Source organism: Paenibacillus spiritus (genome assembly GCF_008710135.1).
GTDB lineage: Bacteria > Bacillota > Bacilli > Paenibacillales > Paenibacillaceae > Paenibacillus_AQ > Paenibacillus_AQ glufosinatiresistens.
In genome coordinates this window covers 283000-339965 of record NZ_VYKK01000015.1, presented here as the reverse complement: position 1 = coordinate 339965, position 56966 = coordinate 283000, and the positions used below count along the sequence as shown (strand labels likewise).

Sequence of the window (56966 nt, the reverse complement as noted above, 5' to 3'; positions counted from 1 at the left end):
ATGAAAGGGATATAGACATCATCAGTAATTTTAAGTCTTTTGCTGAAGGGAATGAATTTACTTTAGACTTGCTGGAAGGAAAGGAAGAAGTATTACCGGTATATGTTAAACATATCCGCAAGAGGAAAGAAGACGTTCTTGAGGTGCTCGCTGGTATCATTACTCTTTTTGAAGCCGCGCTGAAAAATAATTTTGATATAGACTGGATAATAAACGAATTTAACAGTTCATTAGAAGAAGTGAAAGTACATTGTCACGATAATATTGTGAATATTAGATATTTTACCGAGTATTTGTATCTTAGTTCGCTCTACAAGTTTAGAAAAAAAAATTTCTCTGATGCCTTAAAAAGTACTTTGGAAGGTTTGGAATATAGTGTTAAACTTAAAGACAACACAGCATTCAAGAAAAATGTTGCTCTTTATGAGGCCTTTAGAGAGTACGCTCGGGTTGATCAGGAAGAGAACTACAGAATGCAGTTGTTAACTATTTTAGAAGGAGTGTTAGAAGATGAAAAAAACATTTCTTTCAATGATCTTTGCTCTGATTCTTATCATTAGCATTGCTACCACTGCTTTTGCAGATAGTAGCGAAGGACTAGCTTCAAATAGCAATTCAAGTACGGGGACGAATCTAATTAGTTTAAACAATCATGGTATGGGGTTTTAGATTCATCTATATAGTAAAATGATGTACAAAGGCAGACCACCAACGATATATTAGTTGATCTGCCTTATTATTTTCTACGGACTATATATATTACAATCAAATGATTGTTGGATAGGCCTTAAAGCATGTCGGCTATACATATGTACAAAATACGGGTTTTGTGAAAAAGTACTATGCAAAAGAAAAAGACCTCAATTCCATGAGGTCTAAATCTTCTTGCCGGCTCTGATCTATACACGCAGCAAGGAAGCTTGTCTTTCAGATCCCGCTATATGTCCCTCCCAATATTCGTTCGCGTTCCTGACCTCCAGGAGATGAGCCTGGGGACCCACGTCCAGCCCCGGAAGACCATTCCGCGCGATTCAAATAAGTAAGCGCCGGGACGGTCATCGAGATTCATCAACCCCGGACAAGTTTACTTGTCCAATCATTGAGTCCACCCGTCATATTGACCACTTTATAGCCTTTCTCATGCAGCAGCTCGCAGGCCAGACCGCTGCGATTTCCGCTGCGGCACATAATAATGACCTCTTGATTCGGGTCCAACTCGTGATGCCGTTCCACCAGTTGGCTCAGCGGAATATGCTTGGCTCCTTCTACATGCCCCTCCGCCCATTCGGCCGGTTCGCGGACGTCCAGCACATGGAGCGCCTTCCCTTCGTTCAATTGTCTGGCGACGTCCTGGGGTAAGATCTCTTTCGGAATTTGAAATGCCATTTCGATTCTCTCCTTCTGTTTCCTCTATTTATCTGCTTTTCACCAGCAGTTCAACGGCTTCTTTGACCATCTTGCCTGGATCGGGGTTCCCGCTTTCTTGGTCCTCCAGGATACACCGCTGCAGATTATCCGCCACAATTTGAGCCAGCGCTCTGTCGGAAGCATTGCGGACCGCAGACAGCTGCGACACCACTTCCTTGCAGGACTTGCCCTCTTCCATTAAGCGCAGCACGCCGCGAATTTGACCTTCGATTCTGCGAAGCCGGGTCTTGATGTCATCCGGATAGTTATATTCCATGCCTGATTATCTCCTCTTCAGTTTCGGTTACCAATACCCCTATGGGTATATTATAGCTGGTATCGCACCTTGTCAACATCGGCTCGGAATAACCGGGACAACCACTATTTTCCTGGCGTTCTGCATATAACTCAAAAACCCGCGCCGGGCGCGGGTTCTCATACATACCTCGAATGAACGTCGATGTTCCTACATGAATTTTCGTACACCGCGATAATACATATAGATCCCCGAGGCGGTGAAGTAGACCACAATGACCTGCACGAAGCGCCACAGGCTCAATAGGCTTCCGGATTGCGGATGAAAGAAGTGAATGATTCCCAACAGTACCAGAAGTCCAAAAGCCAAATCCATAAGCAAGGGCTTCGCCATGCCCGCCACGGTAATCTGCTTGTTGCGGAGAACGCTCAAATTCCAAAGGGTCGCCATGCCTTCAAGCACCAAAATGGCTATGGCCGCCCCCTTGTATCCAAAGCCGGGAATCCCCACCAAAGTGAATTGGCATACGATCGAACAGGCGATTCCCGTAAGAAGACCAAGGAAAGGATTCTTCCGAATATCCTCCGCCCATAGAACGCTCGTAGAAACTTCGCGAAAGCCCACAATCAGGGGAATCCAAGCGAGAAGCCGAATCACCTGACTTGCACTGTCGGTATGAAAGATATAGAAGGACAGTTCTTCCGCATACACAAATAAGAATAAACCAGTGACGCCTCCCCAGATCCAGCTTGTACTGAAGGCCGTCCTGCATAACGCCATGAAGGTGACGTTCTTCCCCCGCTGCGACTCGGCCACCATATGGCTCGTTAAGATATGACTAAGCGCTCCGGTGAACAGGGTGGGAGCATACACCACGAGGACCGCCATGCCGTACACAACTCCGTAAATAGCGGTGGATTCAGCAGCGCTGTAGCCCGCCGCTATAAGACGGTTCGGAACAATAAGCGCATCCAGAAATTCAGACAGCGGTACAAACAACCGGGTAGCGGAGATCGCCAGCGAAGTTTTTGCGAACCAGGAAAGGGTAATGAAGGCGTCACCGGTTCTGTTGGAGGGCATCTTGTCCTTATTAACCGAGATAAAGAGCGTCAGCAGACTAAAGGAGATAAATGCGCCCGCGAAGGTGCCGTATAACCCGTATCCCATAGCCTGCGCGACGCCGAGAGACAAGAATTGGCCAATCAGAAGGAGCATGCAGAGGAACCGAACGGATTGCTCCACGATCTCGGAGAGCGCTATGATCCCGAACTGCTTCATTCCTTGCAAATATCCGCGCACCAATCCCAGCAGCGGAACTGCAAATAAAGACAAGGCAAGACTGTGAATGGCGTACTCCAGCTCCGCGTTGCCCAGGAGGACGGCGATGTCCTTCCGGCACCAGAATACGGCCAGACTAAGCAGGCCGCAGCACAGAATCAGACATTGGGATACCCGGATGAGTACCCTCCATCCCTGTTTAGGCCCCTTCGCCGTTGCCATAGCAAGCGTCGTGGGAAATCCGCTCGTAAGCATGAGGAGAAATCCGTAAAAGGAATACGCAATCTGATACAGGCCGATTCCTTCTGCACCGATGATCCGCGTAAGGATTACACGGCCGACGAGTCCAATCAGCTTCACTGCGAGCATGGCGCCGGCTCTGATCGCCCATTGCTTAAGCAGCCGGGGTATCCTCATCTTCTCCTCCTGCCTCACCTAAAGATGGTTATCTCTATGTGTATGACAGGGAACCCCTCATATGCTGACAAGCTTAGTCCCGGATATGAAACAGCTGATATCGGGTCTCGCTGTCCCACCCTAAATCAAACGGGACCCGGTAACGGTCGGCCGTATGCGAATTAACCAGCGGATAACCATAGTCATCAAATCCGACCACCACAGAGAAATGGTCCGTATCGTTATTATGCAGGATATACCCGATCAGATCTCCCGGCTCCAGCGACGAAATGGCGCTGTCCGGGTATTGGTCGGACGGCCTGGTAATCTGCTCATAGGTTCCCTTGGCAAGAAGCTTCCCGTAACCGGAACCGATCAGGAACCGGCTGAAAGAATCGGTCTGAACCCAGGTCTGAGTACCGCCTGAACGATCGAAATAGCGCCAATTCCCTCTCGCCGGCAACCCTCCGCCTTCCGAATCTCCTATGATTTGGGAAGCAAAGTTGGTACAGTCCCCGCCTTTACTGGTGTAATCCAAGTATTTCGGATTGTATCGGTGACGGTTTCCCGCTCCCCATGCGGCTCCGGCATACTTGTTGGCATACTCGACCGCGCGCTTGCGGTTATACTTTTGGCTCTTCGGAGGCTCGGAGGATTTAGCCTTAACCGAAGGGGCTAACCCGTCTGGGCCATCGGATATCTTCTTGGGATTCTCGTCCAGAGGGTCCAGATACCATTCCCTGGATACCTTCCATCGTCCGTCTTTCTTTTTTAAAGTAATAAAATGTCTGGTTCCCACACCGAAAAATTGCTCCGGCAAAAACCGGTTCTCATACATATATCCAATCCGGTGGGATTGGACCAGGGAGACGACCGCCCGATCCCCGGTAATCCGCTGGCGGATAATCCGGATCGCGCATTGGGAATGGGTCAGCTGAATCGCTCTTTTGTCAGACCACTTATTGAGGTATTGAATTTGGTTATGCTCATGCTCCAGAGCGATCCGGCTGATCTTCTCATCCAGGTAATAGTCTTTGAGTTTCTGAATATCCTGATTGACAAACGCCTCGGCTCTGGCCTTGTACAAGTCCTCCAGCGCCGGTTGGATTTCATGCTCCGCATCGGTTAGACCGTCAGCCGCCGCTCTTGCCGACAGAGACAGAAGGGTTATAGCTACGATTACAGCAATAAGTTTGGAACGGTATTGGGTGCAGATGCTTCGTCTCATAGGCCTCCACCTTATCCGGGCATATCCCTTTTCTGAAATTTTTCCCCGGATCATAATATCTCCACTCTCTGCCGGTGGATGTACAGGAAATTATAGCAAATAATGGGGAAATGGCGGCCACGCTCATAATGACCCTCAGCCGCCGGTATCCCGCTTTGGGGAATCCGGTATCCGGGGCAGAAGGTTCACGTAGCGGTCCGACAGCTTCTCCCATTCCATGATCCATTCGCACTGGCGCCTCCATTCCGAACGAAGCGCGACCGGCTTGCGGGTATCCAGCGAGATGGCGGTTCCGTCCCGGAATCCGTGCGGGCCTGCGGCGAAGAGGACTTCATTATTGACGAACGAGCCTGTCCGAAGGTAGTACCGGATGCCGATCAGATTGCGTCGAACATTGAGCAGATCATGGCCGAATACCAGGAACGGCTCTGTCTCCAGCCGGATTCCGAGTAGATTCGCAAGGGTCGGCAAAATATCAATCTGGCCGCCGGCCTGCCGGATCTCCTCACCCTCCCGTTGGCCCGGCCAATGGATCAGGAGCGGCACGTTGTAGGTATCCAGGGCCGCCAAATACCGGGAGTCCAGCACTTTGCGGATCGTCTCCGGGTTATATTTCTTCCGGTTGAGGCCAAAATGGTCCCCGTAGACCACCACCAGGCTCTTCTCCCACAGCCCCGATGATCTCAGCCCTTCAATAAACTTCCCGAGCGCATCATCGGTATAGTGAACCGAAGCGGCGTATCGGCCAAGGAGCGTTTTGGCCTGCTTGCTCTCCATGTGGAGCCGGACACTCTCCTCTGGGATGGAGAAAGGCGAGTGGCTCGATACCGTAACGAACTGGGCGAAGATCTTCTGTCCGGCGCGGTCGGCCTGCTTCAGCTTCTTCAGTCCCGCGCGGAACAGTTCTTCGTCTGAAGCGCCGAACCGGCTGAATCGCTCGGGACGGAAAAAGGGCTTGTCAAAATAAGCATCGAAGCCCAGCGCCGGATACATGCGCGACCGGTTCCAGAAGCTGGCCTTATTGACATGAAAGGTCCAGGTCCGATACCCTTGGGCTCCCAGCAGCCGGGCCAGACTCGGGATGCTGCGGTCGGCATATTGCTCGAACATGGGCTCGTTCCCGACCGGATACAGGGAAGTGTTGGCAACAAATTCGGCATCCGAGGTATTTCCCCGTCCAATCTGCTGGAAGACGTTGGGGTAATACAGACTTTCACCGGCAAGCCGGTTCAGGTTCGGTGTGACTTCCTGCCCCTCGACCTTCACCCGCATCAGGAAGTTCTGAAAGGATTCAAGCTGAATGAGAATCACATGGCTTCCGGCCCCCCGGCCCCACAATCTCGGCTTCTTGGAACCGCCTACCCTGCGGCCGGGTTCGTCTGGAACGAACATGGCTTGCCCCAATCTGCGGTAAGCCTCTGTCAGATCCGAGGGAAGAATGAGCGGCTGAAGACGGCCGCCCGATAAAGAACGCACCGTCCCTGCTGCCAGAGGACGGACGGCATCGGAAGCGGACACACTCACAAGGGCAGCGGCCAGCAGGAGCATTAGAATAAGCCGGAATCCCCGGCTCCAGCGAATCTTCATGACAGGTCTCCTTCATCAGCAGATTCCAAAATAAAGGAACACCCTCCAGGGCGCAGACGCCCAGGAAGGTGTTCCTTCAGGAAGAATCCGTTCCCGCTCAGAGCGGGGATCAGGCGTTGAGATCGTTCAGACCCGGACTGTGCTCGTTCGGGAGCTCCGGCATGACCGGTACCGGGAATCCGGCCGGCGGGTCCACGACTTCAAGCGTTCCTCCGTTGCGGCTCGGCGTCTGGCCGCTGAAGATCTCCGCAATCTGCGTAGCGTCCAGGCGGAAATTGAACTGAGCGTTGTGGTAGCCAAGTTCTACATATTTCCGGCATTCCGGGTACTTGTTGATGTCGTAGTTCGGGACGGGGAACAGCTTGCCCCACTGCACGCCCAGGGTCTCCAGCGCTTTGGCGAATGCGTTCTGGTGCGCATTGTCACGGACAATAAGGAAGGCCAGCGTCTCTCGGAAGGTCTTGTTGGTACTCATTTCGTAGATTCGGGATTTCTGGAGAACACCCGTCGATTCCAGCACCAGATTGTCCAGCAGATCGCTGATCAGATTGCCGTGGGAATAGACATAGTTGCCGTTCCAAGGATTGCCTGCGGCATCGACAGGCAGCGAACTCTGGGCCCCCATAATAAAATGATGAGGATTCGCATGCTTGATCGCCTCGTTCAGCGGCGCGCCGTCGACGCCGGAATTCCCGGGCATCGGATCGCCCGAGCCGGTCAAAAGCTGGTTGATCGTATGCTGCACCAGCTCCACATGGCTGATCTCTTCCAGAAAGACGCCGCGGATCAAATCCTGGTACGGCTTGGCCGTTCCCCGGAAGTTGCTGCTCTGGAAGAAGAACTGCATCATCGTGCGCATCTCGCCGAACCGTCCGCCCAGCGTCTCCTGAAGAACCTTCGCCGCAGCCGGATCGGGTTTATCGGGAACAATGACATTAATCAAATCTTCTCGGTAGAAATACAAGTGATTCTCACCTCCGGTTAATGCTATCAGTATGGCATTGAGCCGGAGAATTTAATCCGCTTGCAGATTGGTAAATGTCGGCCATAACCCCAAAATGATCCGACACCACGCCGCCCCGGACGCCATTCAGCGCAACCAAGCACGAGCGAACCGCCGCGGTCCGGCTGCTCCAGATCAGATCAATGCGCAGCGGGGAGCGGTTGCCTTCCCAGCCCTTGATCGCTTTGACCACGGTCGCTCCGTCGTCCTTCTCCTCCGCCGCTTCGTACAGATCGGTCCATCCCCGGGAACGGACATAATCATAGCCTTCTCCCCGCACCTCGGCCGCATTGTTGAAATCGCCCATCACGTAGACGGCGGCGGGAGCCAGCGCATCCAGACACGCCTGGGCGTTGTCCCACTGCCGGCTGAAGAGCTCCTTCCCGTCTTCCCACCAGCCGAAGTGGCCGCTGACAAACCAGCTCTCTTTCGCTGCCGACGAGGTGCGGATACCGGCGATTTTGCGGGTACGATAATTCTCGTAGTCTCTCATTTCCGACACATACTCGCTGAAGGCTTCCCCGATCGGAGTCCGGCTGAGCAGCGCGATGCCTTCATCATAACGGACAAAGCCGGTATGCACCGGAACCCAGGTCCACCAGTACGGCAGGCCGATCTCCCGGAGCAGCACGAGCGCAAAGTTATCGCGGGCAATCCGGATATCCGGCTCGGCGGGTACAAAACGCTCCAGTTCGAGATCCGTGGCCGCCATTTCTCCCTTGCTCTGATTGACTTCCTGAAGGGCAATGACGTCAAAATGTTCTTCCCGAATGAAACGGGCAAGCTCGCGAATCTTCGCTTCCTGATTGTCTTCCATCCAGGAATGGGTGTTCAAGGTGAGCAGCTTCACAGTCCTTCCTGCTTTCTATAGAGTATCCGGGAGGCGGTAACGGTCCTGCAGGAGCCGGACGACCTCCCGTTCCGCTTCATCTACACCGGACACCCGGAGCACCCGGGTGTTCGTATCTTCCTCCGAAGCGGCGGTGTGATCGTAGAGCGGATCATAGTAATATTCCAGAAGAAGCGGAACGGCATCCGCATAGCGGCCGGCAAGCAGATGGCGCTCGATTTCGGCGGCGACCGGAATATGAATCCGCGACTTGATGATTCTGAAGGCATCAAGGATGGCCGGTCCGTGTTCTTGCGGACGATAGTCCGCCATAATCTGCCGGACCCGCTCTTCAAGCGGCAGTTCAATCCGGATTCGGGTTCCCTTCTCCTTCTGTTCACCCATGAATGAAGGCATCACCACACGCCCGATCCGCATGCTCTCCGCTTCGAACAACACGAAAGGAGCATCCCGGTATTCCAGCAGCTTCGCAAGCAGCAGGCTGTCGAAGGTCTTCTGGTTGTGGGGGCGAAGTCCCACCTGGCCGAAGATGGACCCCCGGTGTCCGGCCATTCCCTCCAGATCAAGCGCAGGCAGGCCGCGGGCAGCCAGGCGGCGCAGCAGTTCTGTTTTACCCGTACCGGTGTAACCCTCAATCACCCAGGAATCAGGGGTGAAGTCGAAGGCTTCGAGCGAATCCACGACCCATTTGCGGTAAGCTTTGTAGCCGCCCTCCAGCCGGTAGACATGAATATCCATCAGAGACAGGAGGGTCGCCGTCGTCCGGCTCCGCATCCCGCCCCTCCAGCAGAACACCGCCTTCGCTCCCGGAATTTCTTCGAACTTACGGATAAAAGCGGGCAGCTTGGCGGAGACAATCTCCAGCCCCCGCTGCTTGGCCGCTTGGACGCTTGCCTGTTTGTACAGCGTGCCGACCTCGGCTCTCTCCTCGTTGTCGAACAGAGGGATGTTCACACTGCCCGGGTAGGTGGAGTTCTCATATTCTCCCGGCGAGCGGACATCGATGACGGTCAATTCCTTGCGGTCCGCCAATTCCTGAAGCTTCGTTAGCGATATATCTTGAAACAACGTCCTCTCTCCTTCGCTCTCCTTGGTGTACGGAACTTCAGATAATCCGGATCATACCCGGATGGTCTCCGGTCACTTCCCCGATGTGCGCCGCTTCAAGGCCAAGCTGTAACAGATCGCCCAGCAGGGCTTCCGCTTCCGCTTCCGGCACCGCGATCAGCAGACCGCCCGAGGTTACCGCATCGCACAGAATATAGCGGTCGAGCAACTCCATCTCCTCCGGGAAAATCACCGATCCCTCCACATGGGCCAGATTGTTCCGCGTCCCGCCGGGAACGGCTCCGGCCTCCGCCAGTTCGCGGACGCGCGGAAGAATTCTTACGGCTTCGCTGCGGATGATGATACCGGCTTCGCTGCCTTTGGCCATCTCGGAGGCATGTCCCAGCAGCCCGAAGCCCGTGACGTCGGTGCAGGCGTGCACGTCGTAGGAACCCATGGCTTCCGCTGCGGTCTTGTTCAGCAGAGACATTACGGCGGTCACCCGCCGGATTTCCTCTTCCGACAGCAGCCCCCTCTTCAAGGAGGTCGTCAGAATGCCGACGCCGATCGGCTTGGTCAGAATAAGCTGATCTCCGGGACGGGCGCCCGCATTGGTGCGCACCCGGTCCGGGTGGACCGTTCCCGTGACGGCGAGGCCGAACTTCGGCTCCTTGTCGTCAATGGAATGCCCGCCGACCAGCGTGGCGCCGGCTTCGGCGACCTTGTCGGCGGCGCCGCGCAGAATGTCGGCCAGGATGCTTTTATCGAGCGTGGAGATGGGAAAGGCCACAATGTTAAGCACGGTCAGCGGCTTGCCGCCCATCGCATAGATGTCGCTGAGCGCGTTGGCTGCGGCAATCTGTCCGAACGCATAGGGGTCATCCACAATCGGAGTGAAGAAATCAACGGTCTGGACCAGCGCAAGCTCGTCCGACAGACGGTATACGCCGGCATCGTCGCTCGTATCAAGTCCGACCAGAAGGTCGGGATTGGGCACAGCCGGCGGAAGGCTGCGGATCACCTGCATGAGATCGGCGGGGCCGATCTTGCAGCCGCAGCCCCCTTTGGAAGACAGAGAGGTCAGTTTAACGGATTCGGAAGCGGACATGAGACTTCAACTCCTTATTGAGAATACATATGGTTGTCCATTCTATCATACGCCCTTTGCGTCCACGGGACAAAATCAGTGTGTCTCGGGCAAAAACATGCTATAATAGATAGCATTTTCAAATTAAACACCGTGGAGGTTCAGTCAGCTTATGTCACCTTCTTCCCATACGGCAGAGCCCGGCGCTGGCCGCGCCCGCACCATCCTTCTTGCCGCCGTGTTTCTTATCGTCGCCATTGCCGGTCTGTCCTATGTCAAATGGTGGCCTTACTACGGCAAGGCGCTGAAGGCCGCGGCGGAACATACGCTGGGCTCCTCCATTCTGACCGGCGAGACCGGCAAGACGCCCGAGCCCTCGCTGCAGGCTGCTCTTGATTATGCGTCCGCCTACTTCAAGGCCGTCTGGAAGGCTGCCGTCCTCGGCATTCTTCTGGGCTCGCTCGTTCAGGTGCTGGTTCCGACCCGCTGGCTGCTCCGCACGCTCGGCCAAGCCGGGTTCAAGAGCACAGCTGTCGGAGCGCTCGCAGCCGTGCCCGGCATGATGTGCTCCTGCTGCGCCGCTCCGATTGCCGTGGGCCTGCGCAAGAAGAACGTATCGGTCGGCGCTGCCCTGGCCTTCTGGATCGGCAACCCGCTGCTGAATCCGGCAACGCTGATCTTCATGGCCTTTGTCCTGAACTGGAAGTTCACCGTCATGCGGATCGTGTTCGGCCTGGCGCTTACCCTTGGAGTCAGTTATTTCGCCAACCGGTTCGCCGGAGATCAGACCGTTCCCGAACCGGCCGCCGATTCAGCATTTGACGCGGACGAAGACAACCGCCCGCTACTGCTGCGCTGGCTTGCCAGCATGGGCCGGATGCTGGTTGCCATCGTTCCGGCTTACCTTGTCGCGGTGCTGCTGCTCGGCGCCGTTCGGGCCTGGCTGTTCCCTTCGCTTGATGCCGGTGCGCTCTCCGGCGTCCTGATGGTTGTGCTGTTCGCCGTCGCCGGTACTTTATTCGTTATCCCGACGGCCGCCGAGATTCCGATTATCGGCACGTTCCTCTCGCTGGGCTTCGGCACCGGCGTGGCCGGCGCGCTCTTGGTCACGCTGCCTGCCGTCAGCCTGCCTTCGCTCTTGATGGTGTACCGCTCGTTCCCGCGCCGGGTGGTCTGGCTGCTGGTAGGTGCGGTCGTGGCTGCCGGCGTGCTGGCCGGCGCCGCAGGCGCCGTCTTTCTGTAGTCGGTTCAAGCGAGAGAACCGCCCCCGCACGAAACACCGCCTCCGCGCCGCGGAGGCGGTGTTTCGTGAAGTTGGAGAAGTACGGGCCGATACAACAGGCCAAACCGCTGCAACAAGCCAAGCCGCTCAACAGACGCGCTTGACGGTCAGCGGGCGAAGGGCCCGCCTTCCTTCTCCCAGGCTTGTACGGATTTCTTCAGTCCCTGGACATCCAGTCCGTCCGACGCGAACGCCTTGCGCAGCAGGTCGGGCGGAATGAATTCATCGTATTTGCCGATAAAAGGAGCCTCGCCGGGCGCAAGCAGCAGGTGCGGGTCGTCCAGACCGGCGCATTCATCCCGAATGGCCGCCTCCAGCCAGTCGGCATCGGCTTTCCCGGCGACGACCAGATAGTACGGCTCCATCGGTACCACGGACCGGAGGCCCAGCGGCCGGGTCAGCTTATGCTTCAGCAACCTCTCCAGCGTGCGGAACGGCCGGCTTCCGGTCCAGGGAAGAATGAACACCGAGTCTCCCCCCGCCGGAAGCACGGACCGGAGCAGCAGGCCGCTCTCTCTGGCCAGTCTGCGCGCCCGTTCGAGCCGGGCAGCCGCGCTCGGTGCGAGGTACGGATACAGCGTCTCGGCGCCGAGAATATCGCGGATCTTCGCCATCACCCGGGTATGGACGTCGCCGCCTGCGCCGAGCCAGAGCGTATCCACCTTGCCCCGCGAAGATTTCACATAGACGGCCTTATGGCGCTTGTCCACCTCTTCCACCTTCCAGAGCTTCCCGGCCAGCGAGAAGCAGTAACCCGGCGGCGGAACGGTGGTGATGGACCCGATCTCTTCGGTTCCGTTATAGACCACATGTTCTTCGTCGTCCTTGAAGACGGCCAGGAACCGGTAGTTGTTCACAATCTTCTCTCCGGCAAGGCCAAGAATCAGACCGCCCTCGTCCATCTGCTCGATATGGCCCATCCCAAGCTGATACTCCACAAAAGCCTCATAGTCCTCTTCCGATATTTCCCGGAACGAGGGCAGGGCCAGCACCGCCTGCTTCAGTTCCTCCGGCCCTGCTTCGCCCATGCTCTTGAGAATGCTCATCGTCTGGTGGTACAGAAGACCCGCCGGGAACCGGCGCGTCTCCAGCGGTTCCACCCAGCGTTCGCGGACATACAGCTCCACGACGGCGATGGCCCGAAGCAGCGTCCAGGGCATCCGGGCGGGAAGCTGGGCTTCCTCGTCCTCTTCCTCCGGCGTGACGAACAGCATCTCCGAAGCGGAGCCGGCTCTTCGGCCCGAACGGCCGAGCCGCTGAACGAAGCTCGCGCAGCTGTACGGCGCTCCGAGCTGGAGAACCCGCTCCAGTTCGCCGAGGTCGATGCCGAGCTCCAGCGTCAGCGTCGCCGCCGCCACGGCCGGACCGGGGCCCTGGCGCAGCGCGGCTTCCGCTTCTTCGCGCAGCATCGAGGAGATGCTGCCGTGATGGACATGGAACACATCCGGCTCCTGCCGGCGGGCGGCGATCCGGCGCATCTCCAGGATCGCATTCTCCGCATCGGAACGGGAGTTGGTGAAGATGAGCGCTTTTTGGAGATGAGAATGGTCGTAGATGAAGTCATAATAGGCTTTGCGGGCCAGCTCCAGCTGCTCCGCCTGCTTCTCGTCGCGCGCATCCGGGAAGGAGAAATGCTCAATGCTGAGCCGCAGCCTGCGCCCGCCCTGGGGAGCGGACACCTGTACCCGGCGGTTCGTCCCCGCCGCAAGCCAGGCCGTCACGGAGTCGTAGTCGCTGAGCGTCGCGGACAGACCGATCCGGCGCGGATTGCAGCCGGCCATCCAGGCGATGCGGGCGAGCTGGCTGAGCACCTGAATGCCCCGGTCCGCCCCCATGAACGCGTGCACCTCGTCGATGACCACGAAGCGCAGATCTCCGAACAGCGCGGGAATGGCATTCGGCCGGTTCATCAGCAGACCTTCCAGCGACTCGGGGGTAATCTGAAGGACCCCGGACGGGTTCTGCATGAGCTTCGTCTTCTCGGCCTGCGGCACATCCCCGTGCCAATGCCAGACCGGAATGCCGCCTTCCAGCAGCAGATCGTTCAGCCGGGTGAACTGGTCGTTAATGAGCGCTTTCAGCGGCGCGATATAGAGAATGCCCACCGAGGAGGAGGGCTGCTCATCCAGCTCGGTCAGGGCCGGGAAGAAGGCGGCCTCCGTCTTGCCGGAAGCCGTACCCGAGGCAATCAGCAGATGGTCCGGCGAGTCCAGAATGACCCGGCAGGCGTCCACCTGCGCTTCCCGGAGCGTCTCCCAGCGGTTCTTATAGATGAATTCTTTGACAAAAGGGGCCAGCCGGTAGAACGGATTGCTGCCGGGGCCGCTCACAGCTCGAACTCCGCCAGAAAGCCGTCCAGCTCATCCGCCGGCTCCTCCGAAGAGGCGGCAGTGGCGGCAGCGCTCCGGCCCGCCGTCTCCCCGACCAGCTGCTCGAAGGAGCGCTCCGGGTGCTCGTGCAGCGTATGGAGCAGGTCCAGAAAGTCGCGGATCACTTCACGCGGGGTCAGAAGCTCGTCCGCGCCCAGCCGTCCGACCGCCGCTTCCATGAAGTGGACCAGCTGGGCTTCGGTCAGATCCGGCGAATAGCCGAAATGCTGGGCGTGAATGTCCGTCAGCCGGCGCAGCAGCACCAGAATCTCCTCGTGGGAGAGCATGTGAAGCGCCAGAATCGGCCCGGCATAATTGCCGGCGCCAGCGCTGTAACGGCCTCCCACCAGCCGGGAACGAAGCGCTTCGTAGCTGAACAGCCCTCTGCGGCTGTCTTCAACGAACTGCGGCGTGCCGCCCACGAAGATGCCCAGATGTTCGGCCTTGCCCTGCATCGTGTCGTTGAACATGGTCAGCAGCTTCTCGTAATTGCTCTGGCGCGAGACCGTGTTCGTGATTTTGTACAGATTGACGCCTTCGTCGATGAACAGCAGCAGACCTCCGTATCCGATCCCGGCGCAGAACTCCGCCCAGAGCTTCATATAGTCATACCAGTTGTCGTCGTCGATAATGACGCCCACCCCGAGCGCGCGGCGGGCGTCCGTCTTGGTCGCGAATTCGCCGCGCAGCCAGCGCAGCGCGTCGCCCTTCAGCCCGTCGTCCGCGGATTTATGCCCGTTCCAGTAAGCGGCCAGCACCTTGGCGAAGTCGAATCCGTGCACCAGCCCCCTAAGATGCGAGGCCGTCTCATAGATTTCCCGTTCCACTGCCGGGGCAAAATCCGGGTGGTCCGGACTCAGTGCCTGCTCCGCCATCGTCCGCTGCTGAATGCCCGAGATCCATTTCTGCAAAATGGATTCCAGCGCTCCGCCGTCCGGCCGCGTCCGGATGGAGAGATGGCCTATCAGCTCGCGGTAGGTCGCGAGCCCCTGGCCTTTCGTGCCGACCAGCCGCCGCTCCGGCGACAAGTCGGCATCGGCCACGGCAAAGCCGCGGTCCATCGCATAATTGCGGATGGTCTGGAGGAGGAAGCTTTTGCCGCTTCCGTATCGCCCTGTGATGAGCCGGAAGGCTGCTCCCCCGTCCTTGATATTGTCGAGATCTCTCAGCATGGCTTCGATCTCCGGCCGCCGTCCGACGGCGATATGCTCAAGTCCGATGCGCGGCACCACGCCCGCCGTCAGAGAGTGGACAAGCGCGGTCAGGACCCGCTTCGGAATTTTGACCTGATTCATGAATTAACGTCACCTCTTCACATACGTCTGCAGCTCAGCAAATTCTTCATTCCACTGATCTCCGTCGATCAGCAGATCGCCCAGATGCTCCATCGCGGCATCATTGATTTCATCGACGGCAAGCTCGGGCAGCCTTCCCGCCGCAGCCGCCGCCTGTGCGAGTTCTTCCCTCCCGTTCTCGCCGGCGAGCGCCTGTAGAACGGGATGAAGCGAAGACGGCAGAGCGTCGAGGAAATCCCGCCACTCGGCAGGGGCCTCGGGCGGCAGGGAAAGACCGGGACCGTCTCCGGCGTCCGGCTCTTCCAGTGCTTCGCCTCCAGCTTGCGGCTCTTCCGGTACTTCGCCTTCGGCGTCCGGCTCTTCCGGCGCTTCCCCTTCGGCCCCGGGGGGCCTTCCGCTCTCCGGCTGAATCGGGGCCGGTGCGTCGGCTTCTTCCTCGGGCGCTTCGATCGTCAGCAGCTCCCGGACCGTATCGGAGTCGCTCTGCAGCCGCTCCAGCCGGCTGCGGTCAATGACGACCGCCGGCCCCGCCTGTTCCCGGAGGGAACGGGCATACTCGCGGTCCAGATACTTCTCAACCAGCTCCTTGATCGCCGGGTCGATGGAAATGCCTTTCAGCCGGCCTTTGTAGCCCATCAGCGCGCGCAGTTTATTCTCCGTCAGCCGGAAGATCCGGGTGACCAGACTGCGGAGCGCAGGGGTCTTGCTGACCCGGACCACGGGAACGACGACCGAATAGCCGTAGAGGGAGATGTCGTAGACGGCGCTGCGGAACAAATAGCGTTCCCGCATAACGGCCGGTTCAGGCGGGAACATCTCGATCAGCCGCTGGCCGTGCGTCCTGAGAATATAAGCGTCAACCAGGGCCACGGTCTTCGGGACCCAGCGCCGGAGCGCCTCCTCCCCGTCCCCTTCAAAAAACTTCGATTTCGACAGGTCATAATCCGACATCATTTGAAGCGCGGCAAGCGTCAGCTCGTCCGGCGCGGCGGTCAGGCAGCGCTCCAGTTCCAGCTCTCCCAGATCTCCGGCCAGCCCGCGAGAGCGCTCCACCACCGTGCCCAAGGGCAGCTTCAGCCCGTGCACCAGACTGAAATCGGCGATCCAGCCGCCCAGATACTGATCCAGGCGCTTGTATGCATGCCGGTAGGCTTCCCAGATCGCATTCAGCTGCCTGGCGCCGTCTTCGGGGGTCTCCCAGCCGACTCCGTTAATGAGCTCGTACACATGCAGAAAAATATACGATAGGTCGGTCTTCGGATAACGCCCTTCCCGCACCTCGTTCCGCCAGTAGAAATACCATTTCGTCTGGTGGCGGTCCATATGGCCGTAGGTCGGCCAATAGCTCTTGAAGGGGACAAATTCGGCCTCCGGCTCGCGGTACGTCGCCAGTTCTCCGGCCCGCTCCGCGAACAGGCTCTCCGTCGTCGGCGGCCGGTTCCCGGGTCCGGCGGTCTGGCGGAGCGGCTGGGCCGGTCTTTCGGCCGGAGATGGCGGACGGCCGGGTATCCTGGCCTGCGGGGTTCCCGCAGGCGGCAGCGTACGGGCCGGAACCGGGGCCTCGCCTCTCAGGCGGCCCGGTCCATTCGCCGGCGCAGACGAACGACCCGGTCCGGGGGAGGCCTCCTCCCAGAGGGAGATCTGCCGCGGCGGAACCGGTTCTGTCCTTCCTCCCTTCGGGCCGGGCTTCCCTTGCTTCCGGCTTCGGCCGTCTGCGCCGTCCTCCCGGGCCGCAGCGGAATCCCGCGGCGGAACCGGCATCTCCCGCTGCTCGTTCTCGAAGATCAGCTCCGAGAAGCGGGGCTCATGGTCATGTCTCATCACGATACGCTCCCCTGCGGCTGCCAGAAGCCTGCCGCCATTATCTAAGTAAGCTCCATTATACCATGAATGCCGCCGGAGTCTCCGCCCGGCGGGAACATTTATTCGCTTCGGCGCGCCAAAAAGGCAGGGATTAACGTCCCTGCCTGAAGAGAAGACTCACCCGGGCGGACATCCGCCTGCCTATCCGATCTCGATTCCTTTGGTCTCTTTGCCCAGGAACAGCACCGCCGCCGCGCCAATCAGCACCATAACGAAGAACATGCCGAAGATGACGGACAGCCCGACGCCGCGTTCAACCAGAAATCCGACCAGGAGCGGCGCAATGATGCCGCCGATCCGGCCGAAGGAAGCGGCGAGTCCCGTTCCGGTCGAGCGGACCGAAGTCGGATACAGCTCTGGCGTATAAGCGTACATGCCGCCCCATGCCCCGAGATTGAAGAACGACAGGCAGATCCCGGCGGCGATCAGCAGAGTTGTGCTGTCGGCTGTTCCGAACCAGGCTGCGCTGGCGGCCGTTCCCGCCAGATACAGGACCAGGACGAAGCGCCGGCCGAATTTCTCGATGAAATAGGCGGCCGTGAAGTAGCCGGGAAGCTGAGCCAGCGTCATGACCAGCACATACTCGAAGCTTTTGACCAGACTGTATCCCTTGATGACCATCACCGTCGGCAGCCACAGGAACATTCCGTAGTAAGAGAACACCACGGTGAACCACAGCACCCACAGCATAATCGTGGATTTCCGGTGCTCCCCCGACCAGACCGCCGCGATCCGGCTCCGCAGCGGTGCCGGCTTCACCCTTCCGAACCTCGGCGAATCTTCAATCGCCCGTCGCAGATAGAGCGCGTAGAGCGCGGGGACCGCCCCGATGGCAAAAGCAACTCTCCATCCGTAATCGGGGATGATGAAGTACGCGATCAGCGCGGCGGCAATCCAGCCGATTGCCCAGAAGCTCTCCAGAAGCACAACCGCCCGCCCGCGCTCCTCTGCGGGCACACTCTCGGAGACGAGCGTAGAGGCAACGGGAAGCTCCCCGCCCAGACCGAAGCCGGCAATGAATCTCAGAACGCACAGCATGGCGAAGCCGGTGGCCAGAGCGGACAGCCCGCTGGCCGCAGAGAAGATCAGAAGCGTCCAGAGCAGAATGCTCTTGCGTCCGTAGCGGTCGGCCAGTACGCCTGCCGCGGCTGCCCCGAAGGCCATGCCGAGCGAATTCAGGCTGGTCAGCCATCCGACCTGGCCCGCCGACAGGTCCCAATCCTTGGCCAGAGCGGCCGCCACGAACGAGATAATGCCCACATCCATGGCATCGAACAGCCAGCTGAAGCCGGCGCTGCCAAGAAGCTTGCGGGTCCTTCGCTCCTTCCATAATGTGTTCGCCATATCCAGCCAACCTCCTAGTTAGATTACCTTCGAGTACCCGTGTTCAGGCGTCCAGAAACAGAACGGCGTTGGCGTACTGCCGGGCAAGCGCCTGGCAGGCGCAGGCCTGCACCGCAACAAGGGCAATATGCAGGGTCTGGCGCAGCGTCTCCCGCTCGCCGAGACCGAGCCTTGCGATCCGGCTGCGCCACTTGCCGGAGACCGGCAGGCCGCCGGCTCTGTCAGCCTCTCCGGCTTGTCCGCCGGCCGTTCCTTCGAAGCCTTCGATCCACGCCGAGATTGCGCGGGCGACTCTCTCCCGCTCCTGAAGCCCTTCGCTGCGGCAGTATTCGAACAACTCGGCGTAGGCGCCGTATACCTGAAAGGGTTCCATAATATCGTCGGCATCGGTGTCCGGATGGCGGAACAGCTTGCCGAACAGCCGCCGGATGCTCTCGAAGTCGAGTGCGGCCTTCAGGTCGTCGACCATAAGGAGAAGCGCCGCCTGATTCAAGGAATATTTCTTTCCTTGCCGGGGAGAACCCAAGTATTCCCTGAAGTCCCGCTTCACCCAGTTCTGCATAGCGGTAATAGAAATCGTGGAATACTCAACCAGGGCACCGAGTTCGGCGATTTCATGCAGCGAGAGGCCGCGAAAACGGCTTGCCTTGATGATCTTGCCCAGAATCGGCGGAATATGCGTGGACAGCAGCGCTTCCCGTGCCGTTCCTTCAGCAATCGCGGCGGGGTGCGCTCCGCCCCAGGCTTGCTGCAGAACAGCAAGCGGGCAGATCGTGCTCTGCTCCGTCAACGAGGCCATCAGCAGGGACATCTGCCGGCGGGTTAGGATAAAAGATTCCATGCTCCTTGTACCTCCTTGTCCTTCAGTGTGATCGGTCTTTCCTCTTTCTGATACATGCCTTCGATCAAAATTTGATCTTTTCAATAAAAGTTCGTAGAATAAGTTCATATGAACTCCAAATGCCATTATAACTCATTTGGACACGAAAGGGATGGTAGAATTCGTATGGGCATAGGACTTAGTTTGACACTGGTCGTGATTTTGATTGTTTTAACCGCTTTTTTTGTCGCCACAGAATTTGCGATGGTGCGCCTCCGGGGAAGCCGGATCAGCCAGCTCGTGCTGGAAGGACGCAAGAATGCAGTCGCTGTGCAGAAAGTTGCAGCCAATCTGGACGGTTATCTCTCGGCCTGCCAGCTGGGCATTACGATTACCGCCCTGGGCATCGGCGCGCTGGCTGAGCCGGCCTTCGAGGAAATGCTGCTGCCGGTGTTCGATTGGCTGAATATCGGAACCGACGCCAGCCACATCATTGCCTTCATTCTGGCCTTCTTCATTGCGACCTTCCTGCATGTAGTTGTGGGCGAACTGGCACCGAAGACGGCGGCCATCAACAAAGCGGAAGAAATCAGTCTCCTCACCGCAGTGCCGATTATCTGGTTCTATAAAATTCTCTACCCGCTGATCTGGCTGCTGAACGGCTCCGCCAATCTGCTGGTTCGCCTGTTCGGCATGAAGCCGGCCAGCGAGCATGAAGAAGCGCATTCCGAAGAAGAAATCCGGCTGATTCTGTCCGAGAGCTATGAGAGTGGCAAGATCAATAAAGCCGAATACGGCTATGTGAACCGGATCTTTGCTTTTGACGAAATGCTCGCCCGTGAAATTATGGTTCCGCGGACCGACATGATTTGTCTCTACACGAACCGGTCCCTCCAGGAGAACCTGGAGATTATCCGCAAAGAACAGTATACCCGCTTCCCGGTTGCCGAAGGCAGCAAGGATGAAATTATAGGCATGGTGAATACCAAACAGCTCTATCTGGAGTACGACAACAATCCCGATTTTGATTTTGCCTCTCTGATCCATCCCGTTCTGACGGTGTCGGAGGTTACGCCGGTGAAGACCCTGCTGACCCGGATGCAGAAGGAGCGGGTGCATATCGCCCTGCTGCTTGATGAATACGGCGGCACATCGGGCCTCATTACCATCGAGGACATTCTGGAGGAAATCGTCGGCGAAATCCGCGACGAATTCGATGAAGACGAGACCAAGATGGCCGAGAAGATCGGAGAACACCGCTACCTTGTGGACGGCAAGCTCGCCCTCTCTGAATTGAAGAGCCTGACCGGCGTCGATCTGGAAGACGAGGAAGTGACAACGATCGGCGGCTGGGTCTACAGCCACATCCCCGAACCGGCCGTCGGCAAGCAGACGGTTCACGGCAACGCGGTCTTTACGATCCGAGAAGCGAACCGCCACCGTATCCGCAGAGTGGAGCTGGAAGTGCTGGCGGACTCGCGTCCGGAAGAAGCCGAATAACCGTCCGGCGTCTAAATACCCGAATACTTGTTAAGCCGGCAGGAGATCGTCTCCTGCCGGCTTTTTAGGTAATCACATCATTGGAGTATCCGGCAAATATCGTCTGCGTCCCCGGCGAGGTATCGGTCCAGACGCCGATATAGCCGCCCGGCGGAACCGAGATGATGTCGATGTAATCGCCGATTAACGGCACTCCCGTGCCTCCCGCATTGGGATCAAAGGACTCGTTCGTAATTCTCGTGTTGGTGAAAGTCTGCCCGCCGTTGATGGATCTCGCCACAAACACATCCAGCAGGTAGCCGTTTACCTGGTTGCTGTAATAAATCACATTTACCACACCCAGAAGCGGATCAACGTCGATTGCCGGAAAAAAGTTCTGCGTGCCTGCCGGCGCGCCGGTGATGCTGACAGGAGCGGAGTAGGAAAGACCGTTATCGCTGGAATAGGACATGAAGATGTCCGCATAGCCCTGCCGGAAATCTTGCCATACCGTATAGATCCGGTTCGTGTATGGACCAACCGACCGGTCGATCGAAATATTGGCGAAGGTGAGCACCCGGAAGGCGTAGCCCGGAACCGGCAGCACGGGCGGAACGGGTACGATAGCCGATACCTCGCGCGGATCGCCGAAGGTAGTCCCTCCATCCACAGATCGGCGGACGACAAACCGGTATTCCGGGTCCACGGTCACCCAGGCCCCGTACACAGTTCCGATAAGATCCACGGCCGCATCCGGGCGTTCGACCTGCTCCGCTTCACTGGACAGCAGGACAGGAGTGTCCCAGGTCGCGCCTCCGTCTCTGGAGCGGCTCAGAAATGCGGTCGAGTTCCCTCCGTTCTCCACGTTGAATTGGTGATTGTACAACACATAGATGAAGCCGAGATAAGGACTGGACTGGCTGACATCCACGGTTACGTTGGTTTCATCGTTGTTGATATAAGTGCCAAAGCCGCTGTTGACGATCACAGGTTCACTGAAGGTAGCTCCATTGTCAACGGACCGGTACGCAACGCTGGTTCCGCTGTTCGCGCCCGGAAAGACATGGGCGGTCACGATGAATACATTGGGGAATCCGTAAGCCACCGCCGGTGCTTCGGCTCCGCTGAATCCGGGCGGCAGTGGCAACAGGGACTGGGACCAGTTCGCGCCTCCGTCCAGCGACCGGTAGAGCCCGATCAGAGGCACTCCGGTTGTGGTATCGACCGCCACCGCAACCATAATTCCCGGGATTAACAGGTTCACTGCAATAAAAGGCTCAAATTTCGGCGCCGAGCCTGTCGTTACTTGAAAGTTGAAATTGGTCATTGGCTCTCCCCCTTGGAAGATGTGTTTCATTATATGGCGCCTCTCCGGCCCTTTCTTCCCTTTTGCCTATCTTTCTGCAATTTCCACCCCTTGCTCCACCTTTGTCCGAGCCTTTCGCGAGAGTTGCAGAATAAGGTATGGAGAGTCACACTTCATCTTCTCCAGGAGGGACAGCCCATGCCTTATACCACGGGAATCATCACGAATACCCGGGCCATCGGCACCGCCGCTTCGCAGATCGCCGTCAGTGTCCGCAACGTGTCGAATGCCAGCGCCACCATTATTCTCGAAGTCTTCGGGGTGCCGATTTCGTCTCTTGCCTTGACGCCGCTCTATGTATCGGGCTTTGTCGTTCCCCCGTTCAGTGCCGATATCCGGGAATTTGTGATTGCCGGAAATGTCGCCTACGAAGTGCAGTACAGCCTGTCCAGCCCCTTGGCCGATGTGGCCGTATCCGTCTACGGGCTGGACGAATTCGGCAATCTGGTCACCGGACAGCGTGTTCTTCAGCAGGAACTGACCGAAATTCCGTCCTTGTCGCTCCAGGTCTAACGCCCTCTTTTGTTCCGTTTCAGCGGATAACGGCTATTGCCGGTCTTCTTCGCGAATTTAATCGCACCCCCGGCCGGCATAGTCATATACATATCATACCGTCAGGGAATTTCGTCCGAAGGAGTGACACTATGACAGACGTCGGCGTTGTAATGCCGGTGTATACCCAGAGACCGGACTATGTGTGCCTTGCGCTTCAATCCTTGCTGGTGCAGACCTGCCGGGAATTCAGACTGGTGGTCGTTCTTGACGGCGACCCTCTTATGGAGCCGCTGGTCAGGACGGCGATTGGAGACGACGCCCGGGTTACGGTGCTGGCTCATCCGGAGAACCGGGGGGTGGCGGCAGCGCTGAACACCGGTTTTGACGTTCTATCGGAAGATCCTGAAATCCTCTACTGGACCTGGGTCTCCAGCGACAACTGGTACCATCCCCGCTTCCTGGAGATCTTGAGACGAACCCTGGCTGAAGGGCCTGAAGAGCTGGGACTGGTCTACAGTTCCTTTCAGAGTATCGACGAAGCCGGTAACCCGTTGCATGACGAGCCGAGTCTGGCTCTTCTGAGGCAGTACCAGTCCCGGCCAGCGGATAAGCTGCTGGATTCTTCCCTGGTCGGCGTCTCCTTTATGTATAAAGCCCGCTACGCCAGGCAGGTTGGACCTTACGGGATGGAGCCGGTGGAGGATTATGATTATTGGCTTCGGCTCTCCGAGCTGTGCCGGATGCGCTATATTCCCGCCGAGCTGATGCACTACAGAGTGAATTCTCCGCACAGCATCTCGTCTGCGCTGAATACTGCGTATCAGCACAGACGCTGGCGGCATGCTTTTCATCTGGCCCGCCATCAGGCCCGTCACCGGCGGGGGATACCCGCAGAGCTGACTGTGCTCTTTCCGGCCCGGGACGGGGGGGAGCGAGAGGTAGAATGGCTGGAGAGTCTGTATGAACAGACGTTCAGCAACTACGAATGCCGGATTCTGGATGTATCGTTAGGGGGAACGGCTTCCACCCCGCTGACAGCTGTTTCTCACCCTTCTACGCTCTCTGCCTCTTACGCCGGCTGTTCCTCCGAAGCAGCAGGCAAGCTTGAATTGAACAAAGTCTGGACGCGCTTTGTCCTTGTTGCGGGCAGCGCTCCGTTCGCTTCTTCCTCCGACCTTCAGATCCTGATCGATCACCTCGATGCAGCAGACTCTTCTCTGCTGTCCTGCTATTATACCGATGAGAGACTGGTCGGGTACCGGCATCGGAGCAGCGGAACGCCATTATTCGATTTGCGCTGGAATGAACTGTTTCGCACACAAGAATTGAAAGAAGCACTGGGGTGATCGGAATGAAAGTGCTATTCACCTTCTATAATCCGAGCGGAGGCATGGAGACGCTGAATCGGACGCGCTGCCGCGCGCTGATGAATCGGGGGGTGGAGTGCCATCTTCTGTATACCCACCCCGGAGCGGGCGTACAGAATATCCGCGGCATTCCAACGCTGATTGCAGGCAAGGATGGAGAGATCCGGGAACGGATTCAGAAGGAGCAGTACGATTTAATTGTCGTCTGTACCGACATTGATCTGGCCCGGAGAATCCGCGGTTTCGGTTACGGAGGACCGCTGGTCTTTGAAATTCAGGGTCTCGGCCCTCTTCAGGAAGCCGAAATTATCCTCAAAGATATGTCCGAACGGATCCATCAATGCGCCGATGCGCTCCTCTATCCGAAGACAACGCATCTTCAGCAGCTCTTGACTCGGCGGTTCGCGGGAATCCCGGCCTATTGCTTCGATGATCCTGTCGACGCCTCGGAATTCGCTTACCGCTCTTACCCGGCCAAGCCGTTTCCGATTCTCGGCTGGGTCGGAAGGCTGCAGGCGAACAAGAATTGGAGCGAATTTCTGAAGATCGGCTCCCGGCTGCTGAACATCCGTCCCGAGATGTACCTGTGGATCTTCCATGATGAACAGCTGTATGATCCCGGAGACAAGGAGCAGTTCTCGGAACTTGCGGAAGCGCTGGGGATAACTTCCCGGATTATTATGTACTCCAACGTTCCCCATGAGCTGATGGCGGATTACTTGAGCATGATCGGAGATTCGGGAGGGCTGCTCTGTTCCACCTCCATATTGGAAGGGTTCGGTTACGCGGTCGCGGAAGCGATGCTCTGCCGCTGTCCGGTGCTCAGCTCGGATTCGGACGGCATCCGGCGGATGATCCGGCATAACCGCACGGGCCGTCTCTACAATAGAGGCAGCATCGACGATGCGGTAGAAGGAGCGCTGGATTTGTTGCAGAGCGGCAAGCGACGGGAGCGGATTCGGCTGGAGGGAGAACGGCACATTCGGGAGACCCTTTCGCCGGATTTATACGCCGACCGGTTCCTGAAGATGGCCAAGAAGCTCGGAGTGCTTCAGCAATAATTCCGCTTCTTCAGCTGTTATTCCCTGTGGTCTCCAGGCGGATCCTCCAGCCGGAGCTTGGGCCATCTATCCAGCCACCGCTTTGCTTCCATACGGCGGCGACACAGCTCCCTGTCTCGGCATCCGGGGCTTGGCCGGACCCTTCCGTTCATCAGGTCGCTCAGACCGTAGGGCGCTATGACTGTCATTCTTCCGTTCCCATCCATTCTGACGGCGACGGCTGTCGCGGTTTCAGGCCATTCGCGCATCGCGGCTTCGACGGAAGAATAAGGCGCGCTGCCGCTGACCAGATGCATCCGGGCCTGATTTTTACAGGACCAGTTCAGGCCGGGCCGAAGCTGACGAAGCCGCGCATCCAGCTTCTTTTCTTCGGCTTCCTCCGGATGAAGGGGGTCATAATAGAGAACATCAATATCTTCGGGCACGGTCCGGCGAATAAAGCCGTGAAGCTCGTCCCAGACCAGAGACCGAAGGTATCCGGCAGCGATGCAGCCTTCCGGAAGGCGCAGCTTGTCAACGGCTTCCAGGTCTTTCCGGACCGAGGGCTGCCGGTCCAGAATGCTTATAAACCGCTGAAGATCAGAAATAAGGCCGGACATGCAGGCTTCACTCCCCGTGTGCGGAATCCAGAATTTTGGCCATCATGTATTCATCTGCTCAGTTCCCGTCTACGCGCAGCGACCGGCGCTTCGTTCCCTCAATCCCGAACCCGCACTTGCGGTAGAGGGCCAGCGCGCGTTCATTGTGGGTCATGACGGTGAGCTCCAGACGGACAAGCCCGGTTGAGCAGGCCCAGTCTTCCAGTTCGCGGAACAGCTTCGTTCCGATGCCTTGGCCCGTGTATTCCGAAGCGATTCCGGCGACCAAATAAGCGCTGTGGCGGACTCTCTGCGGGCCTCCGCCCTTTGCGGAGACGAATCCGACAAGCCGCCCGTCCGCCTCGGCACCCAGCAGGATCGAATTATCGGATTGGCGGAAGCTCTCCAGCATCTCCGCCGTCTGCGTTTCGTCTGCTGTACGTTCCCCGGGCTCCAGCATCATGAACCGGGTTTCCCGGTCGAGCTGGCGCTGAAGCCTCAGCAGGTCGGCAGCGTCTGCGGGTATCAATTCTCGAATCGTAATCATCATTGGCTTAACCTTCTTTCTTGCGCCTGCGCATCTCCCCCTCCCGCCGAGTCCTATGCGGACTGTCCGGTACAAATTGTGATATAATTTGTCACAACGAATTCACGGACCCGGGAGTGTGCGCTTTGGCTAATCTGTCTTTGGACTTTATTTGGAGAAGAATGCGGCTGACCCCGCCCAAAATTCTGTCGCTCGGCTTCGCGGGGCTGATTGTGATCGGAACACTGCTTCTATGGCTTCCCGCCGCTTCCACGGAAGGCAGGCTGTCCTTGGTGGACGCTTTGTTCATGGCTACTTCCGCCACTTGCGTCACCGGGCTGGCTGTGGTTGATACAGGCACCAGTCTGACGCTGTTCGGCCAGATCGTGCTGCTGGTGCTGTTCCAGTTCGGCGGACTCGGCTTTGTCACTATGGCTACGCTCATTACGCTGATTTTGAACAAGCGGATCTCCTTGAAGGAGCGGCTGCTGCTGCAAGAGTCCATGAACCAGAACTCCATGCAAGGGATTGTCCGTCTGATCCGGCGCGTACTGCTCTATTCGCTTGTGATTCAGGGGATGGGAACTGCGCTCTTCACCCTGCGTTTCCTGCAGGACATGGGAGCGGCCAAAGCCTTTTATTTCGGCTTGTTCCACAGCGTCTCGATCTTCAATAATGCCGGCTTTGATCTGTTCGGCGATGTGCACGGCCCATTCAGCGGGCTGGTTCATTATGTAGAAGACCCTATCGTCAACCTGACCTCGATGGCCCTTATCTTCCTGGGCGGCATCGGGTTCATCGTCCTATCGGATATTGTGGATTATCCGCGCCGCCGGCGGCTGTCCCTGCACTCGAAGGTGGTTCTGTCCGCATCCCTGATTCTGGTTGTGGCCGGGGCTGCGATGCTGATGTGGCTGGAGGCGAACAATACGATGAAGCCCCTTCATGCCGGGGGTAAAATCATGGCGTCGTTCCTTCAGTCCATCACCCCCCGTTCCGGCGGGGTCACGACGCTGAATGTCGCGGAGCTTCGGGAATCGAGCCAATTTCTGCTCATTCTCTTTATGTTCATCGGCGCTGCGCCGGGCTCTACAGGCGGAGGAATCAAGATTACGACCTTCGCTCTTCTGATGGCCGCCGTGTACGCCCGTCTGCGCGGCCGGGAAGATGTCGCCCTGTTCCGCAATCGTCTGCCCAAAGAGAATGTATACCGGGCCATTACCATTACGCTCTTGTCGCTGCTGCTGGTGGTCAGCGCAACCATGGTTCTGTGCATCACGGAGAGCGCCGACTTCCTGAGCGTACTCTTCGAGGCCGTCTCGGCGTTCGGGACCTCCGGTATCACGCTCGGACTTACTCCCGAACTCAGCCTCCCCGGCAAGCTTCTCGTAATTGTCCTGATGTTCATGGGCCGGACAGGCCCGCTCACGCTGGCTTACGCCATCAAGCCGCGCCGCAGCCGGGAACTGTACCGTTATCCCGAAGGCGACGTCACGATTGGTTAAACCAAGAGCCCCTTCACACGGAAGCGGGCTCTTGGTTCGTATCAGAGCGGTAAAATTCTACTGTCCGCTCTTGTCTTCGGTTGACTCTTCCTGCATTTCGAGCGCCGCGTCCAGGAGCCGGTCGAACAGCTCGTCATCCTCTTCAATCAGGCTGTCCGCCCGGAGGAACTGCTCTTCATCGCCGGACTCCTCCGCAAAATTGAGCGCATAATCCCACTCCTTGCCCTTCTTGCTGAACAGTGTAATTTCATAAGCGGCTTCGTGGCCTTCCAGTCTGAATACCGTATGGCCCAGATAGCTGCCTGCTTCATCGCGGGTCATGTCCGCGCGGATAATATCCGTCTTCATGGGTTGTCCGACTTCCTTTCAAGGTCTGTCCTGTTCTCTCCCAGTATAACATTTACCGGATTCCCGAAGAAGTACAGGTCTCACCTTCATTGACTTTTTTCGGCCGGCGGTTAATAATTTAGTACAATATGGGTATCCATATCTAAACGAAACGGTAAACGGAGGTTCATTTATGTCCCCATTTGAAGCGAAACTGAACAAATATGCAGAGCTGGCCGTCAAAATCGGCATCAACGTTCAGCCCGGTCAGACGCTTGTAATCAACGCGCCGGTATCGACGGCCGAATTCGTCCGTCTGATCGCCGAGCAGGCTTATGAGACAGGGGCCGGCAACGTAATCGTCAACTGGAGCGACGAACGGATTACCCGGCTGAAGTTCGAGCATGCCGCAGACGAAGTGTTCTCCACGCCGCCCAAGTGGCTGGCGGGAGAATGGACAGAGCTGGCCGAGCAAGGCGCCGCCTTCCTCTCGGTCATTGCGGAAGATCCGGATGCGCTCAACGGGATCGACCCGGCCCGGATTTCGCTGAACCAGAAGACGCGCGGAGCGGCGCTGGAGAAATACCGGGAATTCATTTTGTCGGAGCGTGTAAGCTGGAGCATTGTTGCCGTTCCTTCAAAGGCATGGGCCGATAAGGTCTTCCCGCAGCTTCCTTCGGAGGACCGGGTGGATGCTCTGTGGGATGCCATCTTCAAGACGGTTCGCCTCGACCGGGAGGACCCGGTCGCAGCCTGGCAGGACCATCTGCTGACGCTGGAAGCCAAGGCAGATGTGCTGAACGCCAAGAAGTACAAGAAGCTGCGTTATGAAGCTCCAGGAACGGACCTGACGATCGAGCTCCCGGAAGGACATCTCTGGGCGCGCGGCGACAGCACCAACGAGAAAGGCGTAAAGTTCGTCGCCAATATGCCGACCGAAGAAGTGTTCACGGCTCCCCTCAAGACCGGCGTCAACGGAACGGTCCGCAGCACGAAGCCGCTCAGCCACAGCGGGAACATCATCGACAACTTCTCGATCACCTTCGAGAACGGGCGGATTATCTCCGTTCAGGCCGAAGTCGGCCAGGAATCGCTGGAGCATCTCATCGAGATCGACGAGGGCGCGAAATATCTGGGCGAGGTCGCTCTGGTGCCGCATCATTCCCCTATCTCCGATTCCAACATTCTGTACTACAACACACTGTTCGACGAGAACGCCTCCAACCATCTGGCTATCGGCGCCGCCTATTCCTTCTGTCTGGTGGACGGCAAAATGCTGAATCAGGACCAGCTCCGCGAGCGCGGCTTGAATACAAGCCTTACGCATGTCGATTTCATGATCGGCTCGGCGGATATGAATATTTACGGCATCGCGGCAGACGGTTCCGAGGAACCCGTCTTCCTGAAGGGCAACTGGGCGTTCTAATTCCGCACCGTTCAACGGGCCGCCGGACTCCGATCCATTCGGAGTCCGGCGGTTTTTTTTGGCATGAACCCGCACGCGTCTCATTGAATTATGTTCACAAATATGTAACAATACAATTAGTTCCATAATCAGCAATCCCGATTTAGGAGGAGATCATCATGAAGGAACCTTATGTGCCCGATTGGCATGAAAGGAATACGGCCGAACCTCTGCCTGCCTCCAATTTCACAGCAGACGACAGGCCGGGGGCTTCCCTTGCCCGGTTCCTCAAATTTACGGCCTATGTTCTGTTGATGTTGGGTATTCTGTACTTCGCCGCCGCCTTTCTGATCCCACTACTGAAGTAGCAGTCGGTTTCATGCAAGCGCTTACCTATATGCAGGAGGATGTAACAGGAACCGGGGCTAGCGGCTCAGTTCCTTGGACAACCACCGGACGGCTGCGGGAGACCAGATCCGTTCCGCCTGCTCCAGCAGCCGGAGCCGGGCTTCTTCCCTGTTTCCGACGTATCGGGCCAGCCCGGACTGGCGCATCCAGTTCTCCGACGTCTCATAGGAGGTGCTGTTCCAGCCGCTCTTCTCTCCGCTTGCGTCCAGACGCTGGACCGCCCCCGAAATGACAATGGCCCCCCGCTCCTGCAGCTCCGCAAGTCCCCGGTCAAAGGCGTTCTTCTGCTCCTTGGCTTTCATTCCGGATACGCTCCGCAGTTCACGGGTCTCGATGCCGGGATGGTCCCGGATGATCTCATAGAGAACGAGCGCCTCACGGCTGAGCAGGCCGCGGGTATACCGTTCCCGCAGATCCTCCGCACCTCCGAGGGCGGCATGCAGCAGCGGATACCAATCCCGGTGGACCAGGACCGCCTTCTTTCTGAAGAATTTTCCGTAGGCCGCGTCTCCCTCGGACGGGAAGCGCACTCTCCACTGCCACGGGTCCGTCCCGCTGCCCGTATGCCAATTCTCTTCCGGCGTCACCGCCGTCAGCGACGGATGATCCGGCAGCAGGGGGGCCAGCGGCAGCATGCCGAGCTTCTCCATCAGCAGACAAGCTTCCTTGTAGGTCTCAATCGGTTCCCGAACGCTCGGATTCATCATCAATGAGCCTCACTCCTTCTAATTGTGGTGACAGTCCGGGCAAAGGCCAGATAAGCCGCGCCCATGGACAGAAGAGCATCGTCTCCCTGCCGATTCGCGGATGCTTCCACCCGCGCCTGGTAGAGACGCTCCAGACCGTACAGGGCCAACGACGCAACGACGACTTCAGCTCACCCAGACTCTCGATGTGATTATACAACGACGGCGGCTTCACGCCCAGCCGTTCGGCCACAGCTCGACATTCGCATTAGTTAATCAAGCCCAATATCCGGCTTTAGCTGAAGAAAGCCCTGTCCGCAGGCGCGGACAGGGCTTCTATACAATAATGATCAGCCGAACCGGCCGCTGATATACTCCTGGGTCATCGTATTGTCCGGTGTGGTGAACAGCTTATCCGTCCGGCCGTATTCGATGAGCGTGCCCAGATAGAAGTAGGCGGTATAGTCGGAGATTCGGGCGGCCTGCTGCATATTGTGGGTCACGATCACGATCCGCAGTTCTTCGCGCAGTTCCTTGATCAGTTCTTCGATCTTCCCCGTCGAGACGGGGTCCAGCGCCGACGCCGGCTCGTCCAGCAGCAGGATCTGCGGATCGACCGACAGCGCCCGGGCAATGCAGAGGCGCTGCTGCTGCCCGCCCGAGAGCGCCAGCGCGGAGTCTTTCAGCCGGTCCTTCACTTCATCCCAGAGCGCTGCCCGGCGGAGACTGGACTCGACAATCTCGTCGAGGTCTTTCTTGCCCTTCACGCCGTGATAGCGCGGGCCAAAAGCGATGTTGTCGTAGATCGACTTATAGAAAGGGTTCGGCTTCTGCCAGACCATTCCGATTTTTTGGCGGAGCTTGATGACGTCCGTCCCGGGCGCATTGATATCCACCCCGTCGATCCAGATGTTCCCCTTCGTCTTCGCCCCGGAGATCTCATCGTTCATCCGGTTCAGCGACCGCAGAAAGGTCGATTTGCCACAGCCCGAAGGGCCGATCAGCGCGGTTACCGTATTCTTGGGAAAAGGAAGGCTGATCCCCTTCACGGCCTCATAGGTGCCGTAGAACACACTCAGATTCTCCGTCTCGAACGACTTGCCGGACTTGGCAACGGCTCCCGCCGCCAGGGTTGCAATCGCACTCATCTTACGTTCCTCCTCTTCTTCGTTTCAAGCCTGAATTCCGGTCCTTAGTTCATGCGCTTGGAAGCCGTCAGCTTCCGGTAGATGAAGCGGCCGAAGTAGCGGGCCGCCAGGTTAAACACGAGCACGGTCAGCACCAGGACGGCCGAAGCGCCCGCGGCGATCTGCGCCGCGTCGGGCGCCAGCCCTTCGCTGTTGATCTTCCAGATATGAACCGCCAGCGTCTCCGCCGGACGGAACGGATTGAGCGGCGAGTTGCTGTCCAGCGGATTCCAGTTGCCGAAGTCCAGACGCGGACTGCTCATTCCCGCCGTGAACATCAGCGCGGCGGCTTCGCCGAATACCCGGCCGGCCGACAGAATCGTTCCGGTAAGGATCGAAGGCAGCGCCACCGGGAACAATACGCTGGTGACAATCTTCCATTTCGACAGGCCCATTGCCAAGCCCGCTTCCTTCTGCTGAACCGGAACGCCGCGGAAGGCCTGCTCCGTAATGCGGACCAGCAGCGGCAGATTGAAGACCGTCAGCGCCAGCGCGCCGGAGATGAGCGAGAAGCCGAGTCCGAACACATTGACGATCAGCAGCAGGCCGAACAGACCGACGACGATCGAGGGGAACGAGGACAACACCTCGACGATCAGGCGAATGCCGTTCGTAATCCGGCCCGGCCGGGCGTATTCCGCCATGTAGATCCCGGCTCCCAGGCCAAGCGGGACGGTAATGAGCAGCGTCAGTACGAGCAGGAACAGCGAATTGAAGAGCTGCGGCCCGATCCCGCCGCCCGCGCGGATCTTCTGCGGCGCTGAGGTCAGGAAGTCCCAGCTGATATGGCTGAGGCCCCGGAAGAGAATATACCCGAGCAGACCGGCCAGAATGGCCACGATCAGCAGGGCGAAGAAGACGATTACGCCGGTGGCGATTTTGTCTACCGTTTTGGCTTTCATCATTTAGAGCTTTCTCCTTTTCTCCAGCAGACGGACCAGCGAGACAAAGACGAAGGTCATCAGCATCAGCACGAGCGCCATGCTCCAGAGCGCGTTGTTATGCGGCGAGCCCATCGTTGTGTTGCCCATGCCAAGCGTAATGGCGCTGGTCAGGGTGGACGCCGACTCGAACAGCGACGTCGGAATGAACGGCGCGTTCCCGATGACCATCTGAACCGCGAGCGCTTCTCCGAAGGCTCGGGCCATCCCGAGGACGACGCCGGTGAGGATCGACGGCAGGGTCGTCGGCAGAATGACACGGGAGATCGTCTGCCAGCGCGTTGCGCCGAGCGCGAACGAGGATTCTTTCAGGCTCTGCGGCAGGGTCGCCAGGGCATCCGCCGCGACGCTGGTAATGGTCGGCAGAATCATCACCGACAGCACCAGCGCTCCGGCCGCCACTCCGATGCCCTGCCCCGGGAACACATCGCGCAGCAGCGGCACAATGACGGTGAGGCCCACGAAGCCGTAGACCACGGACGGAATTCCCGACAGCAGCTCGATTACGGGCTGCAGAAGCTTTTTGCCCCAGCCGGGGACGATTTCGGTCATGAACAGCGCGGCGCAGATGCTGAGCGGGCTGGCAATCAGCGCGGCCAGCAGGGTGACGACGAAAGACCCTGCGATGAACGGCAGCGCGCCGTACAGCGGCGGAGAGCCCTCCGGCGACCATTTTCTCCCGAACAGAAACTCCGAGATACTGACTCCGCTGACGGCAAAAGTCGAAATCCCCTTGGACATTACAAAATACACCATGGATATGATGATGACGATCAGGAGAAGCACGCAAAAGGACATATAGGAGCGTCCGATCAAGTCTTCCATATGATGTTTCTCGAACCGTTTGTTCTCAAGGCGTGTACGTTTGGCCAAATTCGTCAAGCATGCCCCTTCTTTCTAAAGTGAAAATAGAGGCAGACGATCGTCCGCCTCTGCAATTCATGATGTCTGACTCGCTTATTGGTTCGTTACTTACTTGTTCGTTACATTGCCGTCCACATCGCGGGCTACCTGCATTTTGGACACCGGGATGTAACCGAGATCGGCCACATCGCCCTCCTGCACCTCATCGGTCAGGAAGTAGTCCAGGAAGGCCTTAAGCGCGCCGTCCGGCTCGCCGTTCGTGTACATATGCTCATACGCCCATACCGGATACTTGCCCGAAGTGACGTTGTCAATCGAAGGCTCGGTGCCTTCGTACTTCAGCGTCGTTACACTGTCATCCAGGTACGACAGGGCCAGATAGCCGATGGCTCCCGGCGTTTCGCCGATCATTTTCTTGACCGTACCCGAGGAGTCTTCTTGAATCGAACCCGCCAGGTCTTCCGTCTTCGTGCCGAGCGCGAACTTCTCGAAGGTAGCGCGCGTGCCGGAGCTTGCCGGGCGGTTGATGATCTGGATCTTCTGGTCGGCGCCGCCGACGTCTTTCCAGTTCGTGATTTTGCCGGTAAAAATGTCGACGAGCTGCTGCTTCGTCAGATTGTCCACTCCGGTGTCCTTATGGGCCACCGCTGCGATGGCCACGACGGCGACCTGGTGGTCGATAAGCGCCTTGGCTTTGTCCGCGTCGGCGTCCTTCAGCTTCTCTTCGGCAAAGACGTCCGAGTTCCCGATCTGCACCTGTTTCTCGGCCACCTGCGTCAGCCCCGTTCCGCTGCCTCCGCCCTGCACCTGGATATCGACGTCCTGATGATCGTCCATGAACTTCTCGGCTACCTGCTCGACCAGCGGCTGAAGCGCCGTGGAGCCCGAGGCCAGAATGGAACCGCTCAGCTTGGCCGAATTGCCGCTCTCGCCGGAAGCATTGCTGCCTGCATTGTTATTGTTGTCGCACCCTGCGAGGGCAACGACGCCCGTCAGAGCCAAAGTCAGAATCCAAGATTTCGTCAAACGCATGAGATGGTTTCTCCCCTTTTGGATAATTTGCAATTTCTGCTTCATGTCTATCGTTATGATCTCTTTCTGACATTTCTAATTCTAGGGCTCGTTCGTTAGACAAATGTCGTCATTGTGTAAACCGTACGATAAAAATACAAATAATTTATATATAGTATCATATAAATATTCTATAATAAGAAAACAGATGACATTTCAGCGGAATGGCGAATCCAGAAGGAGAGGCAAGCGAATGAATGTGCTCAAGATGCAGATCGTGGCGGGGATCGAGAAATACAAGAAGGTGACGGATGTCGCGGCCGCTCTGGGTATGAAGCAGCCGACGGTATCCTTTCACATGAAGAGTCTCGAAAAAGAGTTCGGCACCTCCCTCTTCCAGCAGCGCGGCGGCCGCGTACTGCTTACGGAAGCGGGGCGGACCCTGCTGCCCTATGCCATCAAAATCGTTGCCCTGGCCGAAGAGGCCGGGCGCAGCGTCAAGGCGATGTCGGACCAGCAGAGCCAGGGTCCGCTTCCGCTGGCCGCCGCTCCTGTGCCCGGCGGCTGCTGGCTGCCTTCGGCCGCCGCCGCTTTCCTGCGGGAGCGGCCGGAAGTCCGGCTCCGGCTGTCCGTTCTGCCGGAGCATGTGCTGCGCGAGCGCCTGCGCAGCCGCGAGATCGGGCTGGCCCTGCTGACGCTGCCGCCCGGCAGCCCGCCGCAGGGCGACGCGTCGCTGCACTTCCGGCCCGCCGGTCAGGACGAGCCGGTGCTGGTGTTCCCGCCCGGCCATGCGCTGGACCGGCCGGGAGACCTGGCCGCGCCCGGGCTCCCGGCGGACACGGTTGCCGGGCTCGCCGCTCCGGCGGAGCACCCGGCCGTCACGCCCGGGCAGGCGGCGGCGCTGCCGCTATGGCTGCCGGAAGCCGGCTCCTGCATCCGCCAGAGTGCGGATGCTTGGGCGGCGCGCAACGGCGTCGCGCTGATGGCCCGGGGGGAGGCCGGAAGCTTCGAGGCCCTGATGGGCCTCGTCCTGGCAGACGGCTCCCCCGGGATCTGCTCCGCCGCCGCGGCCGCGGCGGAGCTGGCCGCCGGACGGCTGCGCGGCATTCCGCTGCCCGGAGAATCGGCGGCGGCCTGCCCGTGGGGCTGGTCCTGGCGCAGGGACCAGGAGCTTACGCCGCTGCAGGAGGCGCTGATGGATGCCTGCGGGCAGCGAAATCAATAATATCTGATCAAATAAAATGCCGCCTGACCGCAAGGCAGATTCCGGATAGAACCGGATCGCTTGCAGCCAGGCGGCATCTTTGTATTTACCTTATCGGATGGCTACGGCTTGTGCGCTACCAGCGTGAACGTCTTCGGAATGCCCTTGTCGAACGTATCGGACGACAGATTGGGCTCCTCTTCAAGAAGGTGTATCCGGAATCCTGCTTCGGCGGCGGCGGTGACAATCTCACCGAGCGTCCAGCGCCGCCAATAGACCGTCCGTTCTTCAGCCTGTCCCAAGGCTCCACCCGGCAAATACTTGGAATAGGACACCGTCTTCGCTTCCAGGCTCTCGTCAAAATAATCGCCGTCCACCTTGTGCTTGCGCACCTTTGCCGTTGAACCCCGCGAGTGAATCAGCTTCGTCGAGACGGGATGAAAGTCCCGAAGGATAAAGGTGCCGCCCGGCAGCAGCAGCTTAAAGGCTGTTTCCATAAAAGGCCTAAGGTCCGTAAAATAATGCACAATTCCCTGCTCGGCGAACACGATGTCATACGCCCGCTCCGCCGCCTCGGGCGGAAGCTTCAGGACATCGGAGACATAATAGCGCAGCGGGACGTCCGCCGCCTCTGCCAAGCGCTCGGCATAGGCAGCGTTGCCTTCGGAGAAATCGGCGACGGACGCTTCTGCGCCAAGCAGAGCGAGCGCTACCGCCTTCATCCCGTTCGAGCCCATCAAATTCATTATCCGCTTGCCCCGGACATCGCCGAAATGGCGGTCCAGCGGACGCAGACGAATCGCAGGATTGCCGCGCAGCTTCTCCGCCGCTTCTTCCGGCGTTCCGAACCGGCGAACCCAGGCTGAATAGGTATCTTCATTCCAGACTTCCTCGCTGTGGCCGGAGGCGCCGGCACCAGGCTCCGGGCTCTGACGCCCCTCTTCTGCTGCGAAGAGGCCCTCCTTCTCCGGCCTGCCGCCTGCCTGCGGCCCGTTCACATTCTCGTTCATATCTTTCCTTTCCGATTGCACTCAATCTGAGTTCATTTTGTTCAGCGACATACTTGCAAGGGAGCTTAAAGAGGCACCGGTCGGGCCTGCTCTTCCGCCGTCTCCGGCGTTTCGACAGCCGTTCCTGTCCGGCTTGCGGCAAGACCCGCTTCCTAGGCCCGGCTTCTCCGGTTGCGCCCTTCAATATAGAGATAATAGGCCAGTCCTCCGATGACCAGCAGGCCTCCGCTCCATTGAAGAGCGCCCAGACGTTCTCCGAGCAGCAAGAAGGCCAAGATGCTGGAGCCGACCGGCTCGCCGAGAATGTTCATCGAGACGGTCGCCGCCGAGACGAACTGGAGCAGCCAATTGAACAGAACATGGCCGAAGACCGTCGGCACGACGGCCAGCAGGGCGAAGATTCCCCACTCCCGCGGCGGGTAATCGAAGAAGGGAATCCCCATCAGCAGATTATAGGCTGCGAACACCAGCGCAGCGGCAGCGAAGACTGTCAGGCTGTAGAGGTACGAGGGCATCCGCTTCGCCAGCTTTTGTCCGATGAGCAAATGACCGGCTACCGCAGCGGTTCCGCCCAAGGAGAGCAGGTCGCCTTTCAAATTGTCCGAGGACAGGCCAACGTCGCCCCAGCCGATCAGACCGATGCCCGCAAGGGCAATGCCAAGACCGAGCAAGGCGGAAGACGGCGTTCGTTCCTTGTACCAGACATAGGCTCCAATCATGATAAAGAGCGGTTCCAGCGCAAGGATCATCGTCGAACTGGCGACCGAGGTGTAGCGCAGCGATCCCATCCATAGCAGAAAATGAAGCGCAAGCATGGTTCCCGATGCCAGCAGCAGCAGCCAGTCCGAGCGTTTCAGCCGGGCGGCCGAGCCGGTGTACGGCCGGGCAAACGGCAGCATCAGCAGTGAAGTGAAGAACAGCCGGTACATCCCCTGAATGGATACCGGCGCGGCGGACCATTTAATGAAGATGGAAGAGAACGATATGGCGGTGATGCCAACCAGCATCAATACCGGTACGGGAACCGGCGGTGTGTGCGATTTCATGCAACTTTCCTTTCCGTAGCAATAACCCGGCCCCCCTAGGGGCCGGGTCTTCTCATTCTCCAGCCGGCCTTCGCGCAGATGCGCGTTACGGCTTCAAAATGACCTTGATGCAGTCCTCTTCCTTCTTGCTGAACACCTCGTAAGCGTGTTCGGCGCGGGACAGCGGCACCCGATGGGTGATAATGTCCGTCGGATCGAAGATGCCTTCCTTCACCATTTTGTAGAGCTGAGGCATATAGTGAATAACAGGGGCCTGGCCCATCTTCAGCGTAATATTGCGCTCGAACAGATGCCCGAGCGGGAACATATTGTACATCAGACCATAGACGCCGATAAGCTGAATTGTCCCGAACTTGCGCACCACGTCGGCGGCGATGCGGATCGCGCCGAGCGAGCCGCCTTGAAGCTTCAGCGTAGTCTCGACCGCTTCCACCACCGTCTTCTTCGCGTCCAGACCGACGCAGTCAATGACAACGTCAGCTCCGCCGCGGGTAATTTCCTTCAGATGCGATTCCAGGTCCTTCACTTCGTCGAAGTTGAAGATTTCCACGTTGTTCGTTACCTTCGCATGTTGCAAGCGATACGGCACATTGTCTACGGCGATGACGCGCGACGCGCCCTTCAGCCAGGCGAATTTCTGCGTCATCAGACCGACCGGCCCGCAGCCCAGAACAATGACCGTGTCTCCCTGCTTCACCCCGGCGTTCTCCACGCCCCACCAGGCGGTCGGAATGACGTCAGAGAGGAACAGCAGCTTCTCGTCTTCCATCTCCGCATCCTCCGGCACGACAAAAGGACCGAAGTTGCCGTACGGAACGCGCAGCAGCTCGGCTTGACCTCCGGCATATCCGCCGTAGGACTCGGAGTATCCCAGGAACCCGCCCGTGTCCTTGGCTTCATTGGCATGGTCGCATTGGCTCTCCATGTCGTGCTGGCAGAAATAACAGTGGCCGCAGGCGACATTGAACGGGATAATGACCCGGTCGCCCTTCTTGACCTTGGTAACTTCCGGTCCAATCTCTTCCACGATGCCCATCGGCTCGTGGCCGATGACGTAATCCTTGTACATTCCCGGGATATTGCCGTTATAGATATGCAAGTCCGAACCACAGATTGCGGTGGAGGTTACCCGGATGATAATATCATCCTTCTTCTCGAGTTTGGCGTCGGCGACGTCTTTTACCTCAACGCTCTTCTTGCCTTGGTAAGTTACGGCTTTCATAAATAGCTCTTCCTCCTCCGGAAAAGTAGGTAATATCATGCCGGTACGCCGAAATTGCGCACTAGTATGTTATAACCCCAAATCCGGCCGGTTTATCCAGCCCGCCCTTAAATCTGTTGCACGGGTCTTCGAAATTACCATTCAATCTCGGCTGCCCGGGCCAGATTCGCGAACCGGCCTCCTCCGAGAATGCCGTTGTGATGACGGACGATCTCTTCGCCGGTCATCCGGCCGTTGCCAAAGGTGCTGTGGCCGTCTTCCACCAGGGTAACCCGGTACCCCAGGCTGAACGCCCGTCGGGTGGTCGTATCCACGCAGAATTCGCTCTGCATGCCGGCCACTACAAGATGATCGACACCCAGAGCGCGCAGCTTGTCTTGAAGTTCGGTCTTGTAGAAGGAATCGCAAGCGGTCTTGTTCACGATCGCCTCCCCGGGCTGCGGATTCAGGCGGGCGCTGATCTCCCAAGTCGGCGAGCCTTCCGCGAATTCCTCTTCTTCGGTATGCCGGACGAACACGACCGGAACGTTAGCCTGCCGCGCACGGCGGAGCAGCAGCAGAATCCGCTCCATTACGCCTTCCTCATCGAACAGCTTCTCATCCGGATACGAGAACATGGCTTCCTGGACATCGATCAGCAGCAAAGCGGATTTCCCCAACTCCGACTCCCCCTTTTCGCATGGTACCTCTTCCATTCGTATTCATTATAGCAGAACGGTCCGGGTGGCAAGCAAAAATTAGGCTTCCGCCATCAGCTTGCACATCAGAGCCAGCAAATCCGGAATCTGCACCGGCTTGGCAAGAAAATCGCTGGCACCGGCTTCGAGGCATTTCTTCCGATCCTCCACGCTCGTCTTGGCGGATACGGCTATGATCGGCAAGTTATGACGCAGCAGCTCTTCCCGCAGAATGGACAGCGTATCGTAGCCATCCAGGCCAGGCATCATGATGTCCAGCAGAATCAGATCAATCGACGGTTTCTCCCGGACCATCTGCAGACATTCATAGCCATTCTGGGCCACCAGCACGGTCATGCCAAAAGACCCCAGCGCCTGCTGCATGGCGAATATATTCCGCAGGTCGTCGTCCACGACAAGCACAGTCCGCCCTTCCAGACAGCGTTCATACCGCGATCTGGCTTCGGCTGTCAGTCCGGCCAGCGCCGGCGAGGAATCCCGGCTTGCCTGCGGCGCCTCTTCTTCTCCTGCCGCCGATTCCGCATAGCCGATGTCCTCCCCTTCTTCCAGCCACTTCTCGTTGCTGGGCAGGTACAGGGTGAACACACTGCCCCGTCCTTCCACGCTGTCGAGCGTAATGACGCCTCCGAGAAGCTCGGCCAGCTGGCGGGAGATGGACAGACCGAGTCCCGTTCCGCCGTATTTCCGCGCCGTAGACCCGTCGGCCTGGCGGAACGCTTCAAATATGTGTTCCCGGTTCTCACGTGAGATGCCGATTCCCGTATCGGCAACGGCAAAGCCGATGACCGTTCCGCTCGCCGGCTTGCCGGAATCCGGAAACGATTCGCTCCGGAACAGGCGCAGCGACACCGAGCCTTCTTCGGTGAATTTCAGCGCATTGGACAGCAGATTCTTAAGAATCTGATGAAGGCGCAGACCGTCCGTGACCATCAAGTCGGGAACATTCCCTTCCCGTATAACGGAGAAGGTCAATTTGCGTTTCTCCGCAAGCGGCCCGAACGTGCGCTCCAGCACGACCGGAAGCTCTGTCAGATCGACAGGGCCGGGATCCAGCTGCATTTTACCGGCTTCCATCTTGGAGAGGTCGAGGATGTCGTTGATCATCGCCAGCAGCTCGCTGCCCGATTCATAGATTACATTCGCGTAGCCCAACTCTTCCTCAGACATCGAACCGGCCCGGTTCTCCGTCAGCAATTGAGACAGAATCAGCATGCTGTTGAGCGGCGTCCGCAGCTCGTGGGACATATTCGCAAGGAACTCCGTCTTGTAGCGCGAGCTCTGCCGAAGTTCGATATTGCTCTGCTCCAGGCGGGCAGCCGCATTCTCGGCAACCTGCTTCTGCTTCTCCAGCCGTACATTCAACTGGCTGAGCTCGCGGGCTTGCGACTGCAGCTCCTCGGACTGGGTCTGAAGCTCCTCGGACTGGGCTTGCAGCTTCTCGTTCATGTTCTGCGACTCTTCGTACAGCCGGAAGAGCTGCATCCGCGTCATGGAGGAATTGACGGCAACTGCGAACACTTCCAGGAATTGACCGAGAAGCTGGAACTGATGCGCCGACCATTTGGTAATCGAGGCCAGTTCAACCACACCGACCGTGTAGCCTTCAAAAACAATGGGTGCGATAATATCCTGTCTCGGCGCCGTTCTGCCAAGCCCCGAGCGAACGGTCAAATAATCGTCCGGCAGATTCTCCAGAACCAGCATCCGCTGATCGGCGGCCGCCTGGCCAAGCAATCCTTCTCCGAACGCCGCGCTGGCGACAGGAAGCTCCTCCGCTTCTTCGGCTCCGCCTGCATATACCGCTTTGCGGACCAGCAGCGGCCTGCTCTCTTCCGCAATATAGACGGCTCCGTACTGGATTTCGAGCGCCAGAGCCGTATTCTGCAGGAAACTCCGGCTCAGCACGGACACATCGCTGCTCTCCTGAAGCTGCATGGACAGGGCATTGACCTGTTCTACGCTGTGCCGTTCCCTCTCCATTGTATCCAGCAGGCGGTTGGTCGCCATCGCCAGATCGCAGATTTCATCCCGGGTCCTTACTTCAATCCGCTCGTCGATATCGCGCCCGCCGGCAATCCGGTCTACGGCTTTTATCACCCGTTTCAGCGTTCCGACCAGGCTGTTGGAGATCACGAGAGCGGCCAGCACAGCCGCCGCCGCTACAAGGGCCCACAGCACATACATCGTAATCAGCAGGCGACGGTTGCCTTCCTTCAGATTGACGATGCGATCTGCCGTAAGCTCCTTCTCCGTATCCCGGAAATACTGAGCCTGGGAGCGGATCTGGTCGATCAGCGTTTTGCCGACGTCGTTATTGCGGAAGAACGCCTCAACCTCGGCGTCGTTCCCTTCCTGCTTGAGATCGACGACATATTGTCCCGCTCGTTCAATCCACAGTTCGATATTCGCCCGAATCTCCTGGAGATTGCGAAGCTGGTCGTCATTGCCGGAGATAAGCCGGACGAGCTTGGAATAATTGATCTTCCAGTCCGTGATCCCTTCATTGAAAGGGCTCAAATAACGCTCATCTCCCGTAAGAGCGTAGCCGCGCTGACCGGTCTCCATATCGAGCACATTCTTCTCAATCATGTTGGTGAGATCATGAACCTCAATGTCGTGATCGCTGATCACAACCGTCTCCTGCTCCAGACTGGAGATCCGTCCCGACACAATCAGCAGGAACAACCCCAGAAGAAGGAGAATCATCAAGTAGCCCGCGGCGATTTTGCCGCGGATCTTTATCGACCAACGTCTTCCGTTAATGAGAACCTCTCCTTCCGCCCGGCCGTCTTCAACCTCTCCTAGAGCATCGGAGCCCGCTGAATGCGGCTCTTGAGCTGCCTTACGTTCTCTTCCAGCCGCAGCACGGTTTCTTCCAGCTCGGCCGGATCAATTCCCTGGACGACAGGCGGCTCCGGCTTGGATTCAGCTTTCAGTTCGCGCAGCGTAATCTGCTGCTCCTGCCATTTGTCCATCAAATCGGCAATTGTCGCATAGAAGCGTTCATAATCCTTGATGACGCTGTCGAGGAACGTATCCACTTCTTCCGGATCGTATCCGCGCAGCTTCAAATTGAACTCCTTCTCATGGATAGTGAGCGCATCGAGCGCAATTCCAAGCTGGCTGAACAGCTTTCTCTGCTTGTCCAGCCGGCGTTTCATATGTTCATCCATTTCTGTCCGCTCCTCACGATGTAGACTGTATATGTCGGCCAAACTTATTATAACAGGCGCCGGAGGCTTAGGAAATACAGCCTTGCCGGGAAGGCCGCTGATTGCCGCCGGTCCGATTCGGGTAAGGAGACTATAAACCGAACCCTACTCCGAACAAGAAAGGAAGACCGGATATGAGCCACTTGAGCGACACCCAGCTCTCCCAATTGAAGAAACAGCTGCTCGAACGCAGGGACGAGCTGACGCAGCATTTTGAACAAAACGATGAAGAGAATACCCTGCTGGGCGATTCGCTCCGCGTTTCGACCGGCGAGCTGTCCGCTGCCGACAACCATCCTGCCGACGTCGGAACCGAGACCTTTGAACGCAGCCGGGATCTCGCGATCAATGAGAATCTGATCCGGGAACGGTCGGAAATCGACGCCGCGCTGGAACGAATGGACGAAGGAACCTACGGAATCTGCCAGGCAAGCGGCGAAGAGATTCCGTTCGAGCGTCTGGAAGCAATTCCGTGGACGGCCTATACCGTCGAACACACGCCGGTGCGTGAAGTATCGGATGACCGTCCGATTGAGGAACAGGTCATGACCCGGCCGCCAAGCGGGGCCGGAGAAGGACGGCAGGAGCACAGCGGCCGCTTCGACGATGCCCAGGCTTGGGAAGCCGCGGAAGAATACGGCAACTCCGATTCTCCGGCGATGGCGGCCAAGCGGGATGTCAAGGACTATAACGATCTTTAATATCGGCTCCAATACCGAGCCTGACGGCCTTTCGTCTCCGGATGAAAGGCTGTCTTTGTGTCGGTTGCGGCGCTTCCTTCACGGACCGTAATTGTCGGCAACTGCCTTGTGAAGCAGTCCCAGGCAGCGGTCCAGGTCGGTCTTGATCTGTTTCTTGTAGAGCTTCGCTTTCTCCTGTCCGTCCGGCGTGAAGTGGTACAACACAATCTCCTGGAAATCCACCTTGGGGTCATTCCCTTTGAGCTGCTTTGTCCGGTACAGGATACCCTGCTGAACGAGTTCGTGCAGCGCGCGATATACTTCACTCTGGGGCGGAGAGTAGCCGTAATTCTTGAAGTCTCTCCGCAGGTCCTCCAGCATTTGGTACCCGTACCCCTGATGGCGTTCGACCAAGGTAATCAAATAGACTTTAAGGAAGGCCCGTTGTGCGATCATAAAAGCCAAACCACTCTCCCCCTTCTTTGGTAATGTCGTTTCTTTTATCTAATCATTGTTTCGCAGGATTCACAATAGCCGAAGAGAACCTCTTTTTCTGGAACCTGTGTTTGTCGGAGCTTAAATGTATGGATTTGTGTGAATGACCAAGGGAGAGGGTTGTCGGATAGTTATTCTATTGTGAATTTTTCATATGTTGAAATAAGAGAAATTGGGTTCGGTAACCGGCACCGCCGCACAAAAAAACAGCCGGCTCTCTGCAGAAAGCAGAAAGTCAGCTGTCTTTTCCAAGAAGATTGCGGCATCTGCCCAATTCTCTTCTTAATATCGGTTCCGGTCCACGTCATCCGGATTGACGGAGGCATTCATCGCTCCCCGGTTCCCCAGCGTGTTGCCGGCCATCGTCTCGTCCTGAACCAGCCCCGGATTTGTCGGGCCCCGATCCGTAAGCGGCGTACCGGTTCCGGCAGCCATCCCCGGCGTATAGGCCGGGTCCTGATCGATAGGCGCGTACCGGTCCGCATTCAGCGATCCGTGGGTGCGGAAGACGTCATACACCTGGCGCTCCCCGCTCTTGTCGTCCACCAATACCAGTATTTTGCCGTTGTCCACATAGCTCTCGTATTCTTTCGCTTCATCTTCCGGAATGCCGAGTCCGATCAGGCCTCCGACCAAGCCGCCCGCTCCGGCGCCCACCGCAGCGCCGGTCAGCGCCGCCGCAATCGGACCGGCCGCGAGAATCGGGCCAATGCCCGGGATGGCCAGAGCGCCGATGCCCGCCAGTAGGCCGGCTACGCCGCCGACCACACCGCCTGTCGCTGCGCCGGTGGCTACGCCTTCCGGCGCCATCGTTCCCGTCTCCTTCGTTATTTCACGGAGATCATCGCGCTCGCGCGTCACCACCGAGATGTCGTCGCTTGGTACTCCTTTGGCCTGCAATGCCTGAATGGCATGGGTAGCTTCCTGTTCCCTGTCGAATACACCTACAATTTTTCTGGTCACGTCAATCGCCCTCCTTCAGAGTTGGGGTTACGTTACCATATTACCCTTGGAACGCATCCTCTAACCTGACGCCGGCCTGACGGCCGGAAGGAAGAATACGGGTACCGATGATCGGAGGCCCTCCACCGCAGCAGCCGGCCCGCCTCCGCGCTTCGTTTACAATCTCGGCTTGACTCTGCTCGTCGCCACCGCTTCGGTCGGGTCATCCGGCCAGTAATGCTTCGGATAGCGGCCCTTCAGGTCCTTCTTGATCTCAAAGTAGGCGGAAGCCCAAAAGCTCGCCAGATCCGAGGTGACCTGAACCGGCCGTCTGGCCGGGGACAGCAAATGCAGCACCACCGGCACCCGGCCTTCCGCCAGCCTCGGGGTATCCTGCTGCCCGAACATCTCCTGGAGACGGACGGCCAGCACCGGAGCTTCGGGATCGCTGTAATCGACCGGCACGCGCGAGCCGCTCGGCACCGTGAGATGCGTAGGCGCCTCCCGGTCCAGCCGCTGGCGCTGCTGCCAGTCCAGTCTGCCTTCCAGCGCCTGTCTGAGCGGAACCCGCTGCAGGTCGCGCAGCGAACGCATGCCGTCCAGATACGGAAGCAGCCATTCCTCCATCCCGCTGAGGAGCGCTTCGGGACTCATATCCGGCCAATCCGGCACATGCCGGGCCATGAAGGCCATGCGTTCGCGAAGCTGCGTTGTCGCTTTATCCCAAGGCAGCACTTCCAGTCTCTCTCCGGAAATCGCCTCCAGCAAGGCCCGCGAGGTCTCTTCCGCCGTGGGCTGCTCATGGGTAGCTTCTTTCAGGACTAGCTCTCCGAGAAGCACGCGCCGTCTGGCGCGGACGCTGGCGGTCTGCCGGTCCCAGTACACCTCGCGGACTTCCCGAAGCTCGCCGGCATGATGCTCCAGCAGGTCCGCTTCCGAGACCGCGGCGGCGAGCTGGATCCGGCTCTGGGTGCCCTGGTCGTCGACGGCAACGGCGACCACGTATGGACTGCGCGCCAGCGGCTGTCCTTCGTTCATGGCTGCGCCGCGGCCGCCTGACAGCAGGAAGGCGCCTTCTCCGCGGCGCTGGCCGATGCGGTCCGGGTAGGCGAAGGAGAGCAGCAGCCCGCTCAGGGCGGGGTCTTCCTGCCGCTTCTGCGGCGGCAGGTCTCCCGCGGCGGCGCGAAGCTGCGCTTCCAGCCGCCGGGCCGTGCGCTCCGCGGCCCGGAGCGGAGCAGTGTCTTCGCCGCCGGCGGCCCAGCCGGCGGCATCCCGGCGCAGCAGCGCCTCCGCGCGCAGCGTAAGGTCGCTGCCGGCGCCGGCAGCGGCGGGACCCCGCAGGAGGTCCCGCTCCTGGAGCAGCGCCGCCAGCCGGCAGGCGAGCGGAGCCGCTCCGAGCTCGGCGGCGCGCAGCAGCATATGCGCCATGCGCGGATGCGTCCCGAGCGCGGCCATGCGGCGGCCGTGCGGCGTCGCCCCGCCGGCGGCGTCCAGCGCGCCGAGGCGGCGCAGCAGCTCGCCGGCCTGGGCGAGCGGCGCGGCCGGCGGGGCGTCCAGCCAGCGGAGCTCGGCGGCATCGCGCACGCCCCATACGGCCAGCTCCAGCGCAAGCTCGGCCAGATCCGCTTCGCGGATTTCCGGCTCGCTTGCATCCTTGAGCCGGGCATGCTCTTCCTCGCTCCAGAGCCGGTAGCATACGCCCGGCGCGGTCCGCCCGGCGCGCCCTCGCCGCTGATCGGCGGACGCCCGGGATACGGGAAGAGTCACAAGCCGCGGCATGCCGGTCCGCGGCGAGAAGACCTGGGTGCGGCGCAGACCGGTATCCACCACGCCTCGCACGCCCTGGATCGTCAGGCTCGTCTCGGCGATCGAAGTCGCAAGGACAACCTTCCGTCTTCCGGCAGCGGCCGGAGCTACCGCCGCCAGCTGCTCCTCCTGGCGCAGCTGGCCATAGAGCGGATACACGTCCGTGCCCGCAGGAAGCGGACCCGTCTCCAGCTCCCGCCGGAGACGGTGAATTTCCCGCTCGCCCGGCAGAAAGACCAGCACATCCCCGGGCTGTTCGCCCAGCGCGCGGCGGACGGCGTTCGCGGCCGCCTTCTCCGGGGCCAGTTCCCGACCGGCAGCCACATAGACCGTCTCCACAGGGAACGTTCGTCCCGGACAGGTAATCACCGGCGCCCCGCCAAGGAGACCGGCCACGCGCTCGCCGTCGAGCGTCGCCGACATAACCAGCAGCCGAAGGTCATCCCGAAGCACGCTCTGCGCTTCCAGAGCAAGCGCCAGCCCAAGGTCGGCATGCAGGCTCCGTTCATGGAATTCATCGAAGATGATCAGTCCGACTCCCTCCAGCCCCGGGTCGGATTGGAGCATCCGGGTCAGCACGCCTTCGGTCACGACCTCGATCCGGGTCTTTGGGCCCGACCGGGTATCGAGCCGCATCCGGTAGCCCACCGTCTCTCCGGCCTTCTCGCCGAGCCGTCCCGCCATATAGACGGCGGCCGAGCGTGCTGCGAGGCGGCGGGGCTCCAGCATCAGAATCTTAAGCCCCTTCAGCCACGGTTCATCCAGCAGGGCAAGCGGCGTCTCCGTCGTCTTCCCTGCGCCGGGTTCGGCAATCAGCACCGCGGAAGCGGAATGGTTCAAGGCTTGTTTCACATCCGGGAGAACCCGGGCAATCGGCAGTTCGGTCATGCTTACTTCGTTCTTGCTCACTTCGTTCATGCTTACCTCGCTTCTCCTCGGATTGCGGTCAGCGGGCAACAATCCTTCGCCCGTTCCGTCAGCTTCTTCTATATTCTCTATTAAATCAGGATCGCTCTCCGCTTGGCAATCTCCGGGACGGTCCGTTACAATGAATAGCGTCAAGGAGGTTAATCCGATGTTCGTCCAACCCTGCACGTCCGGCCTCCCCCGGGGACGGTTCGCACCTTCGCCATCCGGGGATATTCATATCGGCAACGCCCTGTCGGCGCTGCTGTCCTGGCTCCAGATCCGCCGCAGCGGCGGAAGCTATATTTTGCGGATGGAAGATATTGATGCCGCCCGGTGCCGCCCCGAATACGCCCGCCGCATCCCCGGCGACCTCCGATGGCTCGGCCTCGACTGGGACGAAGGCCCCGATATCGGCGGACCGTTCGGGCCCTATACCCAGAGCGAACGGATGGAACTCTACGAAGAGGCCCTGACCCGGCTCTCCGCAGGAGAGCGGCTCTATCCGTGCTTCTGCAGCCGCCACGATCTGCTTCAGGCAGCGGCGGCTCCGCACGGCCTGTCCGCCGAAGGGCCGGTCTATCCCGGAACGTGCCGCCGGCTCTCCGCCCAGGAGCGGTCGCTGCGGGCCGCCGTCAAATCGCCTTCTCTCCGATTCGCCGTTACGCAAGGGGAGCTGACCTTTGCGGACGGAATCGCCGGCAAGCAGACGGTGCAGCGGGCTGACGGAGGAGACTTTGTCGTCCGCCGGGCCGACGGTATCCCTTCCTATCAGCTTGCCGTCGTCGTCGACGATGCTCTGATGGGAATAACCGAGGTGCTGCGCGGCTTCGACCTGCTCGACTCCACCCCGAGACAGCTGATGCTGTTCGAGGCGCTCGGCTGGTCCCCGCCAAGATATTCGCATTCTCCGCTGCTGATCGGTCCGGACGGGCGCCGCCTGGCCAAACGCCACGGCGGCATTACGCTTGCGGAGCTGCGGGAGTCGGGGGTGAAGGCCGAGCGGGTTGCCGGCTGGCTGGCCTGGGTGTCGGGCTTGCTTGAAGAGCCCGAAGAGCGGACTCCCCGCGAGTTGATCGCATTCTATGATCAGAGTCGGATCGCCCGGCAGAGCATTACGGTGACGCCCGGTATGCTCGCCTGGCTTACGAACTGAATGCCGGGTCCCGGATTCCGGCTCAGGGCAGCAAGGACCTGGCCTCCGCCGAGCGGAAGCCAGGTCCCTTTTATCTTTTATCCTTCTACTCTTCCCCTTCCAGTCTCCGCCGCACCTGTTCCCCGTACATCGCATACGCAGCGCCTTGATCCAGGCCGCGTTCCCGCAGCAACTCCTGCAACCGCAGTCTTTTGCCCGTCAGATTCCGCTTCAATTCCGCGCGCCGGTCGTCCTCGCCGTCCCGGCATGCAGCCAGCAGCTGTTCCAGCGAAGCGCACTCCGCGCGAAGAGACAACTCTTCCGGCAGTACCCCGGCATTCTTCAGCAGCTTGTAGGCCATTCTTAATTCTTCCGGCACCCCGGCAAGGTCTTCCAGCTCCAGCGGCTGGCCGCTGCCCGGCAGCCGATCGAACTGGCCCTGCCGCATCGCTTCCTGAATTCGCTGCTCCGCCAGCCAGGACATTCCCTCCATGAATAACTCCTCCCGCCATCTTGCTCTTATCCGGTAATTGTATCATACCCGGCCCGGGGAACAGCAATCGCCCTTCCGCAGAAAGCGAAAGGGCGATTGTAGGGGTAGACGACGGACTGAACTCAAGTCAGCAGCGACTCGGCTCCGTCAATGACAATCTGTGCGCCGGTAATGTGGCTGGAATCGTCCGAAGCCAGAAAAGCGACCAATCTCGCGACATCCTCCGGCTTGCCCGGACCATCGGCCAGCGGCTGCTGTCCTTCCGGGAATTCGATCGGGATGGTGATAGCGTCCAGCTCTTCGATCGGCTCCGTCGTCTCGTCGATGTTGGTCGAAATGGCGCCCGGCGAGATGACGTTGACCCGGACCTTGAACTTGGCCAATTCCAGTGCCGCCATTTTGGCAAAAGCGACCTGACCCGCTTTGGTTGTGCTGTACGGCGACCAGCCGAAGCTTGTGAACCGGCGGTTGCCGTTGATCGAGCTTGTAATAATGATGCTGCCTTTGCCTCTGGCTTTGAGGTGAGGAATGGTATATTTCAGCGAGAGAAACGTTCCGGTAAGGTTGATGGACAGTGTGCGCTGCCAGTCTTCGACGCTAAGGTCCTCAATCGGACCGATGGAGCCGTTAATTCCGGCATTCGCGAAGACGATATCGATTCCGCCGAAATGCTCGACCGTCCGTCTAACGGCCTCTTCCATCCGGGCGGGATCGGATGTATCCACATCGACGGCAAGCGCGCATCCCTCTCGCATCTTGTTCAGCTTGCGTTCTACTATGGACGTGCGATCATTCACAAGATCGAACAGAGCGACATTGGCGCCCTCCCTGGCCAACTGGATGGCCGCTGCTCGGCCGATTCCCGAGCCCGCACCTGTGATGATAGCTGTTTTACCGGCAAACCGAAGCTTAGATTGGACATTGGGGCTCATGAATACCTCTCCTTTCATACGGCTGTGGGATGGTAACAACTCATTTCCTGTCTCAAGATTACCCACTTCCGTACCCTTTATAATCACCCCGCGGAACAAGATTCATCCCGGCCTAATCCAGGCGGCATACATCCACTTTGACCTCCAGCCGTCCCTCCCCGCCCCGGTATACGCCTTTGACCGGAACGATATCTTTGTAGTCCCGGCCGTGGCCGAGCTTCACATAGCGCCAGTTCACCTCGGTGTTGTTCGTCGGATCGAAGCCCAGCCAGCCTGTCCCGGGAATATGCGTCTCCACCCAGGCATGCGAAGCCTGCTCGAAATCGGCGTTCCCTCTCTGCAGGTCCCCCACAAAATGATACCCGCTCACATACCGGGCCGGCATGCCTACGCTCCGGCAGACTGCGATCATCAGGTGGGCGTAATCCTGACAGACCCCCCGTTTGAGCTTCAGCGCTTTTTTGACCGTCGTATTGACGCTGGTCGCTTCGGGATCATAGGTGAACTGTTCATAGATCGTGGAGGACAGCTTCCGCGCCCACTCATAGAGGTCATAAGCTTCACTGAACGGATGCTGGGACGCGAACTCCACCAGTTCCGGCGTCACCTCCGTATACCGGGTCGGAAGCACAAATTCGATATAACGGTTCTGGAATTCCTCTCCGTGCATCACCCGAAGCTGCTCCTCCAGCTCCAGCCGCGGCAGATCGGCCCCCTGCTCCTTGTCCACCGTTACCACGGTCGCCCGCGTGCGGATGACCATTTCCGTGTGCGGCTTGTTGACCGAGTACGCGTGGACGCGGTTGCCGAAGAAATCCTCGTAGGTCAGCAGGTGGGCGGGCGGGTAGACCTCGACCTCATGATGATAACAGGACTGGCGGTAATTCGTCCGGGGGGTCAGCCGGATCTCATTGACACTGTCCGTAACCGGCTCGGGGTACGTATACCGGGTCGTATGATGGATCTGAATCTTCATGCCCGGACCCCCTCATGGCGAAAAAAAGCGCCTTCCACCGTCCGGCCCAGCCGGGCGATGGCGTTCATCATCGCGGCCAGCACGCCGTCGACCCGCTCCGGCTCCAGATCCTCCTTCTCCATATAATCAAGCTGCGCCCGCAGCTTGCCGGTCTGCCGGATCACCCGTTCACTGCCGGCAGACCGTCCCTCCGTCTCCAGTTCCAGACCGTTCAGATGCTCCTCCAGCATGCGGAACGCATAGCGGACCGACCGGGGGAAGGCTCCGTTCATAATCAGGAACTCCAGGATGCATTCGGAGGATACGGCGTCGGCATAATACTTTCGGAAGGCTTGATAGCCGCTGACCGATTTCAGCACCGCCTGCAGGCGCGGATAGATGGCATTCGGGTCCTTCCCGCCGCAGTAGCCGGTCACGTCCGTCAGAATCCGGACCGTATTCTCCGCCCGTTCCAGAAAGCGTCCGCTCTCGATCATGCGCCATTCGTTGCCGCGCAGCATGACTGACATTTCCGCGCCCATAAACGTAGCCGCCCGTTCCTTGACCTCCTGATAGAAGGCATGCGGACCGTTCATGATATCGGCAACCGAGCGTTCCTCCAGCCACAGATTGAAGCTGTTGGCAATGTCCCACAGCTCGCTCGGTAGCTGCTGCCGCAGCGTCCGCAAATTGTTGCGGGCCTGGTGCACGCAGGAGAAGATCGAGTTGGCATTTCCGAGGTCCAGCGTAATGAACGCCAGCACATCCCCTTCCGAGAAACTGTCGAATTGCTTCAAATAATCATTGCGGGCGCCGAGCGCGTCAATGAGTCTCGACCACCGGCTGCCTTCCTCCGTGAAATCTTCCTCCTGCTGAATATGATAATGCACATCGATCAGACGGGCGTGATTCTCCGCCCGCTCCATGTATCGTCCGATCCAGAATAAAGCCTCTGCGTTCCGATTCAGCATCTCGCCACTCCCTCGTCCTCAGAATGTGCTGCTTCAGGCCATAACCCAGGTATCCTTGACGCCGCCTCCCTGAGAAGAATTGACCACAAGCGACCCTTCCCGCATGGCGACCCGGGTCAATCCGCCCGGAATGACGTGGGGCTTGCGGTCCGCGCCCATCAGGACGAAGGCCCGAAGATCAATATGCCGGGGCTGCATTACTCCGTCCGTCAGGACGGGAGCGCGGGAGAGCGACATGATCGGCTGGGCGATATAGCGGTCGGGCTCAGCCAGAATTTTCAGCCGGAACTCTTCCTTCTGCTCCCGGGTCGCTTCACTGCCGATCAGCATGCCGTAGCCCCCGGAGAGGGAGGTCTCCTTGATGACCATCTCCTCCATATGCTCCAGCGCCAAGCGGCGCTCCTCCGGACGAGAGAGCACATAGGTCGGCACATTGGGAAGAATCGGCTCTTCGCGCAGATAATAGCGGATCATCTCCGGCACATACGTATACATTGCCTTGTCATCGGCCACCCCGGTTCCGGGAGCGTTGGCAATCGCAACATGGCCCGCCCGGTAGGCGTTCATCAGCCCTGCCACGCCGAGCAGCGAATTCGGCTGGAAGGCCAGCGGATCGATATAATCGTCGTCGATGCGCCGATAGAGCACGTCCACTTTGCGGAGGCCGTTCATGAATTTCAGATAGACCTTATGGTCTTGGACCACCAGATCGCGTCCTTCTACCAGATGGATTCCCATTTGCTGGGCCAGGAACGCATGTTCATAATAAGCGGAATTGTATTCGCCCGGTGTCAGCAGCGCAATGACAGGATCGCCGGAGCGGGATGGCGACAGACTGCGGAGCACGGACAGGAAGCGGTTAAGACTGTGATCCACATCCCGGATAGAACTGGACAGCGATAATTCGGGGAACAGCTGGTTCATCAGCGAGCGGCCCTTGAACAGATAAGAGAAGCCGGACGGGGTCCGCAGATTATCCTCAAGCACATAATAGCGGCCGTCGCGGTGGCGGATCAGATCGATTCCCGAAGTCGTGATGTAGGAGCCGCCGGGTACGCGGAGTCCGGCCATTTCCGGCCGGAAATACACATTGGAGAGAATGAAGCGTCTGGGAATGACGCCGTCCTTGACGATGTACTGCTCATGGTACACATCATGAATGAAGAGGTTGAGTGCGGTAATCCGCTGGACAATGCCGGCTTCGAGCGTATCCCACTCCTGCCGGGAGATAACGCGGGGTATCATGTCAAAAGGGATCGTTCGCTCCATCGGCTGATCCTGGGCCGGATTGTACAGCGTGAATGTGATGCCTTCCTCCATCATCCTGCGCTGGATCTGACGCTGCTTGGCCTGAAGTTCCTCCGGGCTCATCCCGGCGAACATCCGGTTAACCGGGCCATAGTGCGGACGAACACGGCGGGCATCCGCGAACATTTCGTCATAATAATCTTGCAGCGGGTATGGAGACAGACCAGGTAGAGGGTCCAGTTTGGACATAAGCCCGACTCCCTTCGACAAGTGTTAGGTACAATAACACATTAGCTGAAGATTTGGAACTAAACTTATTTCCATCATACGTAAACCTTATTGGTCATGTCAATATACTTAACAATCATTTTCACATTTATAAACTCCGCATTGAAGGCGGCGTGGACAGACGGAAGGGGAATACTGAATGGTATGCGCGGGGCGGGTGGGATATTCCGGGTTTGATGTGTTTTTGTGAATTTTTCATATGTTGAAGGATGACGTTAATATTGATGAAAAAGTGAAAAAGCGGCGGGAACTTTCGTTCCCGCCGCCTTCTCCATCTGCCGGCTGCCTTGCGGCCCCCTGCAGTCTTCGGTCTTCTGCCCGCTCAGTCTTCGGTCTTCTCTTCTTCCGGAATCAGACCCGAGAACAGCGCATGCACGAACTGCTGCGAATCAAACGGCTGCAGATCATCGATCTTCTCGCCGAGGCCGACCAGCTTGACCGGCAGGTTCAATTCCTGGCGAATGGCGATGACAATCCCGCCCTTGGCTGTGCCGTCCAGCTTCGTCAGGACCAGCCCGGTTACGCCGCTCTTCTCGCCGAACAGCTTCGCCTGGCTCAGCGCGTTCTGTCCGGTTGTGGCATCCAGCACCATCAGCACTTCATGCGGCGCTCCCGGAATCTCGCGCTGAATCACGCGGTAGATCTTGTTCAGCTCTTCCATCAGATTGTTCTTGTTCTGGAGACGTCCTGCCGTATCGCAGATCAGAATATCGACGTTCCGCTGCTTCGCCGCCTGGACGGCATCGTACATCACCGCCGCCGGGTCGGAGCCGGACGATTGCTTGATTACATCGACGCCGGCGCGCTGTCCCCACACTTCAAGCTGCTCGATGGCGCCGGCGCGGAACGTATCTCCTGCAGCCAGCAGAACCTTCTTGCCCTGCGACTTGTAACGGTGGGCCAGCTTGCCAATCGTAGTCGTCTTGCCGACGCCGTTGACGCCTACGAACAGGATAACCGTAATGCCGTCCGGATTCTCCCGAAGCGCTACATTGTCGTCCCCACGCAGCAGATCCATCAGCATGCTGGACAGAATCGGCTGCAGCTCGGCCGCATCCTCGATCCGCTGCTTCTTCACTTCGGCGCGCAGATCTTCGACCAGCTTCAGCACCGTGTTCACTCCGACATCGGCGCCGATCAGAATTTCTTCCAGTTCTTCGTAGAATTCTTCATCAATCTTCTTACGCCGGATAATAAGATCGGATACTTTCTCGACCAGACCTTTGCGGGTCTTCTCCAGCCCGTCCCGGAACTGCTTCGTTACACTCTCGGTCTTCCCGGCAATGCTCTCTTTCAATTTGCGAAAAAAGCTCATGGTAACCTCCCTGTAAATGGTATAACGGCTCCGCTACCGGCTTTCATCCTCTGTCTGGATCTTTGTCTGGATCCAGGCTGAAACGAAGCGGAATTTCACGAACCTTGCGAATCCAGATCAAATGGTGGTGTCCCGGGCCCCAGCGGTCATTCAGCACCCGGTCCGGTTCGCCGAATTTGCGGGTCCACAGCTGCTGGGCCCGCGGGTACCCGCTGTCGAAGCAGAACTGCTCGATGCCTCTTCCCAGCATAGCCAGAAGCACCGCATTCCAGAGCAGGGAACCGATTCCCTTGCCTTGGTAATCGGGATGAATCAATGCGCCCCCCACCTCGGTGAGGCCGGCTGCTTCCTCTCCGAGCACTTCGGCAATAAGCCCCTTGCCGGGTCCGAACTGCATCGTGCCGACCAGCTTGTCGCCGTCCAGCGCAAGCAGGAACAAGCGCTCCTTCCCGCCGCTCGCGAGATCGTCTTCAAGCAGGCCTATCTTCTCTTCCACTTCGGCTTCCATATCCGCCGCCATATGAGATAAGCCTTCGCGTGCAAACGTATCCTCAATGACCAGCCGGAAGAATTCCTGGAGCGCCGGCAGGTCTTGAGGCTCCGGTCTGCGTATCCGGATAGATGGCATTCAGCTTCCTCCTCTACGGATCGGTCTGACAACCGTTCAGTCTGACAACCGTTCAGGTCTAACCGATCAGGCGATAACGGCTTCTTCGTCCTCCAGTCTCACGGAGACCAGCTTGGACACGCCGCCCTCTTCCATCGTCACGCCGTAGAGCACATCGGCCTCTTCCATGGTTCCTTTGCGGTGGGTGACGACAATGAACTGCGTCTGCTCCGAGAATTCGCGCAGATACTGCGCGAAGCGGACGACATTCGCCTCATCGAGCGCCGCCTCCACTTCATCCAGCACACAGAAGGGAACCGGCTTGACCTGAAGAATGGCGAACAAGAGAGCCATTGCGGTCAGCGCCCGCTCTCCGCCGGAGAGGAGCTGCAGGTTCTGCAGCTTCTTGCCGGGCGGCTGGGCGACAATGTCGATCCCGGTTCCGAGCATATCGTCGGGATCGAGCAGCAAGAGGTCGGCCCGGCCGCCGCCGAACAGCTTGCTGAACACTGTTCCGAATTCACGGCGGATGGCATCGAAGGTCGTCTTGAAGCGTTTCGACATCTCCTCCTCCATCTCGCGAATGACCTGGTACAGCGTGGTCTTCGCTTCCACCAGATCGTCCTTCTGTTCGCTCAGGAAGGTGAAGCGCTCATGCACGCGCTGATACTCCTCGATCGCGCCGAGGTTCACTTCTCCGAGCGCGGAGATGGACCGGCGCAGCCGCTGCACCTCCGCCTGTGCCTGCGGCACATCCTCCGGCACCGGATAGCGCTGCTTCGCCAGTTCGTAGCTCAGCTCGTATTCATCGCTCAGCTTGCGAAGAATATTATCCAGCTCGACATCCAGACGGCCGACGGCCACCTCGGTTGCCCGCAGCCGCTCCTCGACGGAGCGCAGCGTCTGGCGCTGCTCGCGCGTCTCGTTCTCCTCCGTCTCCAGCCGCCGGGTCAGCGAAGCCCGGGCCGCGCGGGAGAGGTCCAGCTTCGAAGCGGCTTCTTCCTTGCGCAGGCGGAACGTATTGAGGTCTTCGACCTGCTTCACCGCTTCGGCGGCGTTGGTCTCCAGATCCTGCTCCATCGTCGCCAGCAGATTCCGGTTCTGGCGCAGCTCCCGGTCTTGGGAGCCGGCATCCTGACGGAGTCTGCGCAGCTGCTCCTCCAGCGAGAAGATCTCCTGATCCAGCTTGCCTTCCGCCACCTTCATGCCCGTCAGCTTGCCCTGAAGCTCTTCCTTCTCATTCTCGCTCGCCTTGCGGGCGGATTCGGCGAGCCGGATCTCTTCATGGGCCTGCTTCTCTTCCGCCTCCAGCCGCTGCAGCTCGGACGCCGCCGCCTCTCGCGCGGCGGCAAGCTGCTTCAGCTCGTCCTCGAAGCCGCTCTTCTCCGCTCCGGCGCTGTCCGCCTGTTCCGTTACGAGCCGCAGCTCCTGTTCAAGCTGCTTCAAATCCCCGGCGGCCCGCTGCTCGTCCAGACGCTTCTCG

General features: G+C 58.7%; 51 protein-coding genes and 1 pseudogene (2 of these 52 only partly in view). 12 read left to right on the top strand and 40 right to left on the bottom strand.

Annotated features, from left to right (window positions below; genetic code table 11):
* Positions 1–560, top strand: the 3' portion of a protein-coding gene (locus F4V43_RS12425) for a hypothetical protein (protein WP_150458545.1). The gene continues 319 nt to the left of window position 1, outside the view; the window shows 560 of its 879 coding nt (coding positions 320–879); its start codon lies beyond the left edge, outside the window; the stop codon is at positions 558–560.
* Between the two features lie 508 nt (positions 561–1068).
* On the opposite strand, the gene F4V43_RS12420 is transcribed toward F4V43_RS12425, so the two are convergent.
* The 9 genes from F4V43_RS12420 to selD form a co-directional block, all read right to left on the bottom strand.
* Entirely contained in the window at positions 1069–1386 is a 318-nt protein-coding gene (locus F4V43_RS12420) for a rhodanese-like domain-containing protein (protein WP_150458544.1), read from the bottom strand.
* 28 nt (positions 1387–1414) lie between these two features.
* On the bottom strand, positions 1415–1684 hold the full coding sequence (locus F4V43_RS12415) for a metal-sensitive transcriptional regulator (RefSeq protein ID WP_150458543.1): 270 nt from the start codon (positions 1682–1684) through the stop codon (positions 1415–1417).
* A gap of 189 nt (positions 1685–1873) precedes the next feature.
* Positions 1874–3358 (bottom strand): oligosaccharide flippase family protein, encoded by a 1485-nt coding sequence (locus tag F4V43_RS12410; RefSeq protein ID WP_150458542.1) that lies wholly within the window; start codon positions 3356–3358, stop codon positions 1874–1876.
* Between the two features lie 73 nt (positions 3359–3431).
* Positions 3432–4565 carry an amidase domain-containing protein gene (locus F4V43_RS12405; RefSeq protein WP_150458541.1) on the bottom strand — a complete coding sequence of 378 codons (1134 nt, stop codon included), beginning with the start codon at positions 4563–4565 and terminating at the stop codon, positions 3432–3434.
* A 135-nt stretch (positions 4566–4700) separates the two neighbouring features.
* Positions 4701–6152 carry an LTA synthase family protein gene (locus F4V43_RS12400; RefSeq protein ID WP_150458540.1) on the bottom strand — a complete coding sequence of 484 codons (1452 nt, stop codon included), beginning with the start codon at positions 6150–6152 and terminating at the stop codon, positions 4701–4703.
* A 109-nt stretch (positions 6153–6261) separates the two neighbouring features.
* On the bottom strand, positions 6262–7116 hold the full coding sequence (locus F4V43_RS12395) for a manganese catalase family protein (RefSeq protein ID WP_150458539.1): 855 nt from the start codon (positions 7114–7116) through the stop codon (positions 6262–6264).
* A gap of 7 nt (positions 7117–7123) precedes the next feature.
* Positions 7124–8005 carry an endonuclease/exonuclease/phosphatase family protein gene (locus F4V43_RS12390; protein WP_150458538.1) on the bottom strand — a complete coding sequence of 294 codons (882 nt, stop codon included), beginning with the start codon at positions 8003–8005 and terminating at the stop codon, positions 7124–7126.
* A gap of 15 nt (positions 8006–8020) precedes the next feature.
* Positions 8021–9073: a tRNA 2-selenouridine(34) synthase MnmH gene (gene mnmH / locus F4V43_RS12385; protein ID WP_150458537.1), complete on the bottom strand. Its 1053-nt coding sequence runs from the start codon at positions 9071–9073 to the stop codon at positions 8021–8023.
* A 37-nt stretch (positions 9074–9110) separates the two neighbouring features.
* Positions 9111–10160 (bottom strand): selenide, water dikinase SelD, encoded by a 1050-nt coding sequence (selD, locus tag F4V43_RS12380; RefSeq protein ID WP_150458536.1) that lies wholly within the window; start codon positions 10158–10160, stop codon positions 9111–9113.
* A 151-nt stretch (positions 10161–10311) separates the two neighbouring features.
* Between selD and F4V43_RS12375 the strand changes: the two genes are divergently transcribed.
* On the top strand, positions 10312–11382 hold the full coding sequence (locus F4V43_RS12375) for a permease (protein ID WP_150458535.1): 1071 nt from the start codon (positions 10312–10314) through the stop codon (positions 11380–11382).
* Positions 11383–11528: 146 nt separating this feature from the next.
* Here F4V43_RS12375 and F4V43_RS12370 read toward each other — a convergent pair whose 3' ends face one another.
* The 5 genes from F4V43_RS12370 to F4V43_RS12350 all read right to left on the bottom strand — a co-directional run bounded on the left by F4V43_RS12370 (position 11529) and on the right by F4V43_RS12350 (position 19133).
* Positions 11529–13751 carry a DEAD/DEAH box helicase gene (locus F4V43_RS12370; protein WP_150458534.1) on the bottom strand — a complete coding sequence of 741 codons (2223 nt, stop codon included), beginning with the start codon at positions 13749–13751 and terminating at the stop codon, positions 11529–11531.
* Positions 13748–15085 (bottom strand): ATP-binding protein, encoded by a 1338-nt coding sequence (locus F4V43_RS12365; RefSeq protein ID WP_150458533.1) that lies wholly within the window; start codon positions 15083–15085, stop codon positions 13748–13750. The genes F4V43_RS12370 and F4V43_RS12365 overlap by 4 nt, the downstream gene beginning before the upstream one ends.
* 9 nt (positions 15086–15094) lie before the next feature.
* Entirely contained in the window at positions 15095–16906 is a 1812-nt protein-coding gene (locus F4V43_RS12360) for a TerB N-terminal domain-containing protein (RefSeq protein WP_150458532.1), read from the bottom strand.
* A 183-nt stretch (positions 16907–17089) separates the two neighbouring features.
* Positions 17090–18292, bottom strand: a complete 1203-nt coding sequence (locus F4V43_RS12355) for an MFS transporter (protein ID WP_150458531.1) — start codon at positions 18290–18292, stop codon at positions 17090–17092.
* A 43-nt stretch (positions 18293–18335) separates the two neighbouring features.
* Positions 18336–19133: a DUF1836 domain-containing protein gene (locus F4V43_RS12350; protein ID WP_150458530.1), complete on the bottom strand. Its 798-nt coding sequence runs from the start codon at positions 19131–19133 to the stop codon at positions 18336–18338.
* 165 nt (positions 19134–19298) lie between these two features.
* On the opposite strand from F4V43_RS12350, the gene F4V43_RS12345 reads away from it, so the two are divergent.
* Positions 19299–20612 carry a hemolysin family protein gene (locus F4V43_RS12345; protein WP_150458529.1) on the top strand — a complete coding sequence of 438 codons (1314 nt, stop codon included), beginning with the start codon at positions 19299–19301 and terminating at the stop codon, positions 20610–20612.
* 64 nt (positions 20613–20676) lie between these two features.
* Here F4V43_RS12345 and F4V43_RS12340 read toward each other — a convergent pair whose 3' ends face one another.
* Positions 20677–21918: a sialidase family protein gene (locus tag F4V43_RS12340; protein WP_150458528.1), complete on the bottom strand. Its 1242-nt coding sequence runs from the start codon at positions 21916–21918 to the stop codon at positions 20677–20679.
* 177 nt (positions 21919–22095) lie between these two features.
* Between F4V43_RS12340 and F4V43_RS19740 the strand changes: the two genes are divergently transcribed.
* From F4V43_RS19740 to F4V43_RS12330, 3 genes are all read left to right on the top strand, one after another.
* Positions 22096–22470 carry a hypothetical protein gene (locus F4V43_RS19740; protein WP_191089568.1) on the top strand — a complete coding sequence of 125 codons (375 nt, stop codon included), beginning with the start codon at positions 22096–22098 and terminating at the stop codon, positions 22468–22470.
* A 131-nt stretch (positions 22471–22601) separates the two neighbouring features.
* On the top strand, positions 22602–23798 hold the full coding sequence (locus tag F4V43_RS12335; protein WP_191089567.1) for a glycosyltransferase family 2 protein: 1197 nt from the start codon (positions 22602–22604) through the stop codon (positions 23796–23798).
* A 5-nt stretch (positions 23799–23803) separates the two neighbouring features.
* Positions 23804–24880 carry a glycosyltransferase family 4 protein gene (locus tag F4V43_RS12330; protein WP_150458526.1) on the top strand — a complete coding sequence of 359 codons (1077 nt, stop codon included), beginning with the start codon at positions 23804–23806 and terminating at the stop codon, positions 24878–24880.
* Between the two features lie 17 nt (positions 24881–24897).
* Here F4V43_RS12330 and F4V43_RS12325 read toward each other — a convergent pair whose 3' ends face one another.
* A complete protein-coding gene (locus F4V43_RS12325; protein WP_150458525.1) occupies positions 24898–25479 on the bottom strand; it encodes a nucleotidyltransferase family protein in 582 nt (193 codons plus the stop codon).
* 58 nt (positions 25480–25537) lie between these two features.
* On the bottom strand, positions 25538–26008 hold the full coding sequence (locus F4V43_RS12320; RefSeq protein WP_191089566.1) for a GNAT family N-acetyltransferase: 471 nt from the start codon (positions 26006–26008) through the stop codon (positions 25538–25540).
* A gap of 158 nt (positions 26009–26166) precedes the next feature.
* Here F4V43_RS12320 and F4V43_RS12315 point away from each other — a divergent pair, with 158 nt between their 5' ends.
* Positions 26167–27489: a TrkH family potassium uptake protein gene (locus tag F4V43_RS12315; protein ID WP_150458621.1), complete on the top strand. Its 1323-nt coding sequence runs from the start codon at positions 26167–26169 to the stop codon at positions 27487–27489.
* Positions 27490–27546: 57 nt separating this feature from the next.
* Here F4V43_RS12315 and F4V43_RS12310 read toward each other — a convergent pair whose 3' ends face one another.
* Entirely contained in the window at positions 27547–27837 is a 291-nt protein-coding gene (locus F4V43_RS12310; protein WP_150458524.1) for a hypothetical protein, read from the bottom strand.
* 172 nt (positions 27838–28009) lie between these two features.
* Here F4V43_RS12310 and F4V43_RS12305 point away from each other — a divergent pair, with 172 nt between their 5' ends.
* Both F4V43_RS12305 and F4V43_RS12300 read left to right on the top strand, forming a co-directional pair.
* Complete coding sequence (locus F4V43_RS12305) at positions 28010–29242, top strand: aminopeptidase (protein WP_150458523.1); 1233 nt, start codon at positions 28010–28012, stop codon at positions 29240–29242.
* Positions 29243–29400: 158 nt separating this feature from the next.
* Complete coding sequence (locus F4V43_RS12300; protein ID WP_150458522.1) at positions 29401–29589, top strand: hypothetical protein; 189 nt, start codon at positions 29401–29403, stop codon at positions 29587–29589.
* A 57-nt stretch (positions 29590–29646) separates the two neighbouring features.
* Here F4V43_RS12300 and F4V43_RS12295 read toward each other — a convergent pair whose 3' ends face one another.
* The 5 genes from F4V43_RS12295 to F4V43_RS12275 form a co-directional block, all read right to left on the bottom strand.
* Complete coding sequence (locus tag F4V43_RS12295; RefSeq protein WP_150458521.1) at positions 29647–30336, bottom strand: hypothetical protein; 690 nt, start codon at positions 30334–30336, stop codon at positions 29647–29649.
* 329 nt (positions 30337–30665) lie between these two features.
* The gene (pstB, locus tag F4V43_RS12290) at positions 30666–31463 is read right to left on the bottom strand and encodes a phosphate ABC transporter ATP-binding protein PstB (RefSeq protein WP_150458520.1); all 798 of its coding nucleotides are present in this window, start codon (positions 31461–31463) and stop codon (positions 30666–30668) included.
* Positions 31464–31507: 44 nt separating this feature from the next.
* Positions 31508–32404, bottom strand: a complete 897-nt coding sequence (gene pstA / locus F4V43_RS12285; RefSeq protein WP_150458620.1) for a phosphate ABC transporter permease PstA — start codon at positions 32402–32404, stop codon at positions 31508–31510.
* Between the two features lie 3 nt (positions 32405–32407).
* Positions 32408–33268: a phosphate ABC transporter permease subunit PstC gene (pstC, locus tag F4V43_RS12280; RefSeq protein ID WP_150458619.1), complete on the bottom strand. Its 861-nt coding sequence runs from the start codon at positions 33266–33268 to the stop codon at positions 32408–32410.
* Positions 33269–33415: 147 nt separating this feature from the next.
* Complete coding sequence (locus F4V43_RS12275; protein ID WP_411898461.1) at positions 33416–34333, bottom strand: phosphate ABC transporter substrate-binding protein PstS family protein; 918 nt, start codon at positions 34331–34333, stop codon at positions 33416–33418.
* A gap of 238 nt (positions 34334–34571) precedes the next feature.
* On the opposite strand from F4V43_RS12275, the gene F4V43_RS12270 reads away from it, so the two are divergent.
* Entirely contained in the window at positions 34572–35543 is a 972-nt protein-coding gene (locus F4V43_RS12270) for a LysR family transcriptional regulator (RefSeq protein WP_191089565.1), read from the top strand.
* A gap of 101 nt (positions 35544–35644) precedes the next feature.
* Here F4V43_RS12270 and F4V43_RS12265 read toward each other — a convergent pair whose 3' ends face one another.
* The 6 genes from F4V43_RS12265 to F4V43_RS12240 all read right to left on the bottom strand — a co-directional run bounded on the left by F4V43_RS12265 (position 35645) and on the right by F4V43_RS12240 (position 42671).
* Complete coding sequence (locus F4V43_RS12265; RefSeq protein WP_150458517.1) at positions 35645–36532, bottom strand: class I SAM-dependent methyltransferase; 888 nt, start codon at positions 36530–36532, stop codon at positions 35645–35647.
* Between the two features lie 152 nt (positions 36533–36684).
* The gene (locus F4V43_RS12260; RefSeq protein WP_150458516.1) at positions 36685–37578 is read right to left on the bottom strand and encodes a DMT family transporter; all 894 of its coding nucleotides are present in this window, start codon (positions 37576–37578) and stop codon (positions 36685–36687) included.
* Positions 37579–37663: 85 nt separating this feature from the next.
* The gene (locus tag F4V43_RS12255) at positions 37664–38800 is read right to left on the bottom strand and encodes a zinc-dependent alcohol dehydrogenase (protein ID WP_150458515.1); all 1137 of its coding nucleotides are present in this window, start codon (positions 38798–38800) and stop codon (positions 37664–37666) included.
* 134 nt (positions 38801–38934) lie between these two features.
* On the bottom strand, positions 38935–39459 hold the full coding sequence (locus tag F4V43_RS12250) for a cysteine hydrolase family protein (RefSeq protein WP_150458514.1): 525 nt from the start codon (positions 39457–39459) through the stop codon (positions 38935–38937).
* A 78-nt stretch (positions 39460–39537) separates the two neighbouring features.
* On the bottom strand, positions 39538–42204 hold the full coding sequence (locus F4V43_RS12245) for a CHASE3 domain-containing protein (RefSeq protein WP_150458513.1): 2667 nt from the start codon (positions 42202–42204) through the stop codon (positions 39538–39540).
* 95 nt (positions 42205–42299) lie between these two features.
* On the bottom strand, positions 42300–42671 hold the full coding sequence (locus F4V43_RS12240) for a DivIVA domain-containing protein (protein ID WP_150458512.1): 372 nt from the start codon (positions 42669–42671) through the stop codon (positions 42300–42302).
* A 173-nt stretch (positions 42672–42844) separates the two neighbouring features.
* Between F4V43_RS12240 and F4V43_RS12235 the strand changes: the two genes are divergently transcribed.
* On the top strand, positions 42845–43411 hold the full coding sequence (locus F4V43_RS12235) for a TraR/DksA C4-type zinc finger protein (protein ID WP_150458511.1): 567 nt from the start codon (positions 42845–42847) through the stop codon (positions 43409–43411).
* Between the two features lie 78 nt (positions 43412–43489).
* Here F4V43_RS12235 and F4V43_RS12230 read toward each other — a convergent pair whose 3' ends face one another.
* The 3 genes and pseudogenes from F4V43_RS12230 to hrpB all read right to left on the bottom strand — a co-directional run bounded on the left by F4V43_RS12230 (position 43490) and on the right by hrpB (position 47521).
* A complete protein-coding gene (locus F4V43_RS12230; protein ID WP_150458510.1) occupies positions 43490–43855 on the bottom strand; it encodes a helix-turn-helix transcriptional regulator in 366 nt (121 codons plus the stop codon).
* Between the two features lie 477 nt (positions 43856–44332).
* Positions 44333–44848 (bottom strand): annotated as a pseudogene (locus tag F4V43_RS12225) (general stress protein); the annotation flags it as partial.
* Positions 44849–45004: 156 nt separating this feature from the next.
* Positions 45005–47521, bottom strand: a complete 2517-nt coding sequence (gene hrpB, locus F4V43_RS12220) for an ATP-dependent helicase HrpB (protein ID WP_150458618.1) — start codon at positions 47519–47521, stop codon at positions 45005–45007.
* Positions 47522–47708: 187 nt separating this feature from the next.
* On the opposite strand from hrpB, the gene gluQRS reads away from it, so the two are divergent.
* Positions 47709–48695 carry a tRNA glutamyl-Q(34) synthetase GluQRS gene (gluQRS, locus tag F4V43_RS12215; protein WP_150458508.1) on the top strand — a complete coding sequence of 329 codons (987 nt, stop codon included), beginning with the start codon at positions 47709–47711 and terminating at the stop codon, positions 48693–48695.
* Between the two features lie 85 nt (positions 48696–48780).
* On the opposite strand, the gene F4V43_RS12210 is transcribed toward gluQRS, so the two are convergent.
* From F4V43_RS12210 to smc, 8 genes are all read right to left on the bottom strand, one after another.
* A complete protein-coding gene (locus F4V43_RS12210) occupies positions 48781–49167 on the bottom strand; it encodes a DnaJ family domain-containing protein (protein ID WP_150458507.1) in 387 nt (128 codons plus the stop codon).
* A gap of 122 nt (positions 49168–49289) precedes the next feature.
* Complete coding sequence (locus F4V43_RS12205) at positions 49290–50099, bottom strand: SDR family oxidoreductase (RefSeq protein WP_150458506.1); 810 nt, start codon at positions 50097–50099, stop codon at positions 49290–49292.
* A 112-nt stretch (positions 50100–50211) separates the two neighbouring features.
* Entirely contained in the window at positions 50212–51075 is an 864-nt protein-coding gene (locus F4V43_RS12200) for a transglutaminase domain-containing protein (protein WP_150458505.1), read from the bottom strand.
* Positions 51072–52025 (bottom strand): alpha-E domain-containing protein, encoded by a 954-nt coding sequence (locus tag F4V43_RS12195; protein ID WP_150458504.1) that lies wholly within the window; start codon positions 52023–52025, stop codon positions 51072–51074. Before F4V43_RS12195 ends, F4V43_RS12200 begins: the two co-directional genes overlap by 4 nt.
* A gap of 33 nt (positions 52026–52058) precedes the next feature.
* On the bottom strand, positions 52059–53522 hold the full coding sequence (locus F4V43_RS12190) for a circularly permuted type 2 ATP-grasp protein (protein ID WP_150458503.1): 1464 nt from the start codon (positions 53520–53522) through the stop codon (positions 52059–52061).
* A gap of 361 nt (positions 53523–53883) precedes the next feature.
* A complete protein-coding gene (gene ftsY, locus F4V43_RS12185) occupies positions 53884–54876 on the bottom strand; it encodes a signal recognition particle-docking protein FtsY (protein WP_150458502.1) in 993 nt (330 codons plus the stop codon).
* A gap of 43 nt (positions 54877–54919) precedes the next feature.
* Positions 54920–55504: a GNAT family N-acetyltransferase gene (locus F4V43_RS12180; RefSeq protein WP_150458501.1), complete on the bottom strand. Its 585-nt coding sequence runs from the start codon at positions 55502–55504 to the stop codon at positions 54920–54922.
* Positions 55505–55570: 66 nt separating this feature from the next.
* A protein-coding gene (gene smc / locus F4V43_RS12175; protein WP_150458500.1) for a chromosome segregation protein SMC crosses the window boundary here: on the bottom strand, positions 55571–56966 show its 3' portion. 2174 nt of this gene lie beyond the right edge of the window; only the last 1396 of its 3570 coding nucleotides appear in the window; the start codon falls outside the window, past its right edge; its stop codon occupies positions 55571–55573.

Excerpts from the sequence above, each read along its gene's own strand:
- F4V43_RS12420 (WP_150458544.1), bottom strand. The coding sequence starts at position 1,386 with ATGGCATTTCAAATTCCGAAAGAGATCTTACCCCAGGACGTCGCCAGA.
- F4V43_RS12415 (WP_150458543.1), bottom strand. The coding sequence starts at position 1,684 with ATGGAATATAACTATCCGGATGACATCAAGACCCGGCTTCGCAGAATC.
- F4V43_RS12410 (WP_150458542.1), bottom strand. The coding sequence starts at position 3,358 with ATGAGGATACCCCGGCTGCTTAAGCAATGGGCGATCAGAGCCGGCGCC.
- F4V43_RS12405 (WP_150458541.1), bottom strand. The coding sequence starts at position 4,565 with ATGAGACGAAGCATCTGCACCCAATACCGTTCCAAACTTATTGCTGTA.
- F4V43_RS12400 (WP_150458540.1), bottom strand. The coding sequence starts at position 6,152 with ATGAAGATTCGCTGGAGCCGGGGATTCCGGCTTATTCTAATGCTCCTG.
- selD (WP_150458536.1), bottom strand. The coding sequence starts at position 10,160 with ATGTCCGCTTCCGAATCCGTTAAACTGACCTCTCTGTCTTCCAAAGGG.
- F4V43_RS12375 (WP_150458535.1), top strand. The coding sequence starts at position 10,312 with ATGTCACCTTCTTCCCATACGGCAGAGCCCGGCGCTGGCCGCGCCCGC.
- F4V43_RS12365 (WP_150458533.1), bottom strand. The coding sequence starts at position 15,085 with ATGAATCAGGTCAAAATTCCGAAGCGGGTCCTGACCGCGCTTGTCCAC.
- F4V43_RS12360 (WP_150458532.1), bottom strand. The coding sequence starts at position 16,906 with ATGAGACATGACCATGAGCCCCGCTTCTCGGAGCTGATCTTCGAGAAC.
- F4V43_RS12355 (WP_150458531.1), bottom strand. The coding sequence starts at position 18,292 with ATGGCGAACACATTATGGAAGGAGCGAAGGACCCGCAAGCTTCTTGGC.
- F4V43_RS12350 (WP_150458530.1), bottom strand. The coding sequence starts at position 19,133 with ATGGAATCTTTTATCCTAACCCGCCGGCAGATGTCCCTGCTGATGGCC.
- F4V43_RS12345 (WP_150458529.1), top strand. The coding sequence starts at position 19,299 with ATGGGCATAGGACTTAGTTTGACACTGGTCGTGATTTTGATTGTTTTA.
- F4V43_RS12340 (WP_150458528.1), bottom strand. The coding sequence starts at position 21,918 with ATGACCAATTTCAACTTTCAAGTAACGACAGGCTCGGCGCCGAAATTT.
- F4V43_RS19740 (WP_191089568.1), top strand. The coding sequence starts at position 22,096 with ATGCCTTATACCACGGGAATCATCACGAATACCCGGGCCATCGGCACC.
- F4V43_RS12335 (WP_191089567.1), top strand. The coding sequence starts at position 22,602 with ATGACAGACGTCGGCGTTGTAATGCCGGTGTATACCCAGAGACCGGAC.
- F4V43_RS12330 (WP_150458526.1), top strand. The coding sequence starts at position 23,804 with ATGAAAGTGCTATTCACCTTCTATAATCCGAGCGGAGGCATGGAGACG.
- F4V43_RS12325 (WP_150458525.1), bottom strand. The coding sequence starts at position 25,479 with ATGTCCGGCCTTATTTCTGATCTTCAGCGGTTTATAAGCATTCTGGAC.
- F4V43_RS12320 (WP_191089566.1), bottom strand. The coding sequence starts at position 26,008 with ATGATGATTACGATTCGAGAATTGATACCCGCAGACGCTGCCGACCTG.
- F4V43_RS12315 (WP_150458621.1), top strand. The coding sequence starts at position 26,167 with ATGCGGCTGACCCCGCCCAAAATTCTGTCGCTCGGCTTCGCGGGGCTG.
- F4V43_RS12310 (WP_150458524.1), bottom strand. The coding sequence starts at position 27,837 with ATGAAGACGGATATTATCCGCGCGGACATGACCCGCGATGAAGCAGGC.
- F4V43_RS12305 (WP_150458523.1), top strand. The coding sequence starts at position 28,010 with ATGTCCCCATTTGAAGCGAAACTGAACAAATATGCAGAGCTGGCCGTC.
- F4V43_RS12300 (WP_150458522.1), top strand. The coding sequence starts at position 29,401 with ATGAAGGAACCTTATGTGCCCGATTGGCATGAAAGGAATACGGCCGAA.
- F4V43_RS12295 (WP_150458521.1), bottom strand. The coding sequence starts at position 30,336 with ATGATGAATCCGAGCGTTCGGGAACCGATTGAGACCTACAAGGAAGCT.
- pstB (WP_150458520.1), bottom strand. The coding sequence starts at position 31,463 with ATGAGTGCGATTGCAACCCTGGCGGCGGGAGCCGTTGCCAAGTCCGGC.
- pstA (WP_150458620.1), bottom strand. The coding sequence starts at position 32,404 with ATGAAAGCCAAAACGGTAGACAAAATCGCCACCGGCGTAATCGTCTTC.
- pstC (WP_150458619.1), bottom strand. The coding sequence starts at position 33,268 with ATGGAAGACTTGATCGGACGCTCCTATATGTCCTTTTGCGTGCTTCTC.
- F4V43_RS12270 (WP_191089565.1), top strand. The coding sequence starts at position 34,572 with ATGAATGTGCTCAAGATGCAGATCGTGGCGGGGATCGAGAAATACAAG.
- F4V43_RS12265 (WP_150458517.1), bottom strand. The coding sequence starts at position 36,532 with ATGAACGAGAATGTGAACGGGCCGCAGGCAGGCGGCAGGCCGGAGAAG.
- F4V43_RS12260 (WP_150458516.1), bottom strand. The coding sequence starts at position 37,578 with ATGAAATCGCACACACCGCCGGTTCCCGTACCGGTATTGATGCTGGTT.
- F4V43_RS12255 (WP_150458515.1), bottom strand. The coding sequence starts at position 38,800 with ATGAAAGCCGTAACTTACCAAGGCAAGAAGAGCGTTGAGGTAAAAGAC.
- F4V43_RS12245 (WP_150458513.1), bottom strand. The coding sequence starts at position 42,204 with ATGATTCTCCTTCTTCTGGGGTTGTTCCTGCTGATTGTGTCGGGACGG.
- F4V43_RS12240 (WP_150458512.1), bottom strand. The coding sequence starts at position 42,671 with ATGGATGAACATATGAAACGCCGGCTGGACAAGCAGAGAAAGCTGTTC.
- F4V43_RS12235 (WP_150458511.1), top strand. The coding sequence starts at position 42,845 with ATGAGCCACTTGAGCGACACCCAGCTCTCCCAATTGAAGAAACAGCTG.
- hrpB (WP_150458618.1), bottom strand. The coding sequence starts at position 47,521 with ATGACCGAACTGCCGATTGCCCGGGTTCTCCCGGATGTGAAACAAGCC.
- gluQRS (WP_150458508.1), top strand. The coding sequence starts at position 47,709 with ATGTTCGTCCAACCCTGCACGTCCGGCCTCCCCCGGGGACGGTTCGCA.
- F4V43_RS12210 (WP_150458507.1), bottom strand. The coding sequence starts at position 49,167 with ATGGAGGGAATGTCCTGGCTGGCGGAGCAGCGAATTCAGGAAGCGATG.
- F4V43_RS12205 (WP_150458506.1), bottom strand. The coding sequence starts at position 50,099 with ATGAGCCCCAATGTCCAATCTAAGCTTCGGTTTGCCGGTAAAACAGCT.
- F4V43_RS12200 (WP_150458505.1), bottom strand. The coding sequence starts at position 51,075 with ATGAAGATTCAGATCCATCATACGACCCGGTATACGTACCCCGAGCCG.
- F4V43_RS12195 (WP_150458504.1), bottom strand. The coding sequence starts at position 52,025 with ATGCTGAATCGGAACGCAGAGGCTTTATTCTGGATCGGACGATACATG.
- F4V43_RS12190 (WP_150458503.1), bottom strand. The coding sequence starts at position 53,522 with ATGTCCAAACTGGACCCTCTACCTGGTCTGTCTCCATACCCGCTGCAA.
- ftsY (WP_150458502.1), bottom strand. The coding sequence starts at position 54,876 with ATGAGCTTTTTTCGCAAATTGAAAGAGAGCATTGCCGGGAAGACCGAG.
- F4V43_RS12180 (WP_150458501.1), bottom strand. The coding sequence starts at position 55,504 with ATGCCATCTATCCGGATACGCAGACCGGAGCCTCAAGACCTGCCGGCG.